This is a genomic window from Ornithinimicrobium sediminis (genome assembly GCF_021272345.1).
GTDB classification, from domain to species: domain Bacteria; phylum Actinomycetota; class Actinomycetes; order Actinomycetales; family Dermatophilaceae; genus Ornithinicoccus; species Ornithinicoccus sediminis_B.
The window spans coordinates 395765-452819 of the sequence record NZ_JAJSDQ010000003.1; the positions used below are offsets into that span (position 1 = coordinate 395765).

The 57055-nt window shown below is 72.4% G+C and carries 51 protein-coding genes and 1 pseudogene (2 of these 52 cut by a window edge); 36 read left to right on the forward strand and 16 right to left on the reverse strand.

What is annotated here, in order from left to right; genetic code table 11:
• The 4 genes in view from LVO85_RS09680 to LVO85_RS09695 are tightly spaced (at most 5 nt apart) and all read left to right on the forward strand, a layout consistent with a single transcriptional unit that may run on beyond the window.
• On the forward strand, nucleotides 1-664 hold the 3' portion of the coding sequence (locus LVO85_RS09680) for a glycosyltransferase family 4 protein (RefSeq protein WP_232747247.1). Its footprint begins 398 nt before the window's first position; the window shows 664 of its 1062 coding nt (coding positions 399-1062); the start codon falls outside the window, past its left edge; the stop codon is at nucleotides 662-664.
• Nucleotides 661-1701, forward strand: coding sequence for a glycosyltransferase (locus LVO85_RS09685; protein ID WP_232747248.1), 1041 nt, complete (start codon nucleotides 661-663; stop codon nucleotides 1699-1701). The genes LVO85_RS09680 and LVO85_RS09685 overlap by 4 nt, the downstream gene beginning before the upstream one ends.
• Nucleotides 1698-2552, forward strand: a complete 855-nt coding sequence (locus LVO85_RS09690) for a glycosyltransferase family 2 protein (protein WP_232747250.1) — start codon at nucleotides 1698-1700, stop codon at nucleotides 2550-2552. The genes LVO85_RS09685 and LVO85_RS09690 overlap by 4 nt, the downstream gene beginning before the upstream one ends.
• A 5-nt stretch (nucleotides 2553-2557) precedes the next feature.
• Nucleotides 2558-3637, forward strand: coding sequence for a glycosyltransferase family protein (locus LVO85_RS09695; RefSeq protein ID WP_232747252.1), 1080 nt, complete (start codon nucleotides 2558-2560; stop codon nucleotides 3635-3637).
• A 46-nt stretch (nucleotides 3638-3683) separates the two neighbouring features.
• Here LVO85_RS09695 and LVO85_RS09700 read toward each other — a convergent pair whose 3' ends face one another.
• Both LVO85_RS09700 and LVO85_RS09705 read right to left on the reverse strand, forming a co-directional pair.
• Nucleotides 3684-4793 (reverse strand): glutamate--cysteine ligase, encoded by a 1110-nt coding sequence (locus LVO85_RS09700; protein ID WP_232747253.1) that lies wholly within the window; start codon nucleotides 4791-4793, stop codon nucleotides 3684-3686.
• A 71-nt stretch (nucleotides 4794-4864) separates the two neighbouring features.
• Entirely contained in the window at nucleotides 4865-5701 is an 837-nt protein-coding gene (locus LVO85_RS09705) for an META domain-containing protein (protein ID WP_232747254.1), read from the reverse strand.
• 185 nt (nucleotides 5702-5886) lie between these two features.
• Here LVO85_RS09705 and LVO85_RS09710 point away from each other — a divergent pair, with 185 nt between their 5' ends.
• From LVO85_RS09710 to LVO85_RS17040, 7 genes are all read left to right on the forward strand, one after another.
• Nucleotides 5887-6720, forward strand: a complete 834-nt coding sequence (locus LVO85_RS09710) for an alpha/beta fold hydrolase (protein WP_232747256.1) — start codon at nucleotides 5887-5889, stop codon at nucleotides 6718-6720.
• 14 nt (nucleotides 6721-6734) lie between these two features.
• Nucleotides 6735-7865 (forward strand): molybdopterin-synthase adenylyltransferase MoeB, encoded by a 1131-nt coding sequence (moeB, locus tag LVO85_RS09715; protein WP_232747258.1) that lies wholly within the window; start codon nucleotides 6735-6737, stop codon nucleotides 7863-7865.
• 36 nt (nucleotides 7866-7901) lie between these two features.
• A complete protein-coding gene (locus LVO85_RS09720) occupies nucleotides 7902-8141 on the forward strand; it encodes a MoaD/ThiS family protein (protein WP_232747260.1) in 240 nt (79 codons plus the stop codon).
• Between the two features lie 194 nt (nucleotides 8142-8335).
• Nucleotides 8336-9967: a S8/S53 family peptidase gene (locus LVO85_RS09725; RefSeq protein ID WP_232747261.1), complete on the forward strand. Its 1632-nt coding sequence runs from the start codon at nucleotides 8336-8338 to the stop codon at nucleotides 9965-9967.
• A complete protein-coding gene (locus LVO85_RS09730) occupies nucleotides 9964-10569 on the forward strand; it encodes an RNA polymerase sigma factor (RefSeq protein ID WP_232747262.1) in 606 nt (201 codons plus the stop codon). Before LVO85_RS09725 ends, LVO85_RS09730 begins: the two co-directional genes overlap by 4 nt.
• Nucleotides 10566-11057 (forward strand): hypothetical protein, encoded by a 492-nt coding sequence (locus LVO85_RS09735; protein WP_232747264.1) that lies wholly within the window; start codon nucleotides 10566-10568, stop codon nucleotides 11055-11057. The genes LVO85_RS09730 and LVO85_RS09735 overlap by 4 nt, the downstream gene beginning before the upstream one ends.
• Nucleotides 10981-13680 (forward strand): CHAT domain-containing protein, encoded by a 2700-nt coding sequence (locus tag LVO85_RS17040; RefSeq protein WP_232747265.1) that lies wholly within the window; start codon nucleotides 10981-10983, stop codon nucleotides 13678-13680. The genes LVO85_RS09735 and LVO85_RS17040 overlap by 77 nt, the downstream gene beginning before the upstream one ends.
• Before the next feature lie 50 nt (nucleotides 13681-13730).
• Here the strand turns inward: LVO85_RS17040 and LVO85_RS09745 are convergent, their stop codons facing one another.
• Together LVO85_RS09745 and LVO85_RS09750 are read right to left on the reverse strand one after the other, a co-directional pair.
• Nucleotides 13731-15125 (reverse strand): MFS transporter, encoded by a 1395-nt coding sequence (locus LVO85_RS09745; RefSeq protein WP_232747266.1) that lies wholly within the window; start codon nucleotides 15123-15125, stop codon nucleotides 13731-13733.
• Entirely contained in the window at nucleotides 15122-16537 is a 1416-nt protein-coding gene (locus LVO85_RS09750) for an MFS transporter (RefSeq protein WP_232747267.1), read from the reverse strand. Before LVO85_RS09750 ends, LVO85_RS09745 begins: the two co-directional genes overlap by 4 nt.
• Nucleotides 16538-16698: 161 nt before the next feature.
• Here LVO85_RS09750 and LVO85_RS09755 point away from each other — a divergent pair, with 161 nt between their 5' ends.
• Genes LVO85_RS09755 through mobA form a run of 7 tightly spaced genes read left to right on the forward strand, consistent with a single transcriptional unit; the run spans nucleotide 16699 to nucleotide 25360 of the window.
• Nucleotides 16699-17460, forward strand: coding sequence for a helix-turn-helix transcriptional regulator (locus LVO85_RS09755; RefSeq protein ID WP_232747268.1), 762 nt, complete (start codon nucleotides 16699-16701; stop codon nucleotides 17458-17460).
• Nucleotides 17457-21167 (forward strand): nitrate reductase subunit alpha, encoded by a 3711-nt coding sequence (locus tag LVO85_RS09760; protein ID WP_232747270.1) that lies wholly within the window; start codon nucleotides 17457-17459, stop codon nucleotides 21165-21167. Before LVO85_RS09755 ends, LVO85_RS09760 begins: the two co-directional genes overlap by 4 nt.
• Before the next feature lie 36 nt (nucleotides 21168-21203).
• Nucleotides 21204-22901 carry a nitrate reductase subunit beta gene (narH, locus tag LVO85_RS09765; protein ID WP_232747272.1) on the forward strand — a complete coding sequence of 566 codons (1698 nt, stop codon included), beginning with the start codon at nucleotides 21204-21206 and terminating at the stop codon, nucleotides 22899-22901.
• The gene (gene narJ / locus LVO85_RS09770; RefSeq protein ID WP_232747274.1) at nucleotides 22898-23674 is read left to right on the forward strand and encodes a nitrate reductase molybdenum cofactor assembly chaperone; all 777 of its coding nucleotides are present in this window, start codon (nucleotides 22898-22900) and stop codon (nucleotides 23672-23674) included. Before narH ends, narJ begins: the two co-directional genes overlap by 4 nt.
• Complete coding sequence (gene narI / locus LVO85_RS09775) at nucleotides 23671-24417, forward strand: respiratory nitrate reductase subunit gamma (RefSeq protein WP_232747275.1); 747 nt, start codon at nucleotides 23671-23673, stop codon at nucleotides 24415-24417. The genes narJ and narI overlap by 4 nt, the downstream gene beginning before the upstream one ends.
• Nucleotides 24414-24764, forward strand: a complete 351-nt coding sequence (locus LVO85_RS09780) for a cupin domain-containing protein (RefSeq protein WP_232747277.1) — start codon at nucleotides 24414-24416, stop codon at nucleotides 24762-24764. The genes narI and LVO85_RS09780 overlap by 4 nt, the downstream gene beginning before the upstream one ends.
• The gene (gene mobA, locus LVO85_RS09785) at nucleotides 24728-25360 is read left to right on the forward strand and encodes a molybdenum cofactor guanylyltransferase (protein WP_232747278.1); all 633 of its coding nucleotides are present in this window, start codon (nucleotides 24728-24730) and stop codon (nucleotides 25358-25360) included. The genes LVO85_RS09780 and mobA overlap by 37 nt, the downstream gene beginning before the upstream one ends.
• 137 nt (nucleotides 25361-25497) lie before the next feature.
• On the opposite strand, the gene moaA is transcribed toward mobA, so the two are convergent.
• The 4 genes from moaA to fdhD all read right to left on the reverse strand — a co-directional run bounded on the left by moaA (nucleotide 25498) and on the right by fdhD (nucleotide 28293).
• On the reverse strand, nucleotides 25498-26493 hold the full coding sequence (gene moaA / locus LVO85_RS09790) for a GTP 3',8-cyclase MoaA (protein WP_232747280.1): 996 nt from the start codon (nucleotides 26491-26493) through the stop codon (nucleotides 25498-25500).
• Nucleotides 26493-27002: a MogA/MoaB family molybdenum cofactor biosynthesis protein gene (locus tag LVO85_RS09795; protein WP_232747282.1), complete on the reverse strand. Its 510-nt coding sequence runs from the start codon at nucleotides 27000-27002 to the stop codon at nucleotides 26493-26495. The genes moaA and LVO85_RS09795 overlap by 1 nt, the downstream gene beginning before the upstream one ends.
• A 58-nt stretch (nucleotides 27003-27060) precedes the next feature.
• The gene (locus tag LVO85_RS09800; protein WP_232747284.1) at nucleotides 27061-27222 is read right to left on the reverse strand and encodes an SRPBCC family protein; all 162 of its coding nucleotides are present in this window, start codon (nucleotides 27220-27222) and stop codon (nucleotides 27061-27063) included.
• Nucleotides 27223-27423: 201 nt separating this feature from the next.
• Nucleotides 27424-28293, reverse strand: a complete 870-nt coding sequence (gene fdhD, locus LVO85_RS09805; RefSeq protein ID WP_232747286.1) for a formate dehydrogenase accessory sulfurtransferase FdhD — start codon at nucleotides 28291-28293, stop codon at nucleotides 27424-27426.
• Between the two features lie 48 nt (nucleotides 28294-28341).
• On the opposite strand from fdhD, the gene LVO85_RS09810 reads away from it, so the two are divergent.
• Complete coding sequence (locus LVO85_RS09810; RefSeq protein WP_232747288.1) at nucleotides 28342-29142, forward strand: glycosyltransferase; 801 nt, start codon at nucleotides 28342-28344, stop codon at nucleotides 29140-29142.
• On the opposite strand, the gene LVO85_RS09815 is transcribed toward LVO85_RS09810, so the two are convergent.
• The gene (locus LVO85_RS09815; RefSeq protein ID WP_408637683.1) at nucleotides 29139-31475 is read right to left on the reverse strand and encodes an FdhF/YdeP family oxidoreductase; all 2337 of its coding nucleotides are present in this window, start codon (nucleotides 31473-31475) and stop codon (nucleotides 29139-29141) included. The genes LVO85_RS09810 and LVO85_RS09815 overlap by 4 nt on opposite strands.
• Before the next feature lie 124 nt (nucleotides 31476-31599).
• Entirely contained in the window at nucleotides 31600-32247 is a 648-nt protein-coding gene (locus LVO85_RS09820; RefSeq protein WP_232747289.1) for a hypothetical protein, read from the reverse strand.
• Nucleotides 32248-32382: 135 nt separating this feature from the next.
• On the opposite strand from LVO85_RS09820, the gene LVO85_RS09825 reads away from it, so the two are divergent.
• The 6 genes from LVO85_RS09825 (at nucleotide 32383) to LVO85_RS09850 (ending at nucleotide 38515) form a co-directional block, all read left to right on the forward strand.
• Nucleotides 32383-33621, forward strand: a complete 1239-nt coding sequence (locus LVO85_RS09825) for a saccharopine dehydrogenase family protein (RefSeq protein ID WP_232747292.1) — start codon at nucleotides 32383-32385, stop codon at nucleotides 33619-33621.
• An 83-nt stretch (nucleotides 33622-33704) separates the two neighbouring features.
• Nucleotides 33705-34757, forward strand: a complete 1053-nt coding sequence (locus LVO85_RS09830) for an ABC transporter substrate-binding protein (protein ID WP_232747294.1) — start codon at nucleotides 33705-33707, stop codon at nucleotides 34755-34757.
• Nucleotides 34758-34777: 20 nt separating this feature from the next.
• Nucleotides 34778-35767: a FecCD family ABC transporter permease gene (locus LVO85_RS09835; RefSeq protein WP_232747295.1), complete on the forward strand. Its 990-nt coding sequence runs from the start codon at nucleotides 34778-34780 to the stop codon at nucleotides 35765-35767.
• Nucleotides 35764-36861: a FecCD family ABC transporter permease gene (locus LVO85_RS09840; protein WP_232747297.1), complete on the forward strand. Its 1098-nt coding sequence runs from the start codon at nucleotides 35764-35766 to the stop codon at nucleotides 36859-36861. The genes LVO85_RS09835 and LVO85_RS09840 overlap by 4 nt, the downstream gene beginning before the upstream one ends.
• A complete protein-coding gene (locus tag LVO85_RS09845; protein ID WP_232747299.1) occupies nucleotides 36858-37697 on the forward strand; it encodes an ABC transporter ATP-binding protein in 840 nt (279 codons plus the stop codon). The genes LVO85_RS09840 and LVO85_RS09845 overlap by 4 nt, the downstream gene beginning before the upstream one ends.
• A complete protein-coding gene (locus tag LVO85_RS09850; RefSeq protein WP_232747301.1) occupies nucleotides 37694-38515 on the forward strand; it encodes a siderophore-interacting protein in 822 nt (273 codons plus the stop codon). Before LVO85_RS09845 ends, LVO85_RS09850 begins: the two co-directional genes overlap by 4 nt.
• On the opposite strand, the gene LVO85_RS09855 is transcribed toward LVO85_RS09850, so the two are convergent.
• Both LVO85_RS09855 and LVO85_RS09860 read right to left on the reverse strand, forming a co-directional pair.
• Complete coding sequence (locus LVO85_RS09855) at nucleotides 38485-38892, reverse strand: hypothetical protein (protein WP_232747302.1); 408 nt, start codon at nucleotides 38890-38892, stop codon at nucleotides 38485-38487. The two genes, LVO85_RS09850 and LVO85_RS09855, sit on opposite strands and share 31 nt — an antisense overlap.
• Nucleotides 38893-38902: 10 nt before the next feature.
• Nucleotides 38903-41197, reverse strand: a pseudogene (locus tag LVO85_RS09860) (ATP-binding cassette domain-containing protein).
• Nucleotides 41198-41318: 121 nt separating this feature from the next.
• Here LVO85_RS09860 and LVO85_RS09865 point away from each other — a divergent pair.
• A complete protein-coding gene (locus LVO85_RS09865) occupies nucleotides 41319-42026 on the forward strand; it encodes a M50 family metallopeptidase (RefSeq protein WP_332875424.1) in 708 nt (235 codons plus the stop codon).
• Between the two features lie 3 nt (nucleotides 42027-42029).
• Here LVO85_RS09865 and LVO85_RS09870 read toward each other — a convergent pair whose 3' ends face one another.
• Nucleotides 42030-42902, reverse strand: coding sequence for an exodeoxyribonuclease III (locus LVO85_RS09870; RefSeq protein WP_232747304.1), 873 nt, complete (start codon nucleotides 42900-42902; stop codon nucleotides 42030-42032).
• 34 nt (nucleotides 42903-42936) lie between these two features.
• Complete coding sequence (locus LVO85_RS09875; RefSeq protein WP_232747306.1) at nucleotides 42937-44016, reverse strand: LacI family DNA-binding transcriptional regulator; 1080 nt, start codon at nucleotides 44014-44016, stop codon at nucleotides 42937-42939.
• Nucleotides 44017-44238: 222 nt separating this feature from the next.
• Between LVO85_RS09875 and LVO85_RS09880 the strand changes: the two genes are divergently transcribed.
• The 8 genes from LVO85_RS09880 to LVO85_RS09915 are packed head-to-tail and all read left to right on the forward strand — an operon-like array spanning nucleotide 44239 to nucleotide 54007.
• The gene (locus LVO85_RS09880) at nucleotides 44239-45750 is read left to right on the forward strand and encodes a sugar ABC transporter ATP-binding protein (protein WP_232747308.1); all 1512 of its coding nucleotides are present in this window, start codon (nucleotides 44239-44241) and stop codon (nucleotides 45748-45750) included.
• 56 nt (nucleotides 45751-45806) lie between these two features.
• A complete protein-coding gene (locus LVO85_RS09885) occupies nucleotides 45807-46826 on the forward strand; it encodes an ABC transporter permease (protein ID WP_232747375.1) in 1020 nt (339 codons plus the stop codon).
• Entirely contained in the window at nucleotides 46823-47878 is a 1056-nt protein-coding gene (locus LVO85_RS09890; RefSeq protein WP_232747310.1) for an ABC transporter permease, read from the forward strand. Before LVO85_RS09885 ends, LVO85_RS09890 begins: the two co-directional genes overlap by 4 nt.
• 3 nt (nucleotides 47879-47881) lie before the next feature.
• On the forward strand, nucleotides 47882-48922 hold the full coding sequence (rhaS, locus tag LVO85_RS09895) for a rhamnose ABC transporter substrate-binding protein (protein WP_232747311.1): 1041 nt from the start codon (nucleotides 47882-47884) through the stop codon (nucleotides 48920-48922).
• A gap of 3 nt (nucleotides 48923-48925) precedes the next feature.
• Nucleotides 48926-49315 (forward strand): L-rhamnose mutarotase, encoded by a 390-nt coding sequence (locus LVO85_RS09900; protein ID WP_232747312.1) that lies wholly within the window; start codon nucleotides 48926-48928, stop codon nucleotides 49313-49315.
• Nucleotides 49312-50475 (forward strand): L-rhamnose isomerase, encoded by a 1164-nt coding sequence (rhaI, locus tag LVO85_RS09905; protein ID WP_232747313.1) that lies wholly within the window; start codon nucleotides 49312-49314, stop codon nucleotides 50473-50475. The genes LVO85_RS09900 and rhaI overlap by 4 nt, the downstream gene beginning before the upstream one ends.
• A 4-nt stretch (nucleotides 50476-50479) precedes the next feature.
• On the forward strand, nucleotides 50480-52519 hold the full coding sequence (locus tag LVO85_RS09910; protein WP_232747314.1) for a bifunctional aldolase/short-chain dehydrogenase: 2040 nt from the start codon (nucleotides 50480-50482) through the stop codon (nucleotides 52517-52519).
• Nucleotides 52520-52522: 3 nt separating this feature from the next.
• Nucleotides 52523-54007: a rhamnulokinase gene (locus LVO85_RS09915; RefSeq protein ID WP_232747315.1), complete on the forward strand. Its 1485-nt coding sequence runs from the start codon at nucleotides 52523-52525 to the stop codon at nucleotides 54005-54007.
• Between the two features lie 46 nt (nucleotides 54008-54053).
• Here LVO85_RS09915 and LVO85_RS09920 read toward each other — a convergent pair whose 3' ends face one another.
• The gene (locus tag LVO85_RS09920; protein WP_232747316.1) at nucleotides 54054-55475 is read right to left on the reverse strand and encodes an FGGY family carbohydrate kinase; all 1422 of its coding nucleotides are present in this window, start codon (nucleotides 55473-55475) and stop codon (nucleotides 54054-54056) included.
• 103 nt (nucleotides 55476-55578) lie between these two features.
• Between LVO85_RS09920 and LVO85_RS09925 the strand changes: the two genes are divergently transcribed.
• Together LVO85_RS09925 and LVO85_RS09930 are read left to right on the forward strand one after the other, a co-directional pair.
• Entirely contained in the window at nucleotides 55579-56154 is a 576-nt protein-coding gene (locus LVO85_RS09925) for a sugar O-acetyltransferase (protein ID WP_232747317.1), read from the forward strand.
• 22 nt (nucleotides 56155-56176) lie between these two features.
• Nucleotides 56177-57037: a hypothetical protein gene (locus tag LVO85_RS09930; protein ID WP_232747318.1), complete on the forward strand. Its 861-nt coding sequence runs from the start codon at nucleotides 56177-56179 to the stop codon at nucleotides 57035-57037.
• 6 nt (nucleotides 57038-57043) lie between these two features.
• Here LVO85_RS09930 and LVO85_RS09935 read toward each other — a convergent pair whose 3' ends face one another.
• Nucleotides 57044-57055: the final stretch of a CueP family metal-binding protein gene (locus LVO85_RS09935; RefSeq protein WP_232747319.1), read on the reverse strand. The gene runs 579 nt beyond the window's last position; the window shows 12 of its 591 coding nt (coding positions 580-591); the start codon falls outside the window, past its right edge — the gene reads right to left on this strand; it ends in the stop codon at nucleotides 57044-57046.

A 57055-nucleotide genomic window follows, 5' to 3' on the forward strand; every position in this document is an offset into this window, starting at 1 on the left:
GGAGTCGGCCCTGGGCGTCGTGCGTGCGGACGGTATGCGGTTCGCCGCGGTCAGCGAGCACACCGCCGACTCCTGGGGGCACCTGGTCGACGCCGACGTCCTGCCCAACGGGGTGGACACCGACCTGTGGACCCCCGGACCCGGCGGCGACGACCTCGTCTGGTCGGGCCGGATGGTGCCGGAGAAGGCCCCGCACCACGCCATCGAGGCGGCCCGTCGGGCCGGGATGCGGCTGCGTCTGGCCGGTCCGGTCTCCGACCCGGGCTACTTCCGCTCCGAGGTCGAGCCCCTGCTGCACGACGACGTCACCTACGTCGGGCACCTCGACCGCGACGAGCTCACCGCTCTTGTGGGCTCGAGCGCTGCCGCCCTGGTCACGCCGGTCTGGGACGAGCCCTACGGTCTGGTGGCTGCCGAGGCGCTGGCCTGCGGCACGCCGGTGGCCGGCTACGCCCGCGGCGGACTGCCGGAGGTCGTCGGGCCACATGTCGGCCGGCTGGTCGCGGCCGACGACGTGGCCGCGCTCGCCGAGGCGCTCCCGGAGGTCGTGCGCCTGTCGCGGAGCGCCGCCCGACGTCATGCTCTGGAGCGCTGCTCGCTGGACGTCATGGTCGAGCGCTACCTGCAGGTCTACGCCCTCACCGCGCTGCGTGATGCCGCATGATCGGCCTCTACCTGCACCACCAGGGCTCCGGGCACCGCACCCGGGGTGCCCAGGTCGCCCGTGAGCTGGAGACCCTGGCGCCCGGCGGGGTCACCGGTCTGGGCACCGGCCCGGCCCCACCAGCCTGGCCCGGCGCCTGGGTCGAGCTGGCCCGCGACGACGACCCGGTCCCGCTGCGCACCGGCCCCGAGCACGCCGACGTCGCCGCCTCCGGCGTGCTGCACTGGGCACCCCGGCAGCACCCGGGCCTGCTGCGCAGGCACGAGCAGGTCGTCTCCTGGCTGGCCCGCGAGCGGCCGAGCGCCGTCGTCGTCGACGTCTCCGTCGAGATCGCCCTGCTGGTGCGCCTCTGCGGCATCCCCGTCGTGGTCACCGCCCTGCCCGGGGAGCGCTGGGACCGTCCGCACCGCACCGCATACGACCTGGCGGACCACCTCCTGGCCACCTGGCCCGCGGGCACCCACGACCGGGAGTGGCCGGAGTCGTGGCGTGCCAAGACCTGGCACGTGGGGCCGCTCTCGCGCTTCGCCGACCGCGTGCCGCCGCCGGTCCGCCGGACCCCGCAGCGCCCGCGCCGCGTCCTCGTGCTCTGGGGTGAGGGCGGCACCGACGTCACCCCAGACGAGCTCGCCCGCGCCCGCGCCGCGACGCCCGGCTGGCGGTGGACGGTCGTGGGCGGCGCCCACCCGCCGGCCGCCGACCTGTGGGCCGAGCTGGGTGAGGCCGACGTCGTCGTGACCCACGCCGGGCAGAACGCCGTCGCCGACGTGGCTGCCGCCCGGCGTCCGGCCGTCGTCGTCGCGCAGCGCAGGCCTTTCGGCGAGCAGGAGGCCACCGCCCGCGCGGTCCGCCGGCTGGGCGTCGCCGAAGGTCTTCCCGCCTGGCCCCAGGCCCAGGAGTGGGCCCACGTCCTCGACAGCGCCCTGGCCCGTGGCGGCCAGGGATGGGCCCGGTGGCAAAAACCCGGGGCGGCCGCCGACGCCGCCCACCTGCTGCACCGGACCTACGCCACCCCCCACCTGCAGGAGATCCGATGAACGACCGCCCGCGCATCGCCGTCTTGACCCTGGTCCACAAGCGCCACCAGCACCTGCTCCACCAGGTCGACGGGCTCAGCCTGAACACCTGGACCCCTGACCTCCACGTCGTCGTCGCGATGGGTGACCGTGACCTGGCCCGACGACGGCTGCCCATCACCACCGACCGCTGGGACACGCTCGTCCCGACGATCCCCGTGCCGCGCGCAGGCCTGCCGCTGGCCGCGGCGCGCAACCTCGCCGCCCGGGCGGCCAGGGATGCTGGTGCCGAGGTGCTCGTCTTCCTCGACGTCGACTGCATCCCCGGGCCCCGTCTGGTCCAGTCGTATGCCGAGGCCGTCACCGTGGCGCAGCGCCCGAGCCCGGCCCTGTGGTGCGGCGACGTGGCCTACCTGGAGGCGCCACCGGTCAACGGCTACCCCGTGGCCGGCGACCTGGAGGCGCTGGCGACCCGCCGGCCCGACCGGCCCCACCTCCGCCCGGGTGAGGCGATGGAGGAGCCGGAGTTCGAGCACTTCTGGTCCTTGTCCTTCGCCATGTCCACCGCCGACTTCGACGCCTCGGGTGGCTTCTGCGAGAAGTACGTCGGGTACGGCGGGGAGGACACGGACTTCGCCCAGGTGGTGCGTGCCCAGGGCGGCAGCCTGACCTGGCTGGGCGGCGCCACGGCATACCACCAGCACCACGACAGCGAGACCCCGCCGGTGCAGCACCTCGACGCGATCCTGCGCAACGCCGCCGTCTTCTACGAGCGGTGGGGCACCTGGCCGATGCGGGGCTGGCTGGAGGAGTTCGAGCGGCGCGGGCTGGTGACGACGGACGACCAGGGGCGCTGGGTGAAGGCGTCGTGAGGCCGGTGCGCGTCCTGTCAGTCCCCGCGGGGCACCGGTATGTCGCGCACCTGGCGCACCCGGACCGCGCCGACGGGGTGGTCCGGCTGCCCGACCCGCCGGTCCCCGGAGCGGCGCCGGGGGTGTGGTGGCCTCCGGTCGCCCTGGACCCGCAGTGGCTGCGTGACCACGCCCCCGAGCTCGACCTGGTGCACCTGCACTTCGGCTTCGAGTCAGCCGCGCCCGGCCGGCTGCGGGAGTGGACCGCGGTGCTGCGCGATCTCGGCCTGCCCTGGGTGCTGACCGTGCACGACCTCACGAACCCGCACCTGGTCGACCAGAGCCGGCATGCCGAGCACCTCGACGCGCTGGTGCCCGCCGCCGACGCCCGGGTCACTCTCACCCCGGGTGCCGCACACCGCATCGAGGAGGAGTGGAACGTGCCCTCCCACGTGGTGCCGCACCCGCACATGGCGCCGCTGGAGCGGGTCGGGCGCCGGCGCTGCGGACCGGCCCGGCCGATGCGGGTGGGGGTGCACCTGAAGAGCCTGCGCGCCCACGTCGACGGGGTCGGCGTGGTCGACGCCCTGGCGCGGGCCTGTGCGGCACCGGCGCTGCGCGAGGAGGTGCGGCTCGTCGTGCACGTGCACGAGGAGGTGCGCGACCCGTCCTGCGCGCGTCACGACGCCGACCTGGTCGCCCTGCTCGACGAGGTCGCGGCGCAGGGGTCCGGCGAGGTCCGCTGGGTGTCGCCGATGGACGACGAGGAGTTCTGGGCCTACCTGTCCTCGCTCGACGTCAGCGTCCTGCCCTACGCCTGGGGCACCCACTCGGGGTGGCTGGAGGAGTGCCGCGACCTCGGCACCGCGGTCCTCGCCCCGGACGTCGGCCACTACGCCGAGCAGGGCCCGGTGACGACCTACCGGCGCACCGACCAGGGCCCGCACGTCGCCGACCTCGAGCGTGCCCTGCTGCACCTGCGCTGCCGCCGGCCGCGTGCGGTGACCGCAGCCTTCCGTCGCGCCCAGCGCCGCCAGATCGCCCACGCCCACCAGCAGGTCTACCGCGCGGTGCTGGGTCGGCACGGTCGCTGGGTGCCTGCCTGAGCCGACCCGGCTTCCGGGCAGGTGGAGGACCGGTCACGCGGGGGTCTCAGGCTGCGGCGGTCTCGGCGGCGAGGGCCCGCACCAGCGCCCGCAGGTCACCCCGGTGCTGGTCGGCGAGCGCCCGCTGCCGCTGGTAGCCCGCCCCACGGGTGAGGATGCCGACCACCCCGGCCAGCTCGTCCGCGCAGCCCAGGTCGTCGGCGACCGGCGCGAGCCGCTCCAGGAGGTCGGCCAGGTCGTCGGTCACCAGGCGCTCGGTGTTGTCGGGACCGGTGACCACGATGGCGCCGAGGCCGTAGCGGGCGGCCCGCCACTTGTTCTCCTGCACGTGCCACGGGGGCAGCTCGAGGAGCGTCCCGCCGCTGTCCAGGGTGCGCGAGCACTCCTCGACCAGGCACTGGGTCAGCGCCGTGAGCGCACTGACCTCGGGGACGGTGCCGACCGAGTCGCAGACCCGCAGCTCCAGCGTGCCAAGGTGCGGTGCGGGCCGCAGGTCCCAGCGGTTCTCGCCGAGGGTGTCGATCACGCCCGTGGTCATCAGGTCGTCCACGAAGGCCTCGTAGGTCGCCCACTCGTCGAACTGGAACGGCAGACCCGCGGTGGGCAGCTGCTGGAAGAGAAGCGCCCGCTGGGAGGCGTAGCCGGTGTCCTCGCCCTCCCAGAACGGTGAGGAGGCGGACAGCGCCAGCAGGTGCGGGTAGTAGGTGAGCATGGCCGACAGGGTCGGCAGCACCTTGTCGCGGTGGTCGATGCCGACGTGCACGTGGACCCCGTAGATCACCATCTGCCGGCCCCAGTGCTGGGTGCGCTCGAGCATCTTCTGGTAGGTCTCGCCGGACGAGACGTCCTGGGCGCGCCAGGTGCTGAAGGGGTGGGTGCCGCCGGCGAAGACGTCCAGACCCTGCCGCTGCGCACGGCCGCGCACCAGCTCCGCACCCCGGCGCAGGTCGACCTCCGCCTCGGCGACGGTGCGGCACACCCCGGTCACGAGCTCGACGGTGTTGGTGAGGAACTCGCCCGTGACCAGCGGCGAGTCGAGCCCGGCCAGCACCTGGGGCGCGAGGGGCACCAGCTCGGCGGTGATGGCGTCGATCAGGGCGAGCTCCCACTCCACGCCGAGGGTGGACTGCTCCGACTGCTCGAACGTGATCTGCACAGGACCCTCCCCGGGGTCGGCCTGTCTGGACCTCCATTGTGCGCCGACGGGCGGCGCCGTGTCGTGCCCCGTCAGGGACGGGCGACGAAGGAGACCTGCAGCGCACCCTCGTCGTCGCGCAGCTCGAGCCGGTCGGCCTCGACGCGGGCCACCGTGCTCCGCTCCATCGCGCGCAGGAAGGCCGACTCCTGGTCGGTGACCTCTGCGTCGGCGCAGGCGCGCCGGGTGCCGGCGAGGGCACCCACCTCCAGGGACTCGCCCTCCAGCGTGTAGCGGGCGGTGTACTGGTTGCACCCGCTGGAGCCGGCGACCCGTCCCTCGTCGTCGAACTCGGCCGTGACCTCGCTGCCTGCGACCACGCCGGCCGCCGCCCCCCGGCCGTTGTCGACCATGGTCGCGACCCAGGTGGTGCCGGTGAGGGCCGTGCTCGCCTGCTCGGTCAGCGCCAGCACGGTCCCGCCGCTCGCGTCGAGCAGGGTGAGCCCGTCGTCCCCGGCGGCCCAGCCGCTCACCCGGGGCAGCGCACCCAGGAAGGCCGCCTCCACCTCACCGGGCGCACCCGGGCAGGCCATCATCGTCGAGGCCGCCTCCCCGACCGTCAGGCTCGTGCCCGCGATCTCGTACGGTGCCGACCAGCGGTTGCACCCTCCGGTGCCGCTGACGGTCCCGTCCTCGAAGGTCGCGGTGGCCGTCACCTCGTCCGGCACCTCCGTCGTCCTGCCCGCCTCGTCGACCACCGAGACCACCCGCCACGACGTGCCCTCGAGCGTGGCGGCGTCGGGGGCCGAGGACTCCGCCGGCCCGTCCGAGGAGGTCGACCCGCAGGCCGCAAGCAGCCCCACGGTGCCGACGACGAGCAGCACCAGGAGCCGGGTGCGCCCGCGGGCCGGCGTGGTGGTCAGGACCATGGTGCCTCCCAGGACAGGGCCGCTGCGCGTCGCGGCACGTCCTCATTCTTGCAGGTCGGAGCCGGGCTCGAGGTCGACGCCGTCGTGCCGGCGCACGGCTGCGGCGGAACGGAGCACCGCGCCGAAGCGGGTGAGCAGCACGTGGTCGAAGAGGCCCGGCACGCGACCAGTACTACGCTGCACAGGTGCCGGCACTCTCGCAGATGCTCCCCTGGAAGCCGCGCCCTGTGGACGAGACCGTGCGGACCTTCCGCGTGCCGGTGGGCGAGGCGGTGATGTTCACCCGGCACACCGAGCAGGAGCCGGCAGGAGCGCCCACCGTGGTCATGGTGCACGGGCTCGGTATGTCGGGGCGCAGCATGGTCCCGCTGATGCGGGTGCTGGCTCCGCACGTGCGGGCCTGGGCCCCGGACCTGCCCGGTTTCGGCAGCAGCCGGGGGCCCCACCACGCGCTGGAGATCCACGAGCTGGCCGACGCGCTGCACGCCTGGACGACGCGCCTGGGGCTGCAGCCCGACCTCTACGTCGGGCACTCGCTGGGCTGCCAGGTGCTCGGGCACATGGCGGTGCGCCACCCAGGGTCGGTGCCGGCCGCCGTCCTGGTCAACCCCACCCGGGACCCCGAGGCGGAGACGGTCACGGCCAACGCGCTGCGGCTGGCCCTGGACCTGCCGCGCGAGCCGATGAGCCTGGTCGCCCTCGCTGCGTACGACTACCTGCGCTCCCACCCACGCCGGATGGTCAAGACCTTCGCCGACGCCATCCTCAACCCGGTGGCCGACCGGCTGCCCACCCTGCACGTGCCCGTCATGGTGCTGCGCGGGGAGCGCGACCCGGTGGTGCCCCACAGGTTCGCCGCGATGGTGGCCGAGCTGCTGCCCGAGGGCAGCCTCGTCGAGATCGAGGGCGGGGCGCACGGTCTGCCCTTCACCCACCACCACGAGGTCGCGGCCGTCCTGCTGGACTTCCTGCGGACCTGCGGCCACCTGCGCCCCGAGGGCGACGTGACCGGTCGCTGACGCATGATGGAGGGGTGAGCCCGCTCCTGCCTCCCCTGGTCGAGCCCGGTCCGGAGCTGTCCGCCGAGGCGACCCTGCGCTACTCCCGCCACCTGCTCGTGCCGGGGATCGGGGCGCAGGGGCAGCGACGTCTCGCCAACGCCCGCGTGTGCGTGGTCGGGGCCGGAGGGCTGGGCTGTCCCGCCCTGGTCTACCTCGCCGCGGCCGGCGTCGGCCGCATCACCGTGGTCGACCACGACGTGGTCGACCTGTCCAACCTGCAGCGACAGGTGCTGCACCGCACCCAGGACGTCGGTGTGCCCAAGGCCGACAGCGCGGCGCGGGCCCTGCGCGAGCTCAACCCGCTGGTCGAGGTGCGGGCGCTGCAGACGAAGGTCACCGAGGCCACGGTGCACGACCTCCTGAGGGAGCACGACGTCGTCGTCGACGGCACCGACAACTTCGCGACGCGCTACCTCGTCGGTGACGCCTGCGCCGAGCTGGGCATCCCGGTGGTCTGGGCGGCGGTGCTGCGCTACGACGCCCAGGTCAGCACGTTCGTGCCACCCCCCTGGCTGCCGGTGGCCGACGCGGTGCAGCTGCGCGACCTGTTCCCCACCACGCCGCCCCCGGAGGCGGTGCCCTCGTGCGCGGACGCCGGGGTGCTCGGTGCCATGTGCGGTCTCGTCGGGGCGGTGATGGCGACGGAGGCCGTCAAGCTCGTCACCGGGGTGGGACAGCCGCTGGTCGGTCGCGTGCTGCTGGTCGACGTCGCCGCGATGCGGATGCGTGAGGTGCCCCTGCGCCCCAACCCGCGCCGTGGTGAGGTGGTCGAGGCCCCGCGTGCCGAGCCCCTGCCCGACGTGGGGCCGGCCGAGGTGGCGCACCGGCTCGGCGAGGTCGTCGTGCTCGACGTCCGTGAGCCCGAGGAGCACGCGCTCGGCACGGTGCCCGGCGCACGCACCGTGCCCCTCGCCGAGGTGCTCACGTGGTCCGACACCGGTCGGCTGGGGACGGCACCGGTGGTCGTGACCTGCAAGGTCGGACCCCGGGCCGAGCGGGCGGCCCGGCACCTCATCGCGCTCGGCCATCCCGACGTGCGGGTGCTGCGCGGCGGGATGCTCGCCTGGATCGACGAGGTCGACCCCACCCTGGTGCGGTACTGACCGCTGCGGGTGGCACCATGGTCTCAGGAGGACCTGATGCCGACACTGCGCTACTTCGCCGCCGCGGCAGAGGCCGCCGGCACCGACCAGGAGCTCGTGGCTGCGTCTGACGTGGCCGGCGCCCTCGCTGTCGCCGTGCAGCGCCATGGTCCGCGCCTGGCCCACGTCGTGCAGCACAGCTCGCTGCTGCTCGACGGGCGCTACGTCACCGACCGCGGCACGGCGCTGGCGGACGCCGACGTGGTCGAGGTCCTCCCGCCGTTCGCCGGGGGCTGACACAGGCCTTCCAGGGGAGGCGCGTGACGTGGGTCACGCAAGACGGCATAGTGGGGCGCGAGACGTCGTCCGCCGCACAGGATGTGGCCTGCATCACAGACAGGGTCGTATCACCGGCGCCCTCGGGTGCTCCTGGTGCGTGACCGGGCTTCGCCGCACGGACCGCCCCCGTCCCCGGTCAGGAAGGCCAGACGATGACCACCCAGCCCCCCGACGGAGCCCAGCCGGGCGACTTCACCCCGGTGCCTGTGCTGTCCGCGGCCACCGCGGAGCGCTACCGCGTGCGCGTGCTGGACCCCGTGACGGCCGTGCCGAAGGTCGGCGAGGACGGCGAGCCCGCCGGGCCCGCGCGCCCCACGGCATACGTGGGGGACACGCTCATGGTCAGAGGCCTGCCCGACGGCGCCCGCAGGGCGGTGCTGGACGAGCTGACCGCGCTCCTGGACGAGCTCGGTCTGGTCGGCGTCGTCGACGAGAGCCTCGACGAGCGCGTGCTGCGCGCAGCGGGCGACGACGAGAGCGCGCGGGGGATCCTCGACCGGCTCTGGGTCACCCCGGTGCGGCTCGAGCGCCGTCGTCCCACCGACGAGGAGACCAAGCAGCGGCTCGCGGAGCAGGGGTACGAGCCGGAGCGCCACCCCGTCGACGCCTGGCCGGTGCTGCAGCATCTGCGCAGCCGGGGCCGCACCGCCGCCGAGGTGGAGCTCGACCATCTGGTGTCGGCCGCCCCGTACTGGCAGGGCGCCCCCTACTGGCAGGGCGCTCCGTACTGGCAGGGCGCTCCGTACTGGCAGGGTGCCGGCTCGCCCGAGTATGCGGTGCCGGGCACCGGAGGACGCGGCCCGGTCACCCTGGTCGTGGCCGACCCGGCCCTGCGGGCCCGCAAGGTCAAGCGGGCACCGGTCGTCGTCGTGGCCGACACCGCCATCGGCCCGCACCCGTGGTTCGAGAACCCGGACACGGTGCAGCGCGAGACCGAGGTGCTCGGCACCCTGCTCGGGGTCGACGGGCCCCTGAACCCCCTCGGCCCGCTGCCGCGCAACCCGCTGGACGGGTCCCTGGCCGCCTTCGCCGGGCACGGCACCTTCATCGCCGGCATCATCCGGCAGCAGTGCCCGGAGGCGCACATCATCGGCGTGCCGGTCATGTACGACGACGGCTACGTGCCCGAGGACCAGCTGATCCGCAACCTCGACCTGCTGCTCGTCCGCCACGTCCGGGCCGTGCAGCAGGGCACCCCCGACGAGCTGCTGGACGTGCTCTCGCTGTCCCTGGGCTACTACCACGAGTCGCCCGAGGACGAGGACAGCGACGTCATGCTCGCCGACGTGCTGCGCGAGTTCGGCCGCTACGGCGTCGCCGTCGTGGCCGCTGCCGGCAACGACGCGACGGTGGCACCCTTCCACCCGGCCGCCTTCGCGCCCCAGCCGCCCGACTTCGACCCGGACTGTGTGCCGCTGGTCAGCGTCGGGTCGCTCAACCCGGACGGCAGGACGGTGTCCTACTTCTGCAACGCCGGGCCGTGGGTGTCCTGCCAGCGCCTCGGCGCCAACCTGGTGAGCACCTTCCCGACCGACCTGGACGGCGACCGGCAGCCCAGCCACCGGATGCCCTACGGCACGTCCGTCCGCGCCTGCATCGACATGGACGACTTCTCCGGCGGCTTCGGCACCTGGAGCGGCACGTCCTTCGCTGCCCCTGTGCTGGCCGGCGAGCTCGCTGCCTGCCTGGTGGAGGACCCGCAGACTCCCGAGACCGACCGGAAGGCCGCAGTGCAGAGAGGTTGGGCCGCCGTGTCCCACGAGCTGCCGGGGTGGGTGCGATGAACGCCGAACCCGTCGAGAGCATGACCGACCGGGCCGCGGAGGCGTTCCGTGACTACCAGGAGGGCGCGGCCGAGCGCATGGCCGACCTGGTCGACCTGCTCACCCCCACCCTGTGGCACGTCGCCCGCGCCTGCCGGCTGGACCGGCAGAGCGCCGAGGACGTCGTGCAGGTCGCCTGGATGCGCCTGGTCGAGCACGCCGACGGCATCGAGGAGTCGCAGGCGATCGTCGCCTGGCTCGTCACGACCGTGCGCCGCGAGTCGTGGCGGGTCAGCAAGCAGGCCCAGCGGACCCGACCGGACGACTTCGAGGACGACCTCGACCCGCTCCAGGAGACCCTCGTGGGTCCCCGCCAGGCACCCGACCCTGCGGAGGTCGCCACGCTGGAGGACCGCCGGCGGCGGCTGTGGGAGCACATCGCCACGCTGACCCCTCGGTGCCAGCAGCTCCTGCGGATCATCTGCTTCGCGGAGAGCCCCAACTACGCCGCGATCTCCCAGGATCTCGGTATGCCGGTCGGATCGATCGGCCCCACCCGTGGCCGTTGCCTCGCCACCCTGCGCAAGGCCCTTCTCAGCGACCCGCATTGGAGCGCATCATGAGCGAGCACCTCATCGAGGAACCGATGGACGACATCGACCGCACGATCCTCCGGGAGATGCGCGGGATGTACGAGGCGGTGGACGCCCCGCCTGCGGACCTCGCCGAGCGCGTGAAGTTCGCTCTCACGCTCGCGGCGCTCGAGGCCGAGGTGGCCCACCTGCAGGAGCTGTCGACCGTGGACGTGCGCAGCGAGCAGACGTACGCCACCACCGACACGCTCACCTTCACGAGCAGCTCGACCAGTCTCATGGTGACGGTCGGTCCGGACGTCGGTGCGACCGGCGCAGACCTGCTGCGGGTGGACGGCTGGATGACCGGTAGCGGTGTCGTCGTCGAGCTCAGCGTGGGCACCGAGCGTCACCCCGCCACCTCTGATGCCAACGGTCGGCTCGTGTGGGAAGGTGTGCCGCGTGGACGCGCACGATTCCTCATCCACCCCGCCTCGGAAGGAGCCCGACCCGTCGTCACACCGACGATCGAGCTCTGACGCGGGTCGCGGGTCCGCTCCGCATGACGCGTCGTCCCCCACCGGTGACGTCGGCACCACCCTCCTGGAGTCCGCACGGACCCAGCTGGACGACGCGCGACAGGCGGTCACCGACTACCGCACCGCCGAGGCCGCTGCCCTGCTGGACCGTCTGGGCGACACGCTCGACCAAGCCGCCCGCGGGGCCGGCGACGCCGCACACGACGAGGTCGAGGAGCTCCGGCTGCGAGCCGACCTGACCAGGGCCTGGATCACCTTCGAGGAGTCCGGGCTGCAGGAGGTCACCGAGGACCTCGCGGCCGTGCGGGGCGACTGCCTGAGCGCCGGACGCCCCGACCTGGCCGGGCTGGCGGACATGCAGCTCGGGCTGGTGCGAGCCCGCAGCGGGGACTTCGAGGGTGCGCTCGCGGCCATGCGCGACGCCGAGGCCGGACGCGCGCACATGGAGCTGCAGGACCAGGCACGGCTGCTGCTCAACCGGGGCGCCCTCGCCCTCCAGGTCATGCAGCTTGACCAGGCCAACGACGACCTGGGCGACGCCGCCGAGCTGGGCACCCAGGCAGGGCTGGGCGGCCTGGCGCTGAAGTCGCTGCACAACCAGGGCTACGTCGAGTTCCTGCGCGGCAACCTGCCGCGGGCACTGGCGCTCATGGAGCAGGCCGACGCCATGGACGAGGACGTCGAGCGCGGCGTCGGCCACCTCGACCGTGCCCGGGTGCTGCTCGAGGCCGGCCTGGTGGACGAGGCGCACGAGGCCCTGCTGGAGGCCGCGCGCCTGTCCGCCGAGGCCGGGGGCCAGCACGACCTGGGCGAGATCGAGCTGGACCTGGCCAGGGTCGACCTGCTCCAGGGACGTCCGGCGGCCGCAGCCCGCCGCGCCTCGGACGCGGGCCGGCGCTTCCGGGAGCGGCGGGAGGACGGCTGGCATCGGGCCGCCCAGCTGCTGGAGCTCGAGGCGCTCGCGCTGGAGTCGGCGTCCGCCCCGCGGCGGGCACGGCTGGCGGGCTCGCTGTCGCACGACGCTGCCGCCAGCGGCGACCAGGGGCTCGTGCGCCGGGCAGCCCTGGTGCAGGCCGAGGCGCTGGTCGACCAGGAACGGCCCGCGCAGGCACAGGAGGCCTTCGCCGGTGCCCGGCCGCTGCTGCGCTCGCCCCACCTGGGCACCCGGCTGCACGCGCGCTTCGTGGCGGCCCGCATCGACGTGGCCTCCGAGCGCCAGGCCTCGGCGATCCGTGGCCTGCGCCGCGCGGCCGACGACCTCGGGGCGGCCCAGCGCCAGGTCGCCGGGCTCGACCTGCGCACGGCCATGGCGGTGCACGGCCGCCGGCTGGGCGCCCTGGACCTCGACCTGGCGGTGGCCAGCGGGTCCGCGGCACGGGTGCTCACCCGCACCGAGGTCTGGCGCGACGTCGTCCGGTCGCTGCCGCCCCTGCGCCCGGCCGCAGACCCCCGCAAGGCCGAGCTGGTCAGCCGCCTGAGGCGGCTGCGCGAGGACCTGCGCACCGCACCGCCCGGGGCCGACACGTCGAGCCTCAGGCGCGACCTGCGGGCCGTCGAGCGGCAGGTCCGCGAGCTGGACTGGGCCACCGAGGCCTCCGCGCCGGCCGAGACCTCACGCGGGCCGCTCTCGACCCCGGGCATCCGTGAGGCCGTCGCGACCTCGGGCGCGACCATGCTGTCCTTCTTCGGTCGGGGAGGTGACCTGTATGCCGTGCTCGTCGCGCCGTCCGGCCGGCTGTCCCTGCACCTCGTCGGTCCGGCGGCAGGGGTCGAGAGCGCGGTGCGCGGCACGCAGAGCGACCTGGGAGCCGCGGCCCGGGTGCCGGCGAACAGCCCGCTGCGCTCGGCCGTCGCGGCCTCGCTGCTGGACGGTCTGCGGCGGCTCGACGAGGTGCTGCTCGCGCCGGTGACCGCGGCCGGCCTGGAGGACGGGCCCCTGGTGCTCGTGCCGACCGCCCCGCTCACCGCCATGCCCTGGGGCATGCTCCCCAGCCGCCGCGGCCGGCCCACGACGGTGGCGCGCTCGGCCACGATGTGGGCGCAGCGACATACCTGCCTGCCCGGGGCGCCTCGGGTCACGGCGCTGGCCGGGCCGGACGTGCCGCTCGCCGACGAGGAGGTCCGGGCCGTGGCGGCGACCTGGGGCGAGGGTGCCGCCACCCTGTTGGCGCAGGACGCGCGCGCCGAGCACCTCGTGCCGGCCCTGGTCGGCTCCGACATCGTGCACGTCGCCGCGCACGGCGAGCACCACGCCCAGAACCCGCTGTTCTCCAGCCTCCGGCTGGGGGACGGTCCGGCCTTCGCCCACGAGCTGGAGGGCCAGCGGCTGCGCTCCTCGCACGTGGTGCTGTCGGCCTGTGAGGGCGGTCGGATCAGCGTGCGCCCGGGCAACGAGTCGCTCGGGATGGCCGCCAGCCTGCTGGCACTGGGGGTGACGACGGTCGTGGCCCCGGTCAACGCGCTGCCGGACCACCTGGCCCACGCGACCATGACGCGCTACCACGCCGAGCTCACCCGTGGCGTGGACGCCGCCACGGCCCTGGCGACGGCCACCGCCGACGGCGACCTGCTCGCCGGGTCGTTCAGCTGCTTCGGCTCGACCTGGCAGTGCCTGGCGCAGTGACCCGCCGCGCGCCGGCCGACCCAGGCCGCTGACGCCGGTGCCCGGTCGGGTCAGCCGGGCTTGGGCGCCCCGGGGCGGGCGTAGCGCACCCAGGTGATGCCGATGCACAGCACGGCGTAGACCGCGCCGATGACGTAGAAGGTCACCGGGCTCATCAGCGTGAGGCCGACCCCGAAGATGAACGGGCCGAAGGCCGCGATCGCCGCCGTCCAGCCGATCACGCCGCCGGCCTGCCGGCGCTCGAAGATCATCGGCATCTGCTTGAAGGTGGAGGCGTTGCCGATGCCGCTGAACAGGAAGATCAGCAGCATGCCCCAGAGGAAGCGGGTGAAGCCCCCCGACAGCGCGTCGGCCGAGCTGAGGTCCGGGGTCAGCGCAGGGATCGTGAACAGGATCGAGGCGAGGATGCCGACCCCGGAGATCAGCGTCCAGACGGCGCCGCCCATCCGGTCGGTCAGCGGGGAGAAGAGCACGCGGGCGCCGGCCCCGACGAGGGCACCGAGGAACACGTAGGACGCGGCCTGGGGCACGTCGTAGCCGCTCACCAGCACCTCGGCGGTCTGCCCGGTGCCGCTGACGATGGCCGCGTTGCCCTCGCCGTAGAGGTTGGTCATGAGCAGGCCGAACTGCGCGGCCAACCCCGAGAAGGTGCCGAAGGTCATGATGTAGAGCATGGTCATCAGCCAGGTGTCGACGTTGCCGAAGATGTCGAACTGCTGGCGGATGTTGGCCGTCACCGGCACCGACTTGAGGAACATCCACGCGATGATCGCGCCACCGACGATGAACGGGACCCAGAAGAAGGCGGCGTTCTGGTACCAGACCTCGCGGTTCTCGCCGCCGGCCACCACCATCGGCTGCGAGCTGCCGAGGAAGCCGAGCATCCCGAAGCCGATGAGCCACGGGGTGAGCAGCTGCACCACCGAGACCCCGAAGTTGCCCAGCCCGGCCTGCAGGCCCAGCGCAGTGCCCTGCTTGCGCTTGGGGAAGAAGTAGGAGGTGCTGGGCATGAAGCCGGAGAAGGCGCCGCCGCCGACGCCGGCCAGGAAGGCCAGCACCATGAGCTCCCAGTAGGGGGCGGTCGGCTCCTGCACACGCACACCCCAGCCGACGACGGGGAAGAGGAACAGGACCGTGGTGAGCGTCACCATCTTGCGGGTGCCGATCATCGGCGGCAGCACCATCCAGATGATGCGCATGAACCCGGCGGCCAGCCCGGGCATGGCCGCCATCCAGTAGAGCTGGGCCTGGCTGAAGCTGTAGCCCAGCGCGTTGAGCTTGGGGATGATCGCACTGGGCAGGAACCAGGTGATGAACGCCAGGGTCAGGCAGAACGTCGTGATCCACAGTGTCCGCCAGGCGACGGCGCTGTCCCAGGTCTCCTCGTTCTCGGGGTCCCAGTCCTGCAGCCACTCGCCACCGGTGCGAGACGTCGTCGAGCTCATGGGCGTGACTCCTCGAGGGTGCGGTCGGTCCCGGTCCCGGTGCCGGGGTCCCCGGCCGCGGTGCCGCTGTCGGTGTGGTCCTGGCCCTCGAGCCGCTCCAGCTGCCCGGAGAGCTCGGGGGCCTGGGTGTGCAGCATGTGCACGACGGTCCAGTGCATCCAGCCCAGGCAGATGGCCGTCAGGACGAACAGGACGAAGAAGGTGCTGGTCGGGAAGCCGGACCACTCCTTGGTGTAGGCGAACAGGGGCGGCAGGAAGAAGCCGCCCAGGCCGCCGAGCATGCCCACCAGGCCGCCGACGGCGCCGACGTCGCGAGGGAAGTACTCCGGGATGTGCTTGTAGACCGCGGCCTTGCCGACGCCCATCGCGCACCCCAGGAGGAACACCAGCACGACGAACGGCACCAGGGTCATGGTGTAGGCGAGGTGCTCGGTCTGGGTGCCGTCGGCCTGGTTGATGACGATGAAGCCGTTGGGCATCATCAGGATGCCCGTCGTGAGGAGCATGACGACGAAGGTGCCGTACATCGAGCTGCGGGCGCCCCACTTGTCGGAGAACCAGCCGCCGAGCGGCCGTAGCAGCGAGGCCGGGAAGATGAAGGTGGCGGTGAGCAGGCCGGCCGTCGTCAGCGAGACGTCGAAGTTGTCGATGTAGTAGATCGGCAGCCAGGCCGCCAGGGCCACGTAGGCACCGAAGACAGCGGCGTAGTAGAGGCTGAACCGCCACACCCTGACCTGCTTGAGCGGCTGCAGCCGCTCCCTCAGCGAGCGCCCGGCGCCCGGCACCCGGTCGTGCCGCGGGGTGAGCGTCCAGGTCAGCACCGCGAGCAGCACCAGCAGCAGGGCGTAGATGACCGGGACGAGCCGCCAGCCGCCCTCGATGCCGAGGACGAACGTCATACCCGCCGTCCCTGCGATGAGCGGCGGGCCGATGAACTTGGTGACGGACGCGCCGACGTTGCCGGCACCGAAGATGCCCAGGGCCAGCCCCTGCCGCTCGCGCGGGGTCCACGCGGAGTTCCACGCGATGCCGGCAGTGAAGGAGTTGCCGGCGAAGCCGACGAGGAAGGCCAGCACCAGCAGCACGGCGTAGCTCTCGGCCAGCGACACCAGGTAGGACGCGACCGCCGTCGCGGCCAGCAGCACGGTCATCACCTTGCGCCCGCCGAAGCGGTCGGCCAGCATGCCCGCCGGCAGACGCCACATGGAGCCGTTGAGCACGGCCACGGCGATGACCCAGGAGAGCTGCACCTCGGAAAGGCCGAACTCCTCGGAGATGGGCTTGCCCAGGATGCCGAACATGAGCCACACGGCGAACATGACGGTGAAGGCGATGGTCGACAGGGTGAGGACCCGCGTGGCCCCCCCGGTCTGGTCCGACGTCTCGTCGGACACCCGGTCGGAAGAAGTCATTTCACCCTCAATCATTTAAGGGAGAGCAGTCCACTAAAGGACCCCAACGCGGGAGACGCTACACCCCGGAAAGGCTGCTGCGCACCCCTTGCGGGACGTCAGGCGATGCGGTCTACTGGCGAGGACTGCGGTCCTTTAAATGGGAGTCGAGGATGACGTCGATGGCGGAGGAGAGAGGGGTCTCGTTGCTGAGCTCCCCCGTCCGGCGCCGCATCGTGGACCATCTCGCGCAGCTGCCGTGGGCCGTCGACGACGCGGTCGGGGAGGGGGCCACCCGCCGCGAGGGGATGACCGCGGCGGAGCTGGGGGAGCTGCTCGGGCTGCACACCACCACTTTGCGCTTCCACCTCGACCAGCTGGTCGCCGGTGGGCTGGTGGAGAGCGCCTTCGTCAAGGCCGACGGGGTGGGCCGGCCGCGCAAGAAGTACTTCGCCGCCGAAGGGCGCCTGGACCCGGTCGGCTCCGCCGGTCCCTACCAGGTGCTCGCCGAGCTGCTGGCCTGTGCGCTCGACCCGGCCGACCGGGTGGGGACGACCCCGGAGCAGGCCGGTATGGAGTGGGCCCGGCGCCGTGCCGGTGAGGCGGCCGCCGACCTCCCTGCGGCCACCACCCCGGGCACCTGGATCGGCAAGGTCGGCTCGCTCATCGACCTGCTCGCGGACTGGGGATACAGCCCTCAGCTGAGCAGCACCAGCGACGGCCGGGCGGTCGACGTCACCCTGCGCGACTGCCCCTTCCTCGAGCTCGCCCGCACCCACCCCGCCGTCGTCTGCGGGGTGCACCGTGGCCTGCTGCGTGGTGCCCTGCACAGCGTCGGCGAGACAGACGTCGACGTGAGCCTGCAGCCCTTCGTCGACGAGCGCACCTGCGCGGCGACGTTGTCCAGCCGTGTCCCTTTCACCCCCCGAGGAGCCACCCCATGACCGACACGACCACGTCGCGCACCGCCGGCCTCGACGGCAGGATCAGCGAGGCACTGGTGGGCACGCGCCGGTTCTTCACCCGGGGGAGAGTCTCGGACGACCAGCGTTCGATGCACCTCGAGGGCGGCCGCAGCGGGGACTCCTTCTACCGGGACCGGTGGAGCCACGACAAGGTCGTGCGGTCCACCCACGGTGTGAACTGCACCGGGTCGTGCTCCTGGAAGGTCTACGTCAAGGACGGGATCATCACCTGGGAGGCCCAGCAGACCGACTACCCCTCCACCGGCGGCGACCGGCCGGAGTACGAGCCCCGGGGATGCCCGCGCGGCGCCGCGTTCTCCTGGTACACCTACAGCCCGACGCGGGTGCGCTACCCCTACGTGCGCGGCACCCTGCTCGAGATGTTCCGTGAGGCGAAGCGGCAGTTCGGCGACCCGGTCGTGGCCTGGGCCTCGATCGTCCAGGACGAGGAGAAGGCCAGGCGCTACAAGTCCGGCCGCGGGAAGGGCGGTCTGGTCCGTGCCACGTGGGAGGAGGCCGTGGAGATGGTCGCGGCCGCCCACGTCTACACCGTCAAGCGCTGGGGCCCCGACCGGATCGCCGGCTTCTCGCCCATCCCGGCGATGTCACCGGTGAGCTATGCCTCGGGCTCCCGCTTCCACGAGCTCATCGGTGCCCCGATGCTCTCCTTCTACGACTGGTACGCCGACCTGCCCAACGCCTCGCCGCAGATGTTCGGCGACCAGACCGACGTCCCGGAGTCCGGCGACTGGTGGGACGCGGGCTACCTCATCATGTGGGGCTCCAACGTCCCGCTGACCCGCACCCCGGACGCCCACTGGATGACCGAGGCGCGCTACCGGGGCCAGAAGGTCATCGCGGTGGCGCCCGACTACGCCGAGAACGTCAAGTTCGCCGACGAGTGGGTGGCCTCCTCGCCCGGCACCGACGGCGCGCTGGCGATGGCGATGGGCCACGTCGTGCTCCGCGAGTTCTTCGCCGACCGGCAGGTGGACTTCTTCACCGAGTACAACCAGCGCTTCACCGACCTCCCCTACCTGGTCACCCTCGACCCCGTCGACGGCGACGCCGGAGGCTACACACCAGGCAAGTTCCTCACCGCCGGTGACTTCGACAACGACGAGCAGGAGTCGGAGAACGCGCTGTGGAAGCCGGCGGTGCTCGACGGCGTCACCGGTGAGGTGGTCATCCCGCAGGGCTCCATCGGGCATCGCTTCGGCGAGGAGGGGATGGGGCGCTGGAACCTCGACCTCGGGGACACCCGCCCTGTCCTGTCCCTCCACGACGACGCCGCCGGCGAGGCCGTGGAGGTCCTGCTGCCGCGCTTCGACAACGTCAACGGCGAGCAGGTGCGCGAGCGTCGCGGGGTGCCCGTCCGCCGGCTGGGGGAGCACCTGGTCACCACGGTGCTGGACCTCATGCTGGCCCAGTACGGCGTCGGCCGCCCCGGCCTCCCGGGCACCTGGCCGACCGGCTACGACGACCCCTCGGCGCCCGCGACCCCGGCGTGGGCCGCCCAGATCTGCGGTGCCCCCGCCGAGCAGATCGTCCGGATCGCCCGGGAGTGGGCGCAGAACGCGGTGGACACCCAGGGCCGCGGCATGATCCTCATGGGGGCAGGCACCAACCACTGGTACCACTCCGACCAGATCTACCGCGCCATGCTCGTGCTCACGACCATCACGGGCTGCCAGGGCCGCAACGGTGGCGGCTGGGCGCACTACGTCGGCCAGGAGAAGGTGCGCCCGATCATGGGCTTCCAGCACCTCGCCTTCGCGCTGGACTGGGTGCGCCCGCCACGGCACATGAACCAGACGGCCTACTGGTACGTCAACACCTCGCAGTACCGCTACGACACCTTCGACGCCGACGCGATCAACGGCAGCACCGGGGTGTTCGCCGGCCGGGGCACGATGGACCTGCTGGCCCAGTCGGTGCGCCTGGGGTGGACCCCGTCCTACCCGCAGTTCAACCGCAGCTCGCTGGTGGTCGCCGACGAGGCGGCGCAGGCCGGGATGACGGGTCCGGAGTATGTCGTGGAGCAGCTGAAGGCCGGCGACCTGCGGTTCGCGGTCGAGGACCCCGAGGCCGAGGAGAACCATCCCCGCATCCTGTCGCTGTGGCGGGCCAACCTCTTCGGCTCCTCGGCCAAGGGCAACGAGTACTTCCTCAAGCACCTGCTGGGCACGGACAACGCGGTCCGGGCCGCCGAGGCATCGGAGGCGCAGCGCCCGGTGGACGTGCGGTGGCCCGAGCGGGCTGCCGAGGGCAAGCTCGACCTGCTGCTCACCCTCGACTTCCGGATGACCAGCTCCACCCTCCTGTCGGACGTCGTGCTGCCGGCCGCCACCTGGTACGAGAAGCACGACATCAACACGACCGACATGCACCCCTTCGTGCACTCCTTCAACCCCGCCATCGCACCTCCGTGGCAGGCGAAGACGGACTGGGACGCGTGGAAGGCGGTGGCCAGGAGGTTCTCCGAGCTCGCCGTCGACCACCTCGGCACCCGCAAGGACGTCGTCGCCAAGCCGCTGTGGCACGACACCCCGGAGGCGATGGCCACCGTGCACGGACGGGTCCAGGACTGGAAGACCGGCGAGGTGGAGCCGGTGCCCGGCAGGACCCTGCCGGTCCTCGTGGAGGTCGAACGCGACTACACCGCCGTCTACGACAAGATGACCGCGGTCGGCCCGCTGCTGGAGAAGGTCGGCATGCTCACCAAGGGCGTGGCCTACGACGTCAAGCGCGAGGTCGACATCCTGCGCCGTCACAACGGCACGGTCCGCCAGGGGGTGGCCGCCGGCCAGCCGCGGCTGGAGAGCGACATCGACGTGGCCGAGGCGGTCATGCACCTGTCGGCGACCTGCAACGGGCACCTGTCCACCCAGGGCTTCAGGACCCTGGAGAAGCGCACCGGCACCCGGCTGCACGACCTCGCGGCCGAGCACGAGGGCAAGCAGATCACGTTCGCCGACACCCAGGCGGCACCGGTGCCGGTCATCACCTCCCCGGAGTGGTCGGGGTCGGAGAGCGGCGGCCGGCGCTACAGCCCGTTCACCATCAACATCGAGCGCAGCAAGCCCTTCCACACCCTGACGGGTCGCCAGCAGTTCTACCTCGACCACGACTGGGTCCAGGGGATGGGCGAGTCCCTGCCGACCTACCGGCCACCGCTCAACATGAGCACCCTGTTCGGGGAGACGCCGCTGGGGGAGCAGACCGAGCTGGGTGTGTCGGTGCGCTACCTGACGCCGCACAACAAGTGGTCGATCCACAGTGAGTACCAGGACAACCTGTTCATGCTCTCGCTGTCGCGCGGTGGCCAGACGATCTGGATGTCCGACCGTGACGCCGCCAAGATCGGGGTCGCCGACAACGACTGGATCGAGGCCGTCAACCGCAACGGTGTGGTCGCCTGCCGGGCGATCGTCAGCCACCGGATGCCCGAGGGCACGGTCTACATGCACCATGCGCAGGACCGGCTCATCGACGTCCCGCTCACCGAGACCGACGACAAGCGCGGCGGCATCCACAACAGCCTGACCCGCATCCTCATGAAGCCGAGCCACATCATCGGCGGCTACGCGCAGCTGGCGTACTTCTTCAACTACATCGGGCCCACGGGCAACAACCGGGACGAGGTCACCATGATCCGCAAGCGCACCGCCCCCGTCCGGTACTGACCGGCCCGACCCACGAGACCCCTAGGAGCTCCCCGCATGCGCGTCATGGCACAGATGGCGATGGTGATGAACCTCGACAAGTGCATCGGCTGCCACACCTGCTCGGTCACCTGCAAGCAGGCGTGGACCAACCGCCAGGGCACCGAGTACGTCTGGTTCAACAACGTCGAGACCCGGCCCGGGCTGGGCTACCCCCGCGGCTACGAGGACCAGGAGGAGTGGAAGGGCGGCTGGGTGCGCACCGACTCCGGCCGGCTCAGGCTCAAGGCCGGGGGCCGGCTGCAGAAGCTGTTCACCATCTTCTCCAACCCCAAGATGCCCTCCATCCAGGACTACTACGAGCCCTGGACCTACGACTACGAGACCCTGCTCAACGCCCCGGCCCAGGAGACCTTCCCGGTCGCCAAGCCCTACTCGCTGATCTCGGGCAAGCAGATGAACATCGAGTGGTCGGCCAACTGGGACGACGACCTCGGCGGCAGCCAGGAGCACGCGGCGAAGGACCCGATGCTCAAGGGCATCGAGGACAAGGTGAAGCTCGAGTTCGAGCAGACCTTCATGTTCTACCTGCCGCGCATCTGCGAGCACTGCCTCAACCCCAGCTGCGCGGCCTCGTGTCCCTCGGGCGCCATCTACAAGCGCGAGGAGGACGGGATCGTCCTGGTCGACCAGGACAGGTGCCGGGGCTGGCGCATGTGCGTCACCGGCTGCCCCTACAAGAAGGTCTACTTCAACCACAAGACCGGCAAGGCCGAGAAGTGCACCTTCTGCTACCCCCGCGTCGAGGTCGGCATCCCGACGGTGTGCGCCGAGACCTGCGTGGGCCGGCTGCGCTACATCGGGCTCATGCTCTACGACGCCGACAAGGTGCTCGAGGCCGCCGCGGTCGAGGACGACCAGGACCTCTACGAGGCCCAGCGCTCGGTCTTCCTGGACCCCCACGACCCCGAGGTGCAGCGGGAGGCCGAGCGGGCGGGCATCCCCGGCGACTGGGTCGAGGCGGCGAAGAGGTCACCGGTCTACGCGCTCATCGAGAAGTACCGGGTGGCCCTGCCGCTGCACCCGGAGTACCGCACGATGCCGATGGTCTGGTACATCCCGCCGCTGTCACCGGTGGTCGACGTGATCCAGGACACCGGCTACGACGCGGAGGACCAGGGCAACCTGTTCGCCGCCATCGACGCCCTGCGCATCCCGGTGGAGTACCTCGCCAACCTGTTCACCGCCGGCGACGTGCGCCCGGTCAACGACGTGCTGCGCCGGCTGGCGGCGATGCGCTCCTACATGCGCGACATCAACCTCGGCCGTGACCCCCAGGCGCACATCCCCGAGGCGGTCGGCATGGGCGAGGAGGAGATGTACGACATGTTCCGCCTGCTCGCGATCGCCAAGTACGACGAGCGCTACGTCATACCGACCGCGCACAGCGAGCAGGCGCACTCCCTGGAGGAGCTGGCCACCGACTGCCCCGTCAGCGGTTTCGACGACGAGCTGCTCGAGGGGTCGGGACCGTTCGGCGAGGGGTCCGGCAAGGGCGCCACGACCCCGGTCGCGGTGGAGAACTTCCGGATGCTCCAGCAGCGCCAGACCAGCGAGTCCCTCGTCTCCGGCGGGTCCAAGTCGGGGCGGGTCAACCTGCTCAACTGGGACGGCAAGGGAGTGCCGCGGGGTCTGTTCCCGGACCGCGACGAGGACCAGATGAGCGGGGCCTCCGAGGACGAGGCGCGCCGATGATGCCCTGGCGGCGTCACCGGCGCACCTCGCCCGACCTCGAGCCCGGGCAGCAGGCCGACGCCTGGCAGACGGTCTCCCTCCTGCTGGACTACCCCGACGAGCTGCTCGTCGAGCGGGTGCCCCTGCTGCGCGAGGTCGTCGGCGGGCTCCCGGAGCACGTGGGCTCGCACCTGGCGTGCTTCCTCGACCACGTGGAGGCCACCGAGCTGGGCGAGCTGCAGCGCGACTACGTCGACACCTTCGACGTGACGCGCCGGTGCTGCCTGCACCTGACCTACTTCCTGCACGGTGACACCCGCAAGCGTGGTGTCGCGCTCGTCCAGATCAAGCAGGCCTACCGGCAGGGGGGTGTGGAGCTCGCGGACGCCGACGCCGAGCTGCCCGACCACCTGTGCGTCGTGCTCGAGTACGGCGCGTCGGTGGATGCGGGCACGGCGTGGAAGCTGCTCAACGACCACCGGGTCGGCATCGAGCTGCTGCACCGGGCCCTCCAGCGGCGCAGCTCTGCGTGGCTGCCCGTGGTGGACGCGCTGCGGGCCACGCTGCCGGCGCTGCAGGGCGACGACCACGAGGCGCTCGCCCGGCTCATCGCCGAGGGGCCACCCGAGGAGACGGTCGGCATCGGCGAGGAGCTGCAGGCGCCCTACGCGATGGACCCGGCGCTGGACCACCTGCGCACCCCGCCACCGTCGGGCAGCACCTGCGACGGCTCCGCCGGCACATCGCATACGACCACCATCGGCCCGACCATCCCCGTAGGAGCCCCCCGATGAGCACCTTCCTCTGGGTGATCTTCCCGTACATCTGCCTGGCGGTCTTCGTCGTCGGGCACGTCTGGCGCTACCGCTACGACAAGTTCGGGTGGACCACCCGCAGCTCCCAGCTCTACGAGGACAAGTTGCTGCGGATCGGCAGCCCGCTGTTCCACTTCGGCATCCTCTTCGTCGCCGTCGGCCACTTCATGGGTCTGGTGGTGCCGCAGGACTGGACCGACAGCGCCGGCATGAGCCACGAGCTCTACCACATCCTCGCCCTGGCCGGAGGCATCCCCGCGGGGGTCGCCACGCTGGCCGGCCTGGCGATCCTCGTCTACCGGCGACGGACCACCGGCCCGGTCTTCCGGGCCACGACGGTCAACGACAAGGTGATGTATGCCGTGCTCGCGGTGGTCATCGTGCTCGGGATGTGGAACACGATCGCCGGCAGCCTGCTCAACCTCGGCATCGCCGGCGACCACTACAACTACCGCGACGGGGTCTCCCCGTGGTTCCGGCAGATCTTCTGGTTCCAGCCGGACGCCTCGCTGATGGAGGGCGCGCCGCTGGGCTTCCAGCTGCACGCCCTCACGGCCTTCCTGCTCTTCGCGATGTGGCCCTTCACCAGGCTCGTCCACGTCTTCAGCGCGCCGTTGGGGTACTTCACGCGCCCCTACATCGTCTACCGGTCCCGGGACGCCCGGCCGGGCGCGGGCACCGGCAGCCGCGCACAGAAGCGGGGCTGGGAGAAGGTGCAGTGACCGAGTCACCGCACAGCCCCGTCACCAGCCTTCCGGATGTCGTCGACCGCCTGGTCGAGGAGGCGCGCACGGCCGACCACGGCCTGCGCGTCGAGGCGGTCGTCGACCAGCACCTGCAGCACGCCGTGGTGTTCGCCCTGCGCGCGGGGAGCGAGCTCCCCGAGCACGAGCCACCGCCGGCGGCCTGCCTCCAGGTGCTCCGCGGGGAGGTGGTGCTGGTTGCAGGGGAAGAGCGCCACCCCCTCGCGGTGGGGGACCTGCGGGTCATCCCACGGACGAGGCACAAGGTCGAGGCGGTGACCGACGCGGCGTGCCTGCTGACCGTGACGGTCGACGCGGCCGGCTGACCGTGGTGGCACAGCCGGTGCCCTACGACGTCGTGGTCCTCGCGGGAGGGCGGGGCGAGCGGCTGGGCGGGGTCGACAAGGCCCAGGTGCAGGTGGGCGGTGTGTCCCTGCTCGACCGTGCGCTGTCGGCGACGGCGGGTGCCCGGCAGCGGGTCGTCGTGGCTCCGGAGCGCGCCGGCGTCGACGGTGTCGTGTGGACGCTCGAGGAGCCGGCCGGGGGAGGCCCGGTGGCGGGCGTCGTGGCGGGTCTGGCGGGGCTCGGCGAGGCGCCGGCACCGTGGGTGCTGGTGCTGGCTGTGGACCAGCCGGGGCTGGAGGCCGTGGTGCCCCGGGTGCTGGAGGTGGCCGGGTCGGCGGGTCCTGACGTCGACGCGGTGTGCCCCCGGGACGCCGAGGGCATGGAGCAGTGGCTGCTCGCGGCCTACCGCACCAGCGCGCTGCAGCAGGCGGTCGCCGAGGTCGGCACCGGGCACGGGGTGTCCGTGCGACGGACGGTCTCCGGTCTGCGCACCGCAGACGTGCCGGAGGTGCGTGACCACCTCGGTGACGTCGACACCCCGGCCGACCTGCGCCGCTGGCGCGAGAGCCTCGGCTGACGTCGCTGCGGGCGAGCCGTCCCCACCGGGCGGTGGCCCTGGGTGGCTCGCGTGCAGGCTTCTGCACGCTCCGGGGTCGATGACCCTTCACGCCAGGTCACGCGCAGGCCTGGCCTGTGGTGCAGAAGGTCGGGCCCTCAGCCGCCGATGGCGCTCATGTTGCGCGGCGGCTGCAGGAAGCCGGGCTCGTTGATGCCGTGACCGGGCAGCTTGGCGCCGATGCTGGCACGAAAGAGCGCCGCGAGCTCGTCGTCGCCGGCGCCGTCCCGCAGGGGGGTGCGCAGGTCGGTCTCCGCGGCGGCGAAGAGGCAGTTGCGCAGCTGGCCGTCGGCCGTGAGCCGCACCCGGTCGCAGGTGCCGCAGAACGGCGACGACACCGAGGCGATGACCCCCACGGTCGCCGGGCCGCCGTCGACCAGGAAGAGCTCGGCCGGCGCGCTGCCCCGCTGCGGCACCGGCTCCAGGTGGTATGCCGTGCGCAGGCGGTCTAGCACCTCCTGCCCGGTCACCATCGACTCGCGGTGCCAGGTGTGCCCGGCGTCCAGCGGCATCTGCTCGATGAAGCGCAGCTCGTAGCCGTGCTCCAGGGCGAAGGCCAGCAGCTGCGGGGCCTCGACGTCGTTGACGTCGCGCAGCAGCACGGTGTTGAGCTTGACCGGTGCCAGGCCCGCGTCGGCGGCGGCACGGATGCCCTCCAGCGTGTCGTCGAGCCGGTCGCGCCGGGCCATCCGGACGAACGTGTCCCGGTCCAGGGTGTCGAGGCTGATGTTGACCCGCGCCATGCCGGCCTCGACCAGCGGCACCGCCATCATGTCCAGGCCGAGGGCGTTCGTGGTCATCGAGACCTCGACCGGCCCGTCGACCCCCTGCATCGAGGAGATGCCGGCGACGACCTCGACGAGGTCGCGGCGCAGCAGTGGCTCGCCGCCGGTGAGCCGCACCTCGACGATCCCGAGCGAGACGGCGACCTCGGTCAGACGCAGCAGCTCGTCGGTGCTCAGCAGCGTCGGCTTGGCCAGCCACGGCACGCCCTGCTCTGGCATGCAGTAGGTGCAGCGCAGGGAGCACCGGTCGGTCAGCGAGATCCGCAGGTCCCGGTGCACCCGGCCGAAACGGTCGACGAGCGGGTCCATCAGTGGTCCCAGCCGACGATCTGCTCCAGGATGTGCGGCAGGAGCGGGACGAGGCGCTCCATCCCCTGCTCGACCCCTCGTGTGCTGCCCGGGAGGTTGACCACGAGGGTGCCCGTGCGGACCGGGTCGGCGTGGTCGACCACCCCGACGACACCGCGTGAGAGGCAGGCCAGGGGGGTGTAGCCCGACCCGTGCCGGCGCAGCTCCTCGGCCACCCCGTGCATCTCGCGGGTGACGACGTCGAGGGTGCCCTCCGGGGTGAAGTCGCGCGGGGAGACCCCGGTGCCGCCGGTCGTCACGACCAGGCGGGCGCCGTCAGCGATCGCGGCGTGCAAGGCGTCCCGCACGCTCTCCCGGCCGTCCGGGACGACCACCGGCGCGTCCACGGCATACCCCGCCTCGCGCAGCAGGGTGGCGAGCAACGTGCCCGAGCGGTCTGCCCGGGCACCGGTGCTGCTGCGGTCCGAGATGGTCAGGACCACAGCGGGGACGGCGTCGGTGGAGGTCATCACCTCCAGCCTACGTGCGTGCGCGGCCACCGACCTGACGGGAGGGGCGGCGGCCGCCTCAGGGAGGTTCGAGGAGGGCCTTCAGCCGGGCGAGGTCCCTGGTCGTCACCCGGCGCATCGCCTGCTCCGTCACCGGTGCCCACACCCTGGCGAACCCGCTGGGGGCGCCTGTGCTGCGCAGCGTCATACGGGTGCGTCCCAGGAAGCGCGCGACGAACATGGCCCGGGACCCCCTGCACGCAGCGGTGGGTCCGTCTCCCATCGCACCGAGGTGATGGTGGCGTACCGGCGCGGCGCGTTGCCCCGGGTCGCCCGCGAAAGGGCCACGTCGGACACCGGCCGCTCGACCACGGTCTCCACCCGGACGTCCACCATCCGCCGGTCATGTCAGCAGCCGGCTGACCGCGGACGCGTGCGCACCTCAGCCAGTGTCCTCGGGCGAGGTGGTGGTGACCCGGTCGGGGTGGGCGTAGAGGTTGAGTGACGTGCCGCGCACGAACCCGGCCAGCGTCATCCCGACGTCCTCGGCCATCTCGATCGCCAGCGAGCTGGGGGCGGACACGGCGGAGACGACGGGGATGCCGGCGAGGAAGGCCTTCTGCACGAGCTCGAAGGACACGCGGCCGCTGAGCTGCAGGACGTGTCCCTGCAGCGGCAGCATCCCCGCCTGAAGGGCGTGGCCGACCACCTTGTCGACGGCGTTGTGCCGTCCGACGTCCTCCCTGACGACGACCGGGCTGCCGTCAGCGGTGAAGAGCCCGGCGGCGTGCAGCCCGCCGGTCCGCTCGAACGTCACCTGCGCCTCGCGGAGCCGGTCGGGCAGGCTGAGCAGCGTGGTCGCCCCCACCCTGACGTCGTCCCCGTGCAGGTCGTAGGCCGCTCGGACCGCCAGCTCCTCGATGCTCGTCTTGCCGCACACCCCGCAGGCGCTGGTGGTCGCGAACGAGCGGGCCATGCCGGCTGCGATGGGGTCGGGCACGTGCGGCGCGAGCTGCACCTCGATGACGTTGTAGGTGTTGACCGACCTGCCGGAGTCGTCCTCGACCACCGACCCGGCGCAGTAGCGTGCCGACACCACGTCCTCGCGCGCGGCGATGATGCCCTCGGCGTGCAGGAAGCCGTGCACCCACTCGACGTCGTGCCCGGGGGTGCGCATCGTGACGGTGAGCGGCACCGGCCCGATGCGCAGCTCCAACGGCTCCTCGACCACCACGGTGTCCGGGCGGACGCGGGTGACTGCTGTCGCGGTGTCGATGCGCGTCGTGCGGTGCCGCGAGGTGACCCGTCCCATGCAGTGATTGTCCCTCAGCGGGACAGCAGCGCTGTCTAGAGTGGCGCCATGCTGCTCCACGACTCGGTCTACCCGGCTGCGACGTCGACCCCGACGGACCTGGCCCACGTCATCCTGACCAGGTTCAACCTGCGGATGTTCCGGGAGCAGGGCGGTATCGACGACGTCGCGGGTCTCCAGCAGTGGGTGGACCGACGTCTGCCGGTCTTCGCCGACGTCTGCCTGCCGAGCGTGGTCGGCCAGGTGTCGAGACCGCACCGGTGGCTCATCGGCGTCGACGGCCTGCACCCCGAGATGGTCGAGCCCCTCGCCGAGCTCTGTGCGCCGTACCCGTGGGTCGTCCTGGTCGAGCAGCGTGAGGACGACACCTTCCGGGAGCCGTACCGCCGCGCCATGAGCCGCGACGACGTGCCGACCGCCACCCACGTGCTCACCACCCGGTTGGACTGCGACGACGCGCTCGCGCTCGACTACGTCAGGACGGCCGACGCCTATGCCGCCGCCGTGCTGGCCGCGGACGCTGCGCCGGACGACTTCTGGATGTCCTTCCCCGTGGGTGCCCAGCTGGCCAAGGGGAGGTTCCGGCTCTATGTGCACACCACCAACCACTTCCTGACCCGGGTCGTCGTCGCCGGCGACCACGTGAGCCGGGACGCCACGGCGCTGGCCGAGGCTCACTCGAAGGTGTTCCGGCTGGGGCAGCCGGTGTTCCTGCCGATGACCTCCACCCCGATGTGGCTGCAGAACGTGCACGACCACAACGTGCTCAACAAGGTGCGCGGGTCCTTCGCGCTCGGCCCCCCACCGCGGCTGGCCGAGCACTTCGGCATCCGGCTCCGCGGCGGCTAGCGCACCGGGGCGGGGCCGACATGTGAGGTCGGCTCCAGGCGCACGACGACCGACTTGCTCGTGGGGGTGTTGGAGACGTCGGCCGTCGAGTCCAGCGGCACCAGCACGTTGGCCTCCGGGAAGTAGGTCGCGGCGCATCCCCGTGCCGTCTCCGGGTAGTCGACGAGCCGGAAGGCCTCGGCGCGGCGCTCCTCGACGCCCCGTCCGCCGCGGCCGTCGTCGACCGGCCACTCCGAGACGATGTCGACGACCTGTGCCTCCTCGAGGCCGAGCGCCGCACGGTCCAGGGGGTTGACGAAGACCACGCGTCGGCCGTGGCGGATGCCGCGGTAGCGGTCGTCCATCCCGTAGATCGTGGTGTTGAACTGGTCGTGGCTGCGCACCGTCTGCAGCAGCAGCCGACCGTCGGGGACCTCGACCGCGGTCAGCTCGTTGACGGTCAGCAGCGCCTTGCCCCGGGAGGTCGGGAACTGCCGGGAGTCCCGGGGAGGGTTGGGCAGCAGAAACCCTCCGTCGAGCCGGGCGCGGCGCTCGACGTCGGCGAACCCCGGCACGACCCGCTCGATGTGCCGGCGGATGATGCTGTAGTCGCGCCGCATGGCCGCCCAGTCGACCGGGGACTGCGGGAAGGTGGCGCTCGCCAGGGTGCAGACGATGTCCACCTCGGAGCGCAGGTGCCTGCTCGTGGGGGTGATGCGCCCCCATGAGGCGTGCACCATGCTCATCGAGTCCTCCACGGTGACGAACTGCTCGCGGCCACCGGTGGTGTCGCGCTCGGTGCGCCCCAGCGTGGGCAGGATCAGCGCCTGGCGGCCCGTCACCGTGTGCGACCCGTTGAGCTTGGTCGAGACGTGGACGGTGAGGTCGGCTCTGCGCAGCGCCTTCTCGGTGACGGCGGTGTCCGGCGTGGCCCGCACGAAGTTGCCGCCCATCGCCAGGAAGACGCGCACCGTGCCGTCGCGCAGGGCACGGATGGTGTCCACGGTGTCGTGGCCCCACTCCTGCGGCATCGGGATGCCGAACTCGGCCTGGAGCGCGTCGAGGAACCACTGCTCGGGCTTCTCGAAGATGCCCATGGTGCGGTCGCCCTGCACGTTGGAGTGGCCGCGCACGGGGCAGGCACCGGCTCCTCGGCGCCCGATGCTGCCGGTGAGCAGCAGCACGTTCATGATCTCCCGGATCGTCCAGACGGAGTTCTTGTGCTGTGTCAGGCCCATCGCCCAGCAGATGACCATGCGCTCGGAGCCGACGATCCGGCGGGCGACCTGCTCCAGCTGCGCCTTGGGGATACCGCAGCCCCGCAGGATGTCCCCCCACCCCAGGCTGTCGTAGTGCTCGACCAGCGCGTCGTAGCCGAGCGTGTGCTCGGCGATGAAGGCGTGGTCCAGCACGCCCCCGTCCCGCCGGTCGGCCTCGACGAGCAGCTTGCCGAGCCCGGCGAAGAACGCGAGGTCGCCGTTGACCCGGATCTGGCAGTAGTCGTCGGCCAGGTCGGTGCCCGCACCGAGCACGCCGGAGACCTTCTGCGGGTTCTTGAACCTGCGCAGCCCCGCCTCGACCAGCGGGTTGACCGCGACGATGTGACCCCCCTGCTCCTTGACCCGCTCCAGCGAGGACAGCATCCGCGGGTGGTTGGTGCCCGGGTTCTGGCCGGCGATGAGGATGAGGTCGGCGGCCTCGACGTCCTCGAGCGTGACGGTGCCCTTGCCGATGCCGATGGTCTCCTGGAGTGCCTCGCCGCTGGACTCGTGGCACATGTTGGAGCAGTCGGGCAGGTTGTTGGTGCCGAGCTGCCGGGCAAGGAGCTGCCAGCAGAAGGCGGCCTCGTTGGAGGTGCGTCCCGAGGTGTAGAAGGCCGCCTGGTCCGGGCTGTCCAGACCCTGCAGGTGCTCGGCGACGAGCCCGAACGCGTCGTCCCACGGGATCGGCTCGTAGTGCGTGGCGCCCTCGCGCAGGACCATCGGCCCCTGGATGCGGCCCTGCTGGCCCAGCCAGTGATCCGACCGTTCGTGCAGCGAGGCGACGGAGTGCGTCGCGAAGAACTCGGCACCCACGAGCCGCTGCGTGGCCTCCTCGGCGACGGCCTTCGCGCCGTTCTCGCAGAACTCCGCGGCGCTGCGGTGCTCAGGGTCCGGCCAGGCACACCCCGGGCAGTCGAACCCGCCGTGCTGGTTGAGGGCGGTGAGGGTCAGGGCGCTGCGGCCGAGGCCCATCTGCTCCTGCGACCGCTTGAGCGCGACCAGCACCCCCGGCACGCCCGCCACCCAGGACGACGCGCGACCGACCTCCATGTCCGCGTCGCCGTCGTCGGGCCCCGGAGCCGGCTTCGCCACGTGCGCTCACCTCGTCCTCTCGCCTGTCACACGAGTATGACGTGTGGGCGCCGAGGCGCACGCGGAGGCGGTGGGGTGCCGCTGCCGGCCGGCCGGAGGTGCCCCGGGTGTGGACGAGACCCGGTCAGAAGCCGCAGGTGGCCTCCAGGGAGCCCTCGACCTCCTCGATCTCCTCGGTGCGGCCGTCGTCGAAGGTCGCCTCGGCGCTGACCGTGGAGCCGTCGGTCTCGATCGTCCACTCCGGCTCGCCCATGAAGCCGGCCTCCGCGCTCCAGGAGACGCTGGGGTCCTCGAAGTCCTCGATGTCGTTGAGGCTGACCGACTGGATCGTGCCCTCCCCCTCCATGGCGCTCTCACCGCTGAAGTCGAGGATCGAGGCGTCGAGCTGCACCCTGACCCCGTCGACCTCCCCGAAGGCTCCGGAGGAGAAGGAGACGTCGTCGTTGCCGGTCTCCTCCGGGCCGGTGGCGCAGTAGTAGTTGTCGAACTCGTAGGTCTCCCCGCCGACCGTGAGCGTCGCGCTGCCTCCGGCGCCGATGCCGCCTGCGGCAGCACCCTCCTCGGCGCTCTCCTCGTCGGCGTCCTCCCCGCCCGGCACGTCGCCGGTGGTGGTCTCGTCCTCGGTGGTGGCCGCGTCCTCGGCGGTGTCGGTGGCCTCCTCGGACGTGGTCGTCTCGTCCGCGGTCTCCTCGGGGGCGTCGTCCCCGCCGCAGGCGGCGAGGGCGAGGGCCAGGGCCAGGGCGGGCACGATAACGGTGTGGTGGTAGCGCATGGACGGCTCCTCTGCCTCGGGTCGGTGGCTGTTCAGACGCCTCGCGGACCGTGCTGATACATCTCCGTCCCCGTACCGTGGCAGAGACCCCCACACCCTGACCAGCCTGTCGGCGGCAGTTGGCAGGATGGGGGCATGACGCAGCAGCGAGAGCACGACCTGGTCCTGGTGGGGGCGACCGGCTTCGTCGGTCGGCTCACCGCCGCCCACCTCGCGCGCACGGCGCCGGCCGGCACGAGGGTCGCCCTGGCCGGGCGGTCCCTGCCCAGGCTGGAGCGGCTGCGCGCCGAGCTGCCGGGCACGGCGCGGGGCTGGCCGCTGCTGGTGGTCGACGTCAGCAGCGAGCGGGCCTGTGACGAGCTGGCCGCCGGCACGCGGGTGGTGGCCACGACGGTGGGGCCGTATGCGGTGCACGGACTGCCGCTCGTGCGTGCCTGCGCCCGGTCCGGCACGCACTACGCCGACCTCGCCGCGGAGGTGCTCTTCGTCCGGCGCAGCATCGAGCAGGCCCACGACGCCGCGACGGCCAGCGGCGCCCGGATCGTCCACTCGTGCGGGTTCGACTCGGTCCCCTCCGACCTCGCCATGATGCTCGCCCACGAGGCCGCACGGGCCGACGGCGCCGGCCGCCTCGTCGAGGCGACGCTGCACGTCAGGCGGGTGCGCGGCGGCATCAGCGGCGGCACGGTCGACTCCATGCGCCAGCAGGTGGTCACGCTGCGGGAGGACCCGTCGACCCGGCGCACCGTCGCCGACCCGGACGCGCTGGCGGCCACCCGCACGGCCTACGGGCGTGGCCCTGCCCCGGTCGCGAGGTCACGCCGCACCGGGCGCTGGCACGGCCCGTCCGTGATGGCGGGCTACAACACGCGCGTGGTGCGCCGCTCCTGGTCACTGGTCGAGGGCGCCGAGCCGCTGCTCTACGACGAGGTCGTCGACACAGGCCGTGGCTGGCAGGGCCCGCTGAAGGCCGCCGCGGTCGCCGGTGGGACCGCGGGTCTGGCCGCCGCGATGGCGACGGCCCCGACCCGCCGGCTGGCGGACCGGATGCTGCCCGCACCCGGCGAGGGACCGAGCGAGGAGAAGCGCAAGGCCGGGATGTTCGAGGTCGAGACCGAGGCGGTGACCACGCTGGGAGCGCACTACGTCGTGACCGTGGGGGCGCCCTACGACCCCGGCTACGACGGGACAGCCGTGATGCTCGGCCAGGCGGCGCTGGCGCTCGTGGCGGGAGAGGGCAGCGACCGGGTCGGGGTGCTGACGCCCTGGACGGCGCTGGGTGACGCGCTGGCTGACCGGCTGCGGCGCTTCGGGTTCACCCTGGAGGGCAGACGCGAGACAGGGGCCCGTGACGTGCGCCACATCTCGAAATAGAGACCGATATCGTTAGGTAATACGACTAAGGGTGACCTAACCTCCTGCTGACCGACATCGTCTCGTCCTCAGGAGCCCCACCCATGGCCCGTCCCGCGCTCGTGCGCGCCGCCGCGTTCGGCCTCAGCGCCACCGTCCTCGCCGCCTGCTCGACCGGACCGACCGGCGCGTCGTCCGACTCCTCGGCACCGTCCGTGGGCGCGGCTGCCCCCGAGGGGTCGTTCCCGGTGACCGTCAGCCACGCCTTCGGGGAGACCACCATCGAGTCCGACCCGCAGCGTGTCGCGACGGTGGGATGGTCCGACCATGACGTCGTGGCCGCGCTGGGTGAGGTCCCGGTCGGCGCGACGGCCGTCACCTGGGGTGGCAACGACGCCGGCTCCACGGACTGGTTCGACACGGCCGTGTCCGACCTCGGCGCCTCGAGCGAGGAGGTCACGCGCTACGACAACTCCGACGGCATCCCGGTCGACGAGATCGCCGCGCTGCAGCCCGACGTCATCCTCGGCACCAACTCCGGGCTGACCCAGGAGGACTTCGACCGGCTCTCCAGGATCGCCCCGGTCGTCGCCTACCCCGAGGTGGCCTGGGGCACGCCCTGGCGGGAGTCGCTGGAGATGGTCGGCCTGGCCCTCGGCCGCGAGGAGGAGGCTGCCGCGGTCGCCGACGAGACCGAGGCCGCGATCGAGGCCGCGCTGGAGGACAACCCGCACATCGAGGGCAGGAGCGTGGCGTGGGCCTGGTTCACCCCCGCCGACCTGTCGACCATCGGGCTCTACACCAGCATCGACCTGCGACCGCAGATGCTGCGTGAGCTCGGCATGGTAGACGCCGACGTCGTCACCGAGCTCTCGGAGGGCAACCACTCCTTCACGGCCAACCTCTCGGCGGAGCAGGCCGACACCCTCGACGCCGACGTGCTGGTCTTCTACGTCGACGACGAGGCCCAGGAGCAGACGCTCCTCGACCACCCGCTGGTCGGCCAGATCCCGGCACTGCAGGACGGGTCCTACGTCGCCAGCAGTGACAACGCCATGGCCCTGCCGCTGTCCTCACCGTCGCCGCTGTCAATCCCCGTCGCGCTCGAGGGCTTCCTGCCGATGGTCGACGAGGCCGCCCAGGCCGCCGCACAGTGACCGGCGCCCTACGTCGCCCGGTGACGGCGAGCCTGCTCGGGCTCGCCGTCCTGGCGGCGTGCGCCTGGCTCTCGCTGGTCGTCGGCTCCCGAGGACTGGCCACCGGCGAGGTGCTGGGTGCGGCCGCTGCCGTCCTCACCGGCACCGGCACCGGGAGTGCCACCGAGGGCATCGTCCAGGCGCGCCTGGATCGCACCTTCATCGGCGTCGTCGTGGGGGTGGCGGTCGCCCTCTCCGGAGCGGCCATGCAGTGGCTGACCCGCAACCCGCTCGCCGACCCCGGCATCCTGGGGGTCAACGCCGGCGCCTCGCTCGCCGTGGTGCTCGGCCTGCAGTTCACGGCCCTGACGTCGGTGGGGGGCTACGTCTGGCTTGCCCTGCTCGGCGGCATCGTCGCCGCGGTGGTGGTGTATGCCGTCGCCTCGCTCGGTCCCTCCGGCCCCCAGCCGCTCACCCTCGCCCTGGCCGGGGCGGCGCTGTCGGCCGGTGTCGTCAGCGTCATCGCCGGTGTGCTGGTGAGCAACCGCGGCGCGCTCGACACCTTCCGCTTCTGGCAGGTCGGCTCGATCGCCGGCCGTCCCGCCGACCTGGTCGCGGGGGTCGCCCCTCTGCTCGTCGTCAGCCTGGCGGTCGTCCTGCTCTCGGGGCCGGTGCTCAACGCCACCGCCCTCGGCGACGACCTGGAGCGCGCGCTGGGCCAGCGGGTGCTGCTCGCCCGCGGTGCCGTCGCTCTCGGAGCCGTCGGGCTGGCGGCGGCGGCCGTGGCGCTGGCCGGGCCCATCGGCTTCGTGGGGCTCGTCGTGCCACACCTGGTGCGTCTGGTGACCGGCCCGGACCATCGACGCATCCTGCTGGGCAGCGCGCTGGTGGGCCCGGTGCTGATCCTGCTCACCGACACCCTGGGCCGGGTGGTCACCCCACCGTCGGAGGTCCAGGTCGGCATCATGACCGCCGTGCTCGGCGCGCCGGCTCTCATCCTGCTCGTGCGCCGCTCGGCGGTGCTGCGATGACCATCCACACCCACACCGGCACCGTGGCCGCACCGCAGCTCGCGCCCGCGGCACCATCGGCGGTGGCGGTGGCGGTGCTGCGCCAGGCCGGGCGGGCCCGCCGCCGGCGCACGGCATACGTCATCGGCACCCTCGGCCTCGCCTGGCTGGCAGCGTTCGTCGTGCGCGTCCTGCTCGGCGACTACACGATCACCGTGCCCGACTTCTGGCGCATCGTGACCGGCACCGAGATCCCCGGCGCCAGCTTCATCCTGATGGAGTCCACGCTCCCGCGCGCCGTCGTCGGGACCCTGGCCGGGCTGGCCCTCGGTGCGTCGGGTGCGACCTTCCAGACCATGGCGCGCAACCCGCTGGCCAGCCCGGACGTGCTCGGCATCACCATGGGCGCCAGCGCCGCGGCCGTCTTCACGCTCGTGGTGCTCGGCGGCTCAAGCGGTGCCGTCACCGTGGCCGCCCTGCTGGGGGCCGGTGCGGTCGCCCTGGCACTGGTCACCCTGAGCGGCACCGGCCCCGGCGGTGCGCCCTACCGCATGATCCTCGTCGGCGTCGCCCTCGCGGCGATGCTCGCCTCGGTCGTGCACTGGGTGCTGCTGCAGGCCGACGTCTACCTGGCACACGAGGCGATGGTGTGGCTGACCGGCACCCTGTCGTCCGCGACCTGGCCGGAGATCTGGCGGCTGGGCGTCGTGGTGGCCTTCACCCTGCCCGCGTTGCTCCTCGTGGCCCGACAGCTTCAGGTCGTCGAGCTGGGCGACGACCTCGCCCAGGGCCTGGGGGAGCCGCCGGCGCACGTGCGCACCCGGGCCGTCGCCCTGGTGGTCGTGCTCACCGCCGTGACCACGTCGGTCTGCGGGCCGATCGCCTTCGTCGCCTTCCTCGCCGGCCAGATCGCGCGGCAGCTGCTGGGCGGCCGCAGCTCGGTGGCGGCGGCGGCGCTGGTCGGCGCCGTGGTGGTCGTCGCCGCCGACCACGTCGCCGCGTATGCCGTGCCCGACGTCAACCTCCCGGTCGGGGTCGTCACCGGCGTCCTCGGCGCACCCGTCCTCCTCTGGCTGCTCGCAGCCGGTCGCACCACCCGACAGGAGTCGTCATGACCGCACTACGCGCCGAGCGCCTGAGCCTCGGCTACGGATGCCGCACCGTCGTCGAGGACTTCGACTTCGCGGTGCCCCCGGGGCAGGTGACCGCGGTCGTGGGTCCGAACGGGTGCGGCAAGTCGACCGTGCTGCGCGGGCTGGCCCGCCTGCTGCGGCCCACCGGCGGGCAGGTGCTGCTCGACGGGGTGGACATCCACACCCGTCCCACCAAGCAGGTGGCCCGGCAGGTGGGCCTGCTGCCGCAGAGCCCGCTGGTGCCCGACGGCATCACGGTCGCCGAGCTGGTCAGCCGCGGCCGGCACCCGCACCACGGGCTGCTGCGGCAGTGGACCCGCGAGGACGAGGAGGTCGTCGCCGAGGCCCTCGAGCTCACCGGCACGGCCGACCTCGCCGCGCGCCGGGTCGACGAGCTCTCCGGCGGCCAGCGGCAGCGGGTGTGGATCGCGATGGCCCTGGCCCAGCGCACCGACCTGCTGCTGCTGGACGAGCCCACGTCCTTCCTCGACATCGCCCACCAGGTCGAGGTGCTCGACCTCGTGCGGGACCTGGTGGACGCGCGCGGGACCACCGTCGTGATGGTGCTGCACGACCTGGCGATGGCGGCGCGGTACGCCGACCACCTCGTCGCGATGCGTCACGGCGAGGTCGTCGCGCAGGGCACCCCGCAGCAGGTCGTCACCGCCGAGACCGTGTGCGACGTCTTCGGCGTCACCTGCCGCGTGCGCTGGGAGGAGCTGACCGGCGACCTGACCGTCGTCCCGCTGGGTCGCCACGTGCCACGAGGTGCGGCGGTCGCAGGCTCGGGCGGCGGGCCTGCGGCGGTGACCCGGTGAGCGCCGCGCGCACGGCGGAGCGGCGCGACGCGGCCACACCGCTGGAGCGCACCGACCATGCGTGCTTCCTGGTGACGGTGACCGCGGTGGGCCGGCCGGCCCCGCACGTGCGCCGGCTGACCCTCGCGGCGCCGGAGCTGGGGCACCTGGTCCTCCTCGGGCCGGACGAGTTCTTCGGGCTGCTCATGCCGAGGACGGGCCAGGAGCTGCCGGACCTTGGCGTGGTCCGTGGGCCCAACCCACGCCCGGTGCTGGCGGGGCTGCCGGAGGAGCAGCGGCCCGACCTGCGGTGGTACACCGTGCGGGCCCACCGCCCCGGTCTCGGTGAGGTGGACGTCGACGTGGTCGTGCACGGCGACGCCGGGCCGGGCTCGGCCTGGGTGCGGCGCGCGCGGGTCGGCCAGGTCGCGGCCTACCAGACCGGCACCGCCTGCTACCGCCGAGGGCACGGTGGGCACCAGGTCGTCGTGGGCGACGAGACGGCTGCGCCGGCGGTCGCGGCGATCCTGGAGCAGCTGGACGACGACGTCGTGCCGCACGTGTTCCTCGAGGTGCCCTCGGTGCGCGAGGACCTGCCGGGTCTGCCGGCGCCCACGCGGGGGAGCCTGACGGTCCTGGAGCGCGGGCCCGGCCTGCCGGGGTCGGTGCTGCTCCCTGCGCTGGCGGCCGCCGACCTGCCCGCGCTGACCTACGCCTGGGTGGCGGGGGAGCAGGCGCTCGCGGCAGAAGCCCGGCGGCACCTGGTGCACGTGCGGGGGATGCCGAGGACCGCGGTGTACTTCTGCGCCTACTGGGTGCTGGGTCGTCCCCGCGGCTGAGCCCGGGGGGTGCCCGCGCGTGCGGTGCGCCACAGCAGCACCGAGACCGCTGCCGCGAAGGGCGCCCAGAGCCGTTCGGGGGGAGAGGGCGAGGCGAGGTTCATCGGGACGCCGGCCCCGAGCAGCAGGCTCCCCGCGGTGAGGGTCCGCGCCCGCCACGGCTCGGCGGGCCGGGGCCCCGTGGCCGCCAGGACCGCGACGGTGCCGAGGACACCGGCCGAGACGGCGCTGCCGAGCCGCAGGTGAGCGGGCAGCCTCCCGCGGTGCTGACCGCCCCAGGCGGCCGCACCCCACGGCATACCGGCCGTCAGCCCGAGCTGGAAGACGCACACGGCGCCGAGCCCGGCGGCCGCGAGACGTCCTGCCTCGTCGCTCATCCCCTCGTCCTCAGCGGGTCGCCGAGGCATAGGCGGCCAGGTGCTCCCCGGTGAGGGTGGCTCGGGTGGCGACGAGGTCGGCAGGGGTGCCCTCGAAGACGACGCGCCCGCCGTCGTGGCCGGCGCCCGGGCCGAGCAGGTGCTCGACGTCGGCCAGGTGCAGCCCGGTCGTCGGCTCGTCGAGCACGTAGACCACGCCCTTCTCGCCCATGCGGGTGGCCGGCCTCAGCCGCTGGCGCTCGCCGCCGGAGAGCGTGGTGAGCGGCTGTCCGAGGCTCAGGTAGCCCAGGCCGACGCCGGCGAGCCTGTCGAGCACGGTGTGCGCTGCCGGGGTGCGCGCCGGCCCCTCGCCGAAGAACGCCTCCGCCTCCTCGACCGACATCGCCAGCACCTCGCTGATGTCACGGCCCCCGAGCCGGTAGTCGAGCACGGAGGCATGGAAGCGTTTGCCCTCACAGTCCTCGCAGGTGGTGGCGACGGTGGCCATGAAGCCCAGGTCGGTGTAGACGACACCGGCCCCGTTGCACGTCGGGCAGGCCCCCTCGGAGTTGGCGCTGAAGAGCGAGGGCTTGACGCCGTTGGCCTTCGCGAAGGCCTTGCGGACCGGCTCCAGGAGCCCGGTGTAGGTCGCGGGGTTGCTGCGCCGTGAGCCGCGGATCGCCCCCTGGTCGATGGTCACCACCCCCTCGCGCCCGGCCACCGAGCCCTGCACCAGCGAGCTCTTGCCCGAGCCGGCCACGCCGGTGAGCACGACCAGCACGCCAAGCGGGATGTCGACGTCGACGTCCTGCAGGTTGTGCGTCGTCGCGCCGCGCACCTCCAGCGTGCCGCTCGGCGTGCGCACGGTGTCCTTGAGCGCGGCCCGGTCGTCGAGATGGCGCCCGGTGAGCGTGCCGGCGGAGCGCAGCCCCTCGACGGTGCCCTCGAAGCAGACCGTGCCGCCGGCGGCACCCGCCCCGGGCCCGAGGTCGACGACGTGGTCGGCGATCCCGATCGTCTCCGGCTTGTGCTCGACCACCAGCACCGTGTTGCCCTTGTCCCGCAGCTGCAGCAGCAGGTCGTTCATGCGCTGGATGTCGTGCGGGTGCAGCCCGATGGTGGGCTCGTCGAAGACGTAGGTGACGTCGGTGAGGGAGGAGCCGAGGTGGCGCACCATCTTGGTGCGCTGCGCCTCGCCGCCCGAGAGGGTGCCCGAGGGCCGGTCGAGCGAGAGGTAGCCGAGCCCGATCTCGACGAACGAGTCGAGCGCGTGCTGCACGCTGCCCAGCAGTGGTGCAACGGACGGCTCGTCCAGGCCTCGCACCCAGGCGGCCAGGTCGCTGACCTGCATGGCGCAGGCGTCGGCAATGCTGGCTCCACCGATCTTCGAGGAGCGGGCGCCTCGCTGAGCCGGGTGCCGCCGCAGTCGGGACAGGCGGCGAAGGTCACCGCACGGTCCACGAAGGCCCGGATGTGCGGCTGCATGGCCTCCTTGTCCTTGGACAGCATCGACTTCTGGATCTTCGGCACCAGCCCCTCGTAGGTGAGGTTGACGTTGTCGACCTTGACCCGGCGGGCCTCGCCGTAGAGGAACTCCTGCCGCTGCTTCGCGGTGAACCGGGCGATGGGCACGTCACCGGGCACCACCGCGGCGAAGATGCGGCCGTACCATCCGTCGGCGCTGAAGCCGGGCACGGTGATGGCGCCCTCGGACAGCGACCTGCTGTCGTCGAAGAGCTGGGCCAGGTCGATGTCGGACACGGTGCCCATGCCCTCGCATCGCGGGCACATGCCCCCGGTGCGCGAGAAGGTCTGCTTGACGGTCCTGGTCCGCTCCCCCGCGCTCGACGGTGACCGCGCCGGCGGCGCTGACGGACGGGGTGTTGAACGAGAAGGCGCTGGGCGGCCCGATGTACGGCTGCCCGAGGCGGCTGAAGACGATCCGCAGCAGGGCGTTGGCGTCGGTGACGGTGCCCAGGGTGGAGCGTGCGTGTGCCCCCATGCGCTCCTGGTCGACGATGATCGCCGTGGTGAGCCTCTCGAGCAGGTCGACGTCGGGCCGTGCCAGGGTCGGCATGAAGCCCTGCACGAAGGCGCTGTAGGTCTCGTTGATCATCCGCTGCGACTCCGCGGCGACGGTGTCGAAGACCAGCGAGCTCTTGCCCGAGCCGGAGACACCGGTGAACACGGTCAGCCGCCGTTTGGGGATCACGACGCTGACGTCCCTCAGGTTGTTCTCACGCGCACCCTGCACCCGGATCAGGTCGTGGCTGTCGGCCGGGTGCACCTCGCGCGAGGTCTGTCGTGGCGTCGTGGACGCGCTCATCGTGCCTCCTCCGTCCGGCGGACGAGCCCGCCCCGACGGTGGCGCGGCCCCGCCCGTCATCGTCCCACCCTCCAGCAGGGTGCGGTCGGGCGGCGCACAGCGCGCCGTGGAGGATGGGGGTGTGGGCGACCTGCTGGGTGAGATCTGGGAGCGCGCCGGCACGACCCAGGCGCCGCCCAGCCAGCTCGCCGGGCTCGTCCTGGCCGTGGTGGCGCTGCTGCTCGTCGCCCAGCCCACGACATACCGCTGGCTCCGGCAGGGCGCGACGGTCGTGCACGAGGCGGGGCACGCCCTGGTCGCGGTCCTGGTCGGGCGGCGGCTGTCCGGCATCCGGCTGCACTCGGACACCTCGGGGCTGACCGTCTCGCGGGGCAGGGCGCGCGGCCCCGGCATGGTGGCGACCCTGCTCGCCGGCTACCCCGCCCCGGCCCTGGTCGGGCTGCTGGGGGCGTGGGTCCTCGGCCGGGGGTATGCCGTGGGGCTGCTGTGGGCGTCGGTCGCCGTCGCCGGGGTCCTGGTGCTCTTCGTCCGCAACCTCTACGGGCTGTGGGTGCTGCTCGTCCTGGGAGCGGGGGTGGCCGTTGCCGGCTGGTGGCTGCCCCAGGAGGTGCTGGGGTGGCTGGCCTCCCTCCTGGTGTGGTCGCTGCTGCTCGCCGCGCCGAGGTCGGTCCTCGACCTGGCTCGCGCCGGGCGTCGCGGCTCCGGGAGCGACGCGGCGCAGCTCGCCGCGCTGACCAGGGTGCCGGCGGCGCTCTGGACGGGGCTGTTCCTGGTCGTCACCGTGGCCGCGCTGGGTGCCGGTGCCGCACTGCTGCTCGGGTGGTGGTGACCCTCAGAGGTCGTAGTCGACCACGACGGCGGCGTGGTCGCTGACGCGCTGCCCGGTGGCGGGCTCGGGCTTGCGGTCGACCTCGGCGGCGTAGGCGCTCCGCGCCAGCCGCGGGGTCGCGAGGTGGTAGTCGATGCGCCACCCGGAGTCCTTCTCGTAGGCCTGCCCCAGCCAGCTCCACCAGGTGTAGGGGCCCTCGCCGTCGGGGTGCAGGCGGCGCACGACGTCGACCATCCGGCGTGGGCCGAGCAGGCCGTCGACCCACTCCCGCTCCTCGGGCAGGAAGCCCTCCGCACGCTGGTGGCGCCGCCAGCTCGCCACGTCCATCGGGGTGTGTGCGACGTTGAGGTCGCCCGTGAGCAGCAGCTCACGACCGCTGCGCCTCGCGGACCGTCGAGCATGGTCGAGGTGCCGGGAGAACGCCGAGAGGAAGCGCATCTTGCGTTCGTACCTCGCGCCCCCGTCCGGTGCCTCGCGCATCCGCCGCGGGTCCTGCAGGTGCGCCGGCAGGCCGCCCTTGGGCAGGTAGAGACTGGCCACCGTCACCGGGTGGTCGGCGAGGTCGACCTCGACATAGCGGCCCTCGGTGACGAACTCGCGCAGCCCGCGCGCCAGCGGGAGACCCTCCGCGCCCCAGGTGCGCACGTCCACGGGCGGCCGGCGGGTGAGCACCGCGACGCCGTTGCGTCCGGCACGGTCACCCGGGTCGTAGGTCAGGTGGTAGCCCGCGAAGACGCCGGGTGGGACCTGCTCGGCCGGGCAGCGCACCTCCTGCAGCGCGATGACGTCGCACTCTCTCCGGTCGCGCCAGGCCTCGAACCCTCGACGCTGGGCAGCACGGATGCCGTTGACGTTGAAGCTGGCGACGCGGAGCACCCCCGCATCGTAGGCAGCGGGCGCCGTAGGCCCGTCAGGGGACCGGCTCAGGCCGCTGCGGTGTGGTGCGTCCCGCCATTCCCCGGGTGGACGCGCGCGCGACCAGCTCTGGCTGGAACACGACCTGCTGGTGCACATGGTCCGGTGACGTGGTCTCGTCCAGCAGCAGCTCGGCGGCCTTGCGCCCGAGCTCCCTACGGGGCTGGCGCACCGAGGTCAGGGGCACCGCCGCGGCCGCCGCGAAGTCGATGTCGTCGTAGCCGACGATGGCGAGTTCCTCAGGCACACGCACCCCGAGCGCCACGCACTGCTGCAGCAGCCCCAGTGCCACGAGGTCGTTGGCGCAGAAGACCCCGGTCGGGCGTCGTCGACCCGACATCCCGGCGATGCGAGCCCCCGCGCCGCGGCCGGCCTCGACGGTCAGTCCCTCCGTCGCGACGTCGACCAGGGAGTCCGCAGGCAGCCCGGCGCTCTCGAGTGCGGCCCTGGCACCCGACCGACGGTCGCGCACCTGGCCGATCTGCTCCGGCCCGCCGACGAACGCGATCCGGCGGTGGCCGAGGTCGAGAAGGTGCTCGACGGCCAGCCGCCCGCCGAGCACGTCGTCCACGGCCACCGAACAGTGTGTGTCACCGCTCCTGGTGCGGTCCACGACGACGACGTGGGTGCCTCGTCGGGTCAGCCCGGCCAGGGCAGGGTTCTCCGGGTCGACCGGGGTGATGAGCACGCCCAGCACGCGTTGCTGCTCGAGCAGGCTCAGGTAGGCGTCCTCGCGTTCGGCCACCTGGTCGCTGTTGCAGAGGAAGACGGACAGCTCTCTGCGCTCCGCCACGTCCTCGATCCCACGGGCGACGTCGCTGAAGAAGGGGTTGCTCCCGTCCAGCATCACGTAGGCCAGCACCCGGCTTCTCCCGGCACGCAGCTGTCGTGCCGACTCGTTCCGGACGAACCCCAGCCCGGCCATCGCGCGCTCCACGCGCTCACGGGTCCGCGGGCTCACCCGCTCGGGACGGTTGAGGACGTTCGAGACCGTGCCCAGCGAGACTCCCGCCGCCGCAGCGACGTCCTTGACGCTCGGAGCGGATGCGCCGGTGGGGCGGTCGCTGTTCGTCATCGTCCTTGTCGGGGGGAGTTGAAACGTCGAAATTGATGTCGTGCCGAGCCTATCCCAGCGCCCCCACGAAGGGGTACCCCAGGACCGACCTGCCCTTTCGTGCGGAAGGCGTCGTTCGACTGCCCAACGGGTGCGCCGAGGGTCTTGACTCCGCTGTGGGGGTCCCCTACTGTTGCCGGACATCAGATATGAAACCTTTCAATCGTCAATGGAGACGGACCCATGGCAGAGCACCCCCCTCCCGCGTTGGAGCTTCGTGACGCGAGCAAGTCGTTCGGGCCGGTGGTGGCGCTGCGTCGGGGGACCCTCGTGGCACGCTCCGGCTCCATCCATGCCCTCGTGGGCGAGAACGGTGCCGGCAAGTCCACCATCGTGAAGATCATCGCCGGGCTCTACCGACGCGACAGCGGCGACTACCTCCTGGACGGGCAGCCGGTGGACTTCTCCTCCACGTCCGAGGCGAAGGCACGGGGTGTCGCGGTGATCTACCAGGAGCCGACGCTGTTCCCGGACCTCTCCGTGACCGAGAACATCTTCATGGGGCGCCACCTGCTCGGCAAGGGCCGGCGCATCGACAGGGCCGCGATGTATGCGGAGGTGGAGCGCCTCTTCTCGGGTCTCGGGGTGCACATCGACCCGCGCCGCCCGGCGCTCGGCCTGTCGATCGCGGACCAGCAGATCGTGGAGATCGCCAAGGCCATCTCGCTGGATGCGCGGGTGCTGATCATGGACGAGCCGACCGCAGCACTGAGCGGCGTCGAGGTCGAGCGGCTCTTCACCGTGGCACGGGCTCTGCGGGACGAGGGTCGTGCGCTGGTGTTCATCTCCCACCGTTTCGACGAGGTGTTCGCCCTGTGCGACACGGTGACGGTGATGAGGGACGGTGACTACGTCGACACCATGGCCATCGACGAGACCGATCCCGGCGAGATCGTGGCCCTCATGGTCGGTCGCGAGGTCGGTGACCTCTTCCCGAAGACACCCGCCGACGTCGGCGACCCGGTGCTGCGGGTCGAAGGCCTCACGTCGGCGGGCACCTTCCACGACATCGACTTCGAGGTCCGCGCGGGGGAGATCGTGGCGCTGGCCGGGCTGGTCGGCGCCGGGCGCAGCGAGATCGCACGTGCCGTCTTCGGCATCGACCGGTACGACGCGGGCACCGTGACCATCGGCGGTGCCCCGGTGACCGCAGGCAGCCCGCGCGCGGCGATCCGAGCCGGCATGGCCCTCGTCCCTGAGGACCGTCGCCAGCAGGGGCTGGTGACCGACTCCTCCATCGCGCGCAACATCGCGTCGGTCATCCGGCGTGGCCTGGCCAGGACCGGGGTCCTCACCAGCGCAGCAGAGGCAGGCGCTGCCGGGCCGTGGGCGTCCCGTCTCGAGGTGAAGACCCACGCGCTCGACATGCCGGCGGCGACCATGAGCGGCGGCAACCAGCAGAAGGTGGTCATCGCGAAATGGCTGGCGACCGAACCGGTCCTGCTGGTCATCGACGAGCCCACCCGGGGCATCGACGTGGGCACGAAGGCAGAGGTGCACCGGCTCCTCTCGGAGCTCGCCGGTCAGGGACTGGCGATCCTCATGATCTCCTCCGAGCTGCCTGAGGTGCTCGGGATGGCCGACCGCGTCCTGGTCGTGAGCGAAGGGCGCATCACGGACGAGATCTCGCGAGCCGACGCCACCGCGGAGCGTGTCATGCGTGCGGCCACACAGAGCACGGGGGCACACGCGTGAGCACACCGACCCACGAGCGCGCCGCGAGCCATCCTCACCATGCGGACCAGGACCGTCTGGTCCAGCCTTCACAGCTGTCACCGGCCCGCCGGGCCCTCGCCACCGTGCTGCACTCCCGGGAGCTCGCCATCCTCCTGGTCCTCGCCCTCGTCATCGCGGTGGCGACGGTGCGCAACCCCACCTTCCTGTTCAGCGGCAACAGCTGGCGGGACCTCCTGCTCACGCCGTCCATGCTCGTGGTGCTCGCCGTGGGCCAGGCGGTGGTGATCATCACGCGCAACGTGGACCTCTCCGTCGGGTCCACGCTCGCCCTGACCGCCTACCTCACCGGGCGGCTGTTCATCGACCTGCCGGGCATCCCGATCGTGGCCGTGGTCGTGGCCGGGCTCCTGGTGGGCGGCCTTCTCGGACTGGTCAACGGCGTCCTGGTCGCGGTGGGCAAGGTGCCCGCACTCGTCATCACGCTCGGCACGCTCTACATCTACCGCGGCATCGTCCTCACCTGGGCAGGCAGCGACCGCATCAACGCCTCAGACCTGCCCCGGTCCTTCCTGTCGCTGGGCACCCGGCAGGTCCTCAGCATCCCGGTCCTCACGCTGGTGGCCCTGGTGGTGCTGCTGAGCGTCGGCTACTACCTGCAGACGGCCCGAGGCGGGCGGGAGATGTACGCGATCGGCTCCGACCCGGATGCTGCGGTGCTGTACGGGCTCGACGTCCGGCGGCGCGTGCTCACCGCGTTCGTGCTGAGTGGTGCCCTGGCCGGTCTGGCGGGTGTGATGTATGCGGCACGCTACGGGACGGTGAGCGCCGGCGCCGGCGTGGGGATGGAGCTGGAAGCGGTCGCCGCGGTGGTGATCGGCGGGGTGGCCATCTTCGGGGGCAGCGGGACCGTGTGGGGAGCGGCGATCGGAGCAGTGCTGCTCGTCACCATCAACCGGGCCCTGCCCATCCTCGGCATCCCGGACTTCTGGCAGCGGGCCGTGGTCGGTGCCCTGATCATCGGTGCGATCGTCCTCGACCGGGTCCTCGCCGACCGGCGACGCCGCACCCTCGCCGAAGCAAGGGACGAGTCATGACCCGCACCTACGTGTCGCACTCCCATCCCTGGTGGCGCCGGGCCCTGGTCACGCGGGAGGTCGGGATCATCGCCCTCCTGGCGGCTGTCTTCGCCTACGCCTCGGTGGCCGTGGCGAACTTCGCCGGGCCGCTCACAGTGACCTTCCTGCTGCTGGACGTGGCACCGATCCTGCTCATCGCCCTGCCCATGGCCCTCATCATCGTGACCGGCGAGATCGACCTCTCGGTCGCCAGCGTCGTCGGGCTGAGCAGCGTCCTGGTCGGGGTGCTCTACCAGGCCGGTCTGCCGATGGCCGTGGCGGCCGTGCTGGCGCTCGCGGCCGGCGGGGCCGCAGGGGCGTTCAACGGCTACCTCGTCGCCTACGTGGGCCTGCCCTCGCTCGCCGTGACGATCGGCTCGTTGGCACTCTTCCGGGGTCTGGCCGTCGGGCTCCTGGGCACCACCGCTGTGACCAGCTTCCCGACCGGATGGACGTCGGTGGCCACAGGCACCATCGGCGACAGCCGGATCCCCCTGGTCGTGCTGCCCTTCCTGGTGCTGCTGGCGGTGTTCACGTACCTGCTGCACTTCTCCGCGTTCGGACGGGGCATCTTCGACATCGGGCTCAACAAGGAGGCCGCACGCTTCAGCGGGGTGGACGTCGCCCGGACGAAGCTCATCCTGTTCGTGCTCTCGGGAGTGGTGTCCGCCTTCGCCGGGATCTACTTCACCCTCAGGTTCGGCAGTGCCCGGGGCGACAACGCGACAGGGCTCGAGCTGCAGGTGGTCGCTGCTGTCCTGCTCGGAGGTGTCTCGATCTTCGGAGGGCGCGGGCGGCTGCACGGGGTGGTGGCCGGGGTGCTGCTGATCGGCGTCATCTCCAGCGCTCTCCGTCTGGAGGGCGTCACCGTCAACATCATCAACATCATCATCGGGCTGCTCCTCGTCGCCTCGGTGGTCTCCCCCAACGTCCTGGCATGGGCCTCGCAGCAGGCATCCAGGCGGCATCGACGGGCCCATGCGGCTCCCACGCACGAGCCGACCGGCGCCGTGCACCCACAAGGAAGGTGAACCATGAACACTCTCTCCCGCGCATCCCGCGCCACCCTGGTGGCCGCCACCGCGGCGCTGGTGCTCAGCGCCTGCGGCGGCAGCGACGACGACACGAGCTCGGAGGGCACCGGCGACGGCGGCTCCTCGGATGACATGACCGTGACGTTCCTGCCCAAGAACCTCGGCAACCCCTACTTCGACACCAGCAGCACCGGTGGAGAGGCCGCGGCGGAGGAGTTCGGCGGCACCTTCGAGGAGGTCGGTCCGCAGGAGGCCACTCCCGACGGCCAGGTGCAGTACATCAACACCGCGGCTCAGCAGGGAGTCTCGGCCCTCGTCGTCTCGGCCAACGACCCCACCGCCATCGGGGCAGCGCTCGACCAGGCTCGTGACGCCGGCACGAAGGTCGTCACCTTCGACTCCGACACCGAGCCGCAGTTCCGTGACGTGTTCGTCAACCAGGCCGACGCCGAGGGCATCGCCCGTGCGCAGGTGGACCTGATCGCAGAGCAGATCGACGGGGACGGCCAGATCGCCATCCTCTCGGCGAGCGCCAACGCCACCAACCAGAACGCCTGGATCGAGCTGATGGAGGAGGAGCTGGCCGCCAACCACCCTGACATCGAGCTCGTCGAGACCGTCTACGGCGACGACGACGACCAGATGTCCTTCGACCGGACGGCTGCCCTCCTGCAGACCTACCCCGACCTCGAGGGCATCGTCTCGCCGACCACCGTCGGCATCGCGGCCGCAGCGCGGTATCTCTCGGACTCCGACTTCCAGGGCGAGGTGGCCCTCACCGGCCTCGGCACCCCCAACCAGATGCGGGAGTACGTGCAGGACGGGACGGTGGAGGCGTTCGCCCTGTGGAACCCCGAGGACCTCGGCTACCTCGCGGCCTTCACCGCGCACGCGCTGGTCAACGGCGACATCACAGGTGAGGAGGGGGACACCTTCGAGGCCGGACGGCTCGGTGAGTACACCGTCGGGGCAGACGGCGTCGTCCTGCTCGGCGACCCGTTCGTCTTCGACGCCGACAACATCGACGACTTCGACTTCTGAGCCATGTCCGATCCGACCGAGGCCCGTCCGATGGAGCGAGTCTGCTTCCAGCTCCAGGTGATCCCGGAGCGGATCGAGGAGTACCGGGAGCGGCACGCAGCAGTCTGGCCCGAGATGCTGCGTGCCCTCCGGGAGACGGGGTGGCACAACTACTCCCTCTTCCTGCGCGACGACGGGCTGCTCATCGGCTACTTCGAGACGCCGTCCCTCGACGAGGCCCTCAGCGGCATGGCGGAGCGGGACGTCAACCGGCGTTGGCAGGCCGAGATGGCCGAGCTCTTCGAGGACCTCGGTGGGGCGCGTCCTGACAGCGGGTTCACCCGTCTGCACGAGGTCTTCCACCTCGGTGACGAGCAGACGTCCGACACATCACGAGGAGCACCGACCACATGAGCACATTCGAGTCCGTCAGCGGACGGCTTGCAGAGCTGGCCATCGAGGTGCCGTCCTGGGCCTACGGCAACTCCGGCACGCGGTTCAAGGTGTTCGGCTCGCCCGGGACACCGCGCACCGTGCAGGAGAAGGTCGACGACGCAGCGGCGGTCCACCGGTTCACGGGCCTGGCGCCGACGGTCGCCCTCCACATCCCGTGGGACATGGTCGACGACTTCAGCGAGCTGCGCGCGTATGCGCAGGCTCGGGGGTTGGCGCTCGGCACGGTCAACAGCAACACCTTCCAGGACGACGACTACCGCCTCGGGAGTCTCACCCATGCCGACCCGGCCATCCGTCGCAAGGCGGTGGAGCACAACCTGCGCTGCGTCGACATCATGGACGAGACCGGGTCACGGGACCTGAAGGTCTGGCTCGCCGACGGCACGAACTACCCGGGCCAAGGCGACATCCGTGCGCGCCAGGACTGGCTCGCCGAAGGGCTGGCGGCGATCTACGAGCGGCTGGGGGACGAACAGCGCCTGGTGCTGGAGTACAAGTTCTTCGAGCCGGCGTTCTACCACACCGACGTGCCGGACTGGGGCACGTCCTACGTCCAGGTCAGTGCCCTGGGTGAGCGGGCGATGGTGTGTCTCGACACAGGTCACCACGCGCCCGGGACCAACATCGAGTTCATCGTGGCTCAGCTGCTGCGGCTGGGCCGCCTCGGGTCGTTCGACTTCAACAGCCGGTTCTACGCCGACGACGACCTCATCGTCGGGGCGGCCGACCCGTTCCAGCTCTTCCGCATCATGGTCGAGGTCATCCGCGGTGGCGGACTCGACCCGGACAGCGGGGTCGCGTTCATGCTCGACCAGTGCCACAACATCGAGGACAAGGTCCCCGGGCAGATCCGCTCCGTGCTCAACGTCCAGGAGATGACCGCCCGGGCGCTCCTGCTGGACACCGAGGCCCTGGAGACCGCCCGCCGCGAAGGTGACGTGCTGGCCGCCAACGCGGTCTACATGGACGCCTTCTACACCGACGTGCGCGGCCGCCTGGCCCGGTGGCGCGAGGAGCGCGGCCTGCCGGCCGACCCGATGAAGGCCTACCGGGACAGCGGATACCAACAACAGATCGAGGCGGACCGCGTCGGCGGTGCGCAGGCAGGATGGAGCTGACCCCATGACCGAGCAGACCCTTCCCCAGCAGCTCATCGCGCGGTCCAACCGCCTGGGCGCAGACCCACGGAACACCAACTACGCCGGCGGCAACACCTCGGCCAAGGGCGCGGTCGTCGACCCCGTCACAGCGACCAGCACCGAGGTGCTCTGGGTCAAGGGCTCCGGTGGCGACCTCGGGACCCTGACCGAGAGCGGGCTGGCGGTGCTGCGGGTCGACCGGCTCCGCGCGCTCGTCGACACCTACCCCGGCGTGGACCGCGAGGACGAGATGGTGGCGGCGTTCGACTACTGCCTGCACGGCAAGGGCGGAGCCGCCCCCTCCATCGACACGGCGATGCACGGGCTCGTGAGCTCCGCGCACGTGGACCACCTGCACCCCGACTCCGGCATCGCCCTGGCGACCGCCGCCGACGGGGAGGCGCTCACCCGCGAGTGCTTCGGCGACCGGGTCCTGTGGGTGCCATGGCGTCGTCCCGGCTTCCAGCTGGGCCTCGACATCGCCGCCGTCAAGGACGCCCACCCGGAGGCGATCGGGGTCATCCTCGGTGGCCACGGTGTGACGGCCTGGGGTCACACCTCCGAGGAGTGCGAGGCGAGCTCCCTGGAGATCATCCGCACCGCCGAGGCCTTCCTCGCCGAGCGTGGCTCGGACCAGCCCTTCGGCCCGGTCGTGCCCGGCTTCGAGCCCCTGCCGGAGCCTGAACGGCACGCTCGTGCCGCCGCGCTCGCACCCGTCATCCGCGGGCTGGCCTCCACCGACGCACCGCAGCTGGGGCACTACGACGACAGCGAGCCGGTCCTGCAGTTCTGTGCCCGGGAGAGGCTGCAGCCGCTGGCCGCGCTCGGCACCTCCTGCCCCGACCACTTCCTGCGCACCAAGGTCAGACCACTGGTGCTCGACCTGCCCGCCGACGCGCCCCTCGAGCAGGTCGTGGAGCGCCTCCGCGAGCTGCACGCGACATACCGGGAGGACTATGCCGCCTACTACCACCGCCACGCGACAGCGGACAGTCCCCCCATGAGAGGCGCGGACCCCGCCGTCGTGCTGGTGCCGGGGGTCGGCATGTTCTCCTACGGCAGGGACAAGCAGACCGCACGAGTGGCCGGCGAGTTCTACGTCAACGCCATCAACGTCATGCACGGTGCCGAGGCCGTGTCCTCCTACGCGCCGATCGACGAGAGCGAGAAGTTCCGCATCGAGTACTGGGCGCTCGAGGAGGCGAAGCTGCAGCGCATGCCGAAGCCGAAGCCGCTGCAGGGGCGGGTCGCGCTGGTCACCGGGGCAGCCTCCGGCATCGGGCGGGCCACGGCCGAGCGTCTGGCCGCCGAGGGCGCCTGTGTCGTCATCGCTGACCTCGACGAGACTGCGGCGCAGGAGGTGGCGGCCTCCATCGGCAGCACCGACCGTGCTGTCGGCGTCGCCGTAGACGTCACCGACGCCGCGGCGGTCCAGGCCGCGGTCGACGCAGCGGCTCTCGCCTTCGGCGGAGTCGACCTCGTGGTCAACAACGCGGGGCTGTCCATCTCCAAGCCGCTGCTGGAGACCACCGAGCACGACTGGGACCTCCAGCACGACGTCATGGCCAAAGGCTCGTTCCTGGTGGCCCGGGCTGCGACGAAGGTCATGGTGGACCAGGGGATGGGCGGTGACATCGTCTACATCTCCTCCAAGAACGGCGTCTTCGCAGGCCCCAACAACGTGGCCTACGGCGCCACGAAGGCTGACCAGGCGCACCAGGTGCGGCTGCTCGCGGCCGAGCTCGGAGGCCACGGCATCCGGGTCAACGGCGTGAACCCGGACGGGGTCGTCCGCGGCTCCGGCATCTTCGCCGGTGGCTGGGGTGCCCAGCGAGCGGCGGTCTACGGGGTCGACGAGGAGAACCTCGGCGAGTTCTACGCGCAGCGGACCCTGCTCAAGCGCGAGGTGCTGCCCGAGCATGTCGCCGCCGCGGTCTTCGCCCTGACCAGCGGTGACCTCAGCCAGACGACGGGCCTGCACATCCCCGTGGACGCGGGCGTCGCAGCAGCCTTCCTGCGCTGAGAGATGACGCGTCACGTGCGGGTGGCGGCGGTGGACCTGGGTGCCACGAGCGGCCGTGTGATGGTCGGGACGGTCGGCTCCTCCGTGGGCCGCCCCGACGCGCTCCGGTTGGAGGAGGTCCACCGCTTCCCGACCGGGCCACGCCCGCAGGGGGGGCTGCTGACCTGGGACATCGAGGACATCTACCGGCAGGTGCTCACCGGTCTGAGACACGCCGGCGCCGGGGGCCCGGTGGACTCCGTCGCCATCGACTCCTGGGCCGTCGACTACGGGCTGCTCGACCAGCACGGGCACCTTCTCGGGCCTCCGGTGAGCCACCGCGACCCGCGCACCGAGGGCGTCATGCAGGAGGTCCTGGGGCAGGTGCCGGCTCAGGACCTGTATGCGGTCACCGGTCTGCAGTTCCTGCCGTTCAACACGGTCTACCAGCTCGTGGTCGACCGGCGTGAAGGCAGGCTCGACAGGGCGGCCACGGTCCTGCTGGTGCCGGACCTGCTCACCTACCGGCTCACCGGCGCGATAGGGGCGGAGGAGACCAACGCCTCCACCACCCAGCTGTACGACGTACGGGCCCGGGACTGGTCCGACGAGATCCTCCGCCGTGTAGGCCTGCCCCGAGAGGTGCTGCCCCCCATCCACCGGCCCGGAGCACGTGTCGGGACGTTGCGCCCGGACGTGGCGGACGCCGTCGGTCAGCCCGAGAGCACTCCGGTGCTGGCCGTCGGCTCCCATGACACGGCCTCTGCGGTCGTCGGGGTCCCGATGCGCAGCCCCGGTCATGCGGCATACATCTCCTCCGGGACGTGGTCGCTGGTGGGCGTGGAGCTGGCGGAGCCGGTGCTCACGGAGGAGGCGCGGCACGCCAACTTCACCAACGAGCGCGGGGTCGACGGCACCATCCGGTTCCTGCGCAACGTCTCCGGCCTGTGGGTGCTCAACGAGCTCCTGCGAGCCCATGGACGCCAGGACGACCTCGCGATCCTCCTGGCGGAGGCCGCGCGGGCACCGGCGCTCAGAGCCGTCGCCGACATCGAGGCACCGGAGTTCCTCGCGCCGGGCGACATGGGCCCGCGCATCGCCGAGCAGTGCCGACGCACCGGCCAGGACCCGCCCTCACACCTGCCGGAGCTGGTCCGGACAGTCCTGGAGAGCCTTGCCGTCGCCTACCGGCGCGCGGTGCGGGAGTGCGCCGAGGTCAGTGGGCGGCAGGTCGAGGTGGTGCACGTCGTCGGGGGAGGGGCGCGCAACGCGCTCCTGTGTCAGCTCACTGCGGACGCGTGCGGCCTGCCGGTCCTGGCCGGACCGGCGGAGGCGGCGGCGCTCGGCAACGTCCTCGTCCAGGCCCGGTCTCTGGGCGCGGACCTGCCTGACCTGGCCGCGATGCGCGACCTGGTGGGCCGGACACACCGGCTGCGACGTTTCGACCCTTCCGGGGACAGCGGGGACTGGGACCGGGCGGAGGCACTCCTCGGGTCGTCCTCCGGCTGACCCGCACGGCTCTGGGCCTGTCCGGCCCATCCCTCTGCCGGGCGGGTCAGGCGCCCACCGTCTCCCGCCAGTGCTCGAAGGCAGTGCGGGCCCGGGTCTGTCCCGCCCCGGGCTCGACCTCGTCGACGGGCGGGGTCTGCGGGGCCAGGGCGTGACCGACACCCCGCGCGGCGAGCACGGCTGCCCCCAGGGCCGAGGCGGAGCGCACCCGGTGGGCGTGCACGGGTCGCCCCAGCAGGTCCGCGAGCCGGCGGCGCACCACGGCCGGGCGACCACCACCGCCGGTGAGCAGGACGGGCCCGCTCCCGTCCGCCGGTCCGACAGGGGACAGGCGGTGGGCCGCCTGCGCCACCGTGAAGAGCACCCCGTCGACGGCGGCGACGGCGAGGTCCTGCCGGGTGGTGTCGGCGTCCGCGCCGACCCATCCGGCGCCCAGGTGCGGTCGCGGCACCTCGCCGCGCTCCGGGGTGAGGTAGGGCCGGAAGGCGACGCCGCCCACCGCCGGTGGTGCCTGCGCCGCCGCGGCGAAGAGGTCATCCCAGGACAGGTCCAGCACGCCGGCGGCCCATGCGAGGGCGAGTCCCGCGTTCTGCAGGGCAACCATCGCGTACCACCCCGTGCCGGTGTCGGCGTAGACGTGCGAGCCGCTCACCCCGGTGGGGCGGGGACGGTCCAGAGGGCGGATCACCTGAGCCCCGGTGCCCAGGTTGACCTGCAGCGGCGTCGTCCCCGCCAGAGGGAGCCGTGCTGTCGGCGTGTCGGCGCCCCCGGCCACGACGGCGACGTCGCGGGGCCCGCCACCAGGGCGGTCGGCGAGCCACCGGGTGTGCCCGACGACCCGGTCGGAGGGCACCACCTCGGGCAGGAGGCGCTCGGGCACGCCCACGTGGTCGAGCACCGCACGCGACCAGTCGTCGCCGGCGACGTCCCACAGCAGGGTCGCCGAGGCGTCGCTGCGTTCGGTCACCAGCCCCGGCACGAGCGCCGCCCGCACGGCGTCCTTGGGCAGCAGGGCCACCCGCGCAGCCGAGACCGCACCGGGGTCGTGCTCGACCAACCAGGCCAGCATCGGTCCCGTCATCCCCGGCACCGGGGGGTTGGCCAGCCGCTCCTGCTCGGCCGGGGGCAGCGAGCGCCAGCGCCCCACCTGCGCCGAGGCGCGGCCGTCCGGCCACAGCAGACCGGGGGTCAGCGCGGTCCCCGACTCGTCGGCCAGGACCAGGCCGTGCATCTGGCCGGCCAGACCCAGCGCCGCCACTGTGTGCTGGGCCGTCACCGTAGCCATCCGCTCCATGCAGGCCGCCACGGCGTCCAGCCACACAGGCACCGGGGTCTGCGCCCACCCCGGAGCCGGACGCTCCACCGCATACCCCTGCTCGGCCTCGGCGAGCACCGTGCCGTCGTCGGCGCACAGCGCCGCCTTGAGCCCACTGGTGCCCAGGTCGAGGCCGAGGTATGCCGTCGCCATGCTCAGCCGCCGGTCAGGGCGCTGCCCGCCTGCCCACGGAGGTCGTCGTGCTGCATACGGCCATTGTCCAGGTGCCGGTGTGCAGACGGCATACGGTGGCGGCATGGACGACACCCGCTCGATGCGCGACCGCATGCTGGCCGGCGAGCTGTACATCGCCGACGACCCCGACCTGGCCGTGGAGTCGGCCCGGGCACAGTCGCTGTGCCATCGGCTCAACGTCCTCACCGACCCCAGCGACGGGGCAGCGGTGCGTGCGGTGCTGGACGAGCTGCTCGCCGAGCTCGGCGAGGACAGCGAGATCCGGCCGCCCTTCCACTGCGACTACGGCTACCAGACGCGCGTCGGCGCCCGGACGTTCGCCAACTGGGGTCTGGTCTCGCTCGACGTCGCCACGGTGACCATCGGGGACGACGTGCAGATCGGGCCCGGCGTGCAGCTGCTCACCGCCACCCACCCCGTCGAGCCCGGCCCCCGGCGCGACAAGTGGGAGGCCGCCGAACCCATCGTCATCGAGGACAACGTCTGGCTCGGAGGTGGCGTCGTCGTCTGCCCGGGCGTCACGGTCGGCGGTGACACGGTGGTCGGTGCAGGCGCGGTCGTCACCAGGGACCTCCCTGCCGGGGTGGTCGCGGTGGGCAGCCCCGCGCGCGTCGTCCGCGAGGTCTCCCAGGGCTGACCGACTGGCTAGGCTCGACCGGGTGACCCACCACCTCACAGCCCTTCCGGACGCGATCCCGCTGGGCCGCGTGCCCCGGCCCACCACGGGTCCCGACCTGGCCGACCGGCTGCGCGCCGGCCTGCAGCAGGTCACGGCAGGAGCGGTCGAGGGTCTCGACCGCGCCCGCCTGGAGGCCACGGTCGACGGGCCGGACGTGCCCGTCCTGCTGGTCGACCTGACCGGCGTGACCGTGCGGACACGCGCACCAGCGAGCCGCACCCCCGGCGTCGGCCAGGTTGCGCACCGGGAGCAGGGTGCCCTGCGGACGGCCAGCGTGACCGCGCACCCTGTGACGGTCGCCGGTGTGCCTGCGCACCTCGACGCTGTGCTGGACGGCCTGACCTTCACCTGGCTGGAGGGGACCGACGGCGCCCTCGCGGTCGCGCTGGTGGAGCCCGGTGAGGAGACGCCCGTGAGCGGTCAGGCCCGGCTGGCGGTGGACCGTGACCGCCTGGTCGAGGCCACCCGCGAGAGGCTGGCCGAGACCCTGGCGGCCCAGGGCTTCGCGCTCTCCTCCCTCGAGGTGGACCTGACCTCGCACGGCCCGACCTCCGTCGGGGTGCGGGCCGACGCCAAGGTGCGCAAGGGCATGCTCACGGCGGTGGCCCGGGTGGCCGCGACGGTGGAGGTGAGCGACGACCTGGTGCTCACCGTGCGGGACGTCGAGGCGACCAGCCGCAACCCTCTGGTCGCCGCCCTGCTCGTGGCCTTCCGCAGCCGGCTGGAGGCGGTGGAGGGGCGGCGGGTCGACCTCGGCGCAGCCCTGCCTCCCGGCGTCCGGGTGCAGGAGCTGCGGCTCGACGTGGGCGACGAGCTGGTGCTGACCGTGCGTCTGGCCTGACCGGACCTAGGCGGACAG

Coding starts and splice junctions, on each gene's coding strand:
- LVO85_RS09685 (WP_232747248.1), top strand. CDS start 661: ATGATCGGCCTCTACCTGCACCACCAGGGCTCCGGGCACCGCACCCGG.
- LVO85_RS09690 (WP_232747250.1), top strand. CDS start 1,698: ATGAACGACCGCCCGCGCATCGCCGTCTTGACCCTGGTCCACAAGCGC.
- LVO85_RS09705 (WP_232747254.1), bottom strand. CDS start 5,701: ATGGTCCTGACCACCACGCCGGCCCGCGGGCGCACCCGGCTCCTGGTG.
- LVO85_RS09720 (WP_232747260.1), top strand. CDS start 7,902: ATGCCGACACTGCGCTACTTCGCCGCCGCGGCAGAGGCCGCCGGCACC.
- LVO85_RS09725 (WP_232747261.1), top strand. CDS start 8,336: ATGACCACCCAGCCCCCCGACGGAGCCCAGCCGGGCGACTTCACCCCG.
- LVO85_RS09730 (WP_232747262.1), top strand. CDS start 9,964: ATGAACGCCGAACCCGTCGAGAGCATGACCGACCGGGCCGCGGAGGCG.
- LVO85_RS09735 (WP_232747264.1), top strand. CDS start 10,566: ATGAGCGAGCACCTCATCGAGGAACCGATGGACGACATCGACCGCACG.
- LVO85_RS09745 (WP_232747266.1), bottom strand. CDS start 15,125: ATGAGCTCGACGACGTCTCGCACCGGTGGCGAGTGGCTGCAGGACTGG.
- LVO85_RS09750 (WP_232747267.1), bottom strand. CDS start 16,537: ATGACTTCTTCCGACCGGGTGTCCGACGAGACGTCGGACCAGACCGGG.
- LVO85_RS09755 (WP_232747268.1), top strand. CDS start 16,699: ATGGCGGAGGAGAGAGGGGTCTCGTTGCTGAGCTCCCCCGTCCGGCGC.
- LVO85_RS09760 (WP_232747270.1), top strand. CDS start 17,457: ATGACCGACACGACCACGTCGCGCACCGCCGGCCTCGACGGCAGGATC.
- narH (WP_232747272.1), top strand. CDS start 21,204: ATGCGCGTCATGGCACAGATGGCGATGGTGATGAACCTCGACAAGTGC.
- narJ (WP_232747274.1), top strand. CDS start 22,898: ATGATGCCCTGGCGGCGTCACCGGCGCACCTCGCCCGACCTCGAGCCC.
- narI (WP_232747275.1), top strand. CDS start 23,671: ATGAGCACCTTCCTCTGGGTGATCTTCCCGTACATCTGCCTGGCGGTC.
- moaA (WP_232747280.1), bottom strand. CDS start 26,493: ATGGACCCGCTCGTCGACCGTTTCGGCCGGGTGCACCGGGACCTGCGG.
- LVO85_RS09795 (WP_232747282.1), bottom strand. CDS start 27,002: ATGACCTCCACCGACGCCGTCCCCGCTGTGGTCCTGACCATCTCGGAC.
- LVO85_RS09800 (WP_232747284.1), bottom strand. CDS start 27,222: ATGTTCGTCGCGCGCTTCCTGGGACGCACCCGTATGACGCTGCGCAGC.
- fdhD (WP_232747286.1), bottom strand. CDS start 28,293: ATGGGACGGGTCACCTCGCGGCACCGCACGACGCGCATCGACACCGCG.
- LVO85_RS09810 (WP_232747288.1), top strand. CDS start 28,342: ATGCTGCTCCACGACTCGGTCTACCCGGCTGCGACGTCGACCCCGACG.
- LVO85_RS09820 (WP_232747289.1), bottom strand. CDS start 32,247: ATGCGCTACCACCACACCGTTATCGTGCCCGCCCTGGCCCTGGCCCTC.
- LVO85_RS09825 (WP_232747292.1), top strand. CDS start 32,383: ATGACGCAGCAGCGAGAGCACGACCTGGTCCTGGTGGGGGCGACCGGC.
- LVO85_RS09830 (WP_232747294.1), top strand. CDS start 33,705: ATGGCCCGTCCCGCGCTCGTGCGCGCCGCCGCGTTCGGCCTCAGCGCC.
- LVO85_RS09840 (WP_232747297.1), top strand. CDS start 35,764: ATGACCATCCACACCCACACCGGCACCGTGGCCGCACCGCAGCTCGCG.
- LVO85_RS09845 (WP_232747299.1), top strand. CDS start 36,858: ATGACCGCACTACGCGCCGAGCGCCTGAGCCTCGGCTACGGATGCCGC.
- LVO85_RS09855 (WP_232747302.1), bottom strand. CDS start 38,892: ATGAGCGACGAGGCAGGACGTCTCGCGGCCGCCGGGCTCGGCGCCGTG.
- LVO85_RS09875 (WP_232747306.1), bottom strand. CDS start 44,016: ATGACGAACAGCGACCGCCCCACCGGCGCATCCGCTCCGAGCGTCAAG.
- LVO85_RS09880 (WP_232747308.1), top strand. CDS start 44,239: ATGGCAGAGCACCCCCCTCCCGCGTTGGAGCTTCGTGACGCGAGCAAG.
- LVO85_RS09890 (WP_232747310.1), top strand. CDS start 46,823: ATGACCCGCACCTACGTGTCGCACTCCCATCCCTGGTGGCGCCGGGCC.
- rhaS (WP_232747311.1), top strand. CDS start 47,882: ATGAACACTCTCTCCCGCGCATCCCGCGCCACCCTGGTGGCCGCCACC.
- LVO85_RS09900 (WP_232747312.1), top strand. CDS start 48,926: ATGTCCGATCCGACCGAGGCCCGTCCGATGGAGCGAGTCTGCTTCCAG.
- rhaI (WP_232747313.1), top strand. CDS start 49,312: ATGAGCACATTCGAGTCCGTCAGCGGACGGCTTGCAGAGCTGGCCATC.
- LVO85_RS09910 (WP_232747314.1), top strand. CDS start 50,480: ATGACCGAGCAGACCCTTCCCCAGCAGCTCATCGCGCGGTCCAACCGC.
- LVO85_RS09915 (WP_232747315.1), top strand. CDS start 52,523: ATGACGCGTCACGTGCGGGTGGCGGCGGTGGACCTGGGTGCCACGAGC.
- LVO85_RS09920 (WP_232747316.1), bottom strand. CDS start 55,475: ATGGCGACGGCATACCTCGGCCTCGACCTGGGCACCAGTGGGCTCAAG.
- LVO85_RS09925 (WP_232747317.1), top strand. CDS start 55,579: ATGGACGACACCCGCTCGATGCGCGACCGCATGCTGGCCGGCGAGCTG.